Origin of the sequence: Halomonas sp. EF61, from assembly GCF_040147045.1 — a bacterium.
In the GTDB taxonomy this organism is placed as follows: Bacteria; Pseudomonadota; Gammaproteobacteria; order Pseudomonadales; family Halomonadaceae; genus Halomonas; species Halomonas litopenaei.
Window position 1 is genome coordinate 626203 of the sequence record NZ_JAMSHM010000003.1, and the last position, 57671, is coordinate 683873.

A 57671-nucleotide genomic window follows, 5' to 3' on the forward strand; every position below is an offset into this window, starting at 1 on the left:
CGGGCGCTGGCGGTGGATCCGGAATTCATCGTCGCCGACGAGCCGATTTCCGCGCTGGATGTGTCGATCCAGGCCCAGGTGCTGAACCTGTTGATGGAAGCCCAGCGTGAGCACCATCTGACCTACCTGTTCATCACCCACGACCTGGCGGTGGTGGAACACTTTGGTACCCGGGTGGCGGTGATGTACCTGGGTCGGGTCTGCGAGGTAGCCCCCACGGCGACGCTGTTCGCCCGCCCGCGCCACCCCTACACCCAGGCGCTGATGTCGGCGATTCCACGCCTGGAGGACGACCGTCCCCAGCACCTGCGTCTGCAGGGCGAGGTGCCGACCCCGGTGAACCTGCCCTCGGGCTGCGTGTTCCACGGCCGCTGCCCCCACGCCAACGAGCGCTGCCGCCGGGAGATTCCCCGTCTGATCGCCACCGATGAGGGCGGCCAGGTCGCCTGTCATGGCGTCGAGGAAGGTCGTCTGTCTTGACCGTTGCCTTGACTTCCATCGCCTTCACCTGCAACACGCCGACGCCGGGTACGCCCGGCGTCGGGTTATCTGGCACAATCGACGTTTCGCAGGACAGGTGACACTTCCATGGAAATACGTTGGCTGGAAGACTTTCTCGCCTTGGCCCGCACGCGTCATTTTTCCCGTGCCGCCGAAGAACAGAACGTGACTCAGCCCACCTTCTCTCGGCGCATCAAGCTGCTCGAAGAGGAGATGGGCACCACCCTGATCAACCGACAGACCCTGCCGCTGTCGCTGACGCCGGCCGGCGAGGCCTTCCTCGCCATGTGTCACGACGTCACCCGGCGGGTCGACCTGACCCGCCAGCGACTGGCGCAGATGGCCGAGGAACAGGCTGGACAGCTACGCCTGGGGGCACCCCAGAGCCTGCTGGCGCAGTTCCTGCCCCAGTGGCTCAGCGGCTGGCAGTCGCCACCGCCGCTGCAGCCCTACCTGCGTGCCACCGCCTGGCTGGTGGGCGACTATTTCCAGGGACTGGCCTCCGGCGAGATCGATCTTGCCCTGTGCTACTGGCCGACCAGCGGCAATCCGCTGGAGCTGGCCAACGAGGACACCGATTACTGCGTCATCGGCCGCGAGCGCTTTATGCCGGTGTGCCTGCCGGATGCCAGCGGCCAGCCTCGCTTTGCGCTGGAAGGCGGCAAGGGGCGCGCCCTGCCGTTGATCGCCTATCATCCCCGGGGCATGATCGATGCCGCCATCCGCTCCCATCTGGACCGACTCGGCGACGCCCCTACCCTGACGGTGCTTAACGAGAGCGTACAGAGCGGCAATATCCGAGAACTGGTCGCGCTGGGCTATGGCCTGGGCTGGTTGCCCGAGCGCAGCCTGGGCGAGGCCCTGGCCTCCGGCGCGCTGGTGGCGGCAGGACCGCCGCGCTGGACGGTGTCCTTCGATATCCGCCTGTATCGCCACCTCTCGACCCGTCGCGCGGCGGTCGACGCCGCCTGGCAGGAGCTGTGTGCTCACGCCATCGACGCCGAGGCTCAACCATGATGCCCCCGACCACCCAGCGGAGACCTTGCCTTGCCTCAGCCTGACGCCCGTTCAAGCTTGCCCCCTGCCACCTCAGGACTTCGCGCGGATGCAACACCGGGCGGATTTCGTGCCGCCCGCTGGCTGTCCAATCCGCATGTCCAGACCCTGCTGCCGCGGGTGCTTCGCCCCGCCGAGGTGGACTGGCGACAGGAATTTCTCGCGCTGCCCGACGGTGACGAGGTAGAGCTTAGCTGGGTGCTGCCGGAACCCGAGGATCCCCATGCCCCTGTCTTTGTGCTTTTCCACGGCCTAGAGGGGGGAATCACCTCGCCCTACGCCCACGATCTGCTGGCGGCCGCCAGAGACCAGGGCTATCGGGCGTTGCTGATGCACTTCCGAGGCTGCGGCTCTCGCCCCAACCGTCTGCCGCGCGCCTACCACAGCGGCGATACCGGGGACGCCAGGGTGTTGCTGGAGGTACTTGGCGATCGCTATCCCGAGGCAGCCAAGGTCGCCGGTGGCGTGTCGCTGGGGGGCAATATGCTGCTTCGGCTGGTCGCCGAAGAGGACGCGAACTCGTTGGGACTCGACGCCGCGGTGGTGATCAGCGCGCCGCTGGATCTGGCGGCTTGCGCCCAGCGCCTGGGCGAGGGTTTTTCGCGGGTCTACGAACGCCACCTGCTGGCCTCGCTCAAGCGCAAGGTGATACCTCGGCTCGAACGCGGCGAGCTTTCCCTCAAGGTCAGCGTCGAGCAGGTGCGCCGGCTGAAGCGCCTGCGCGACTACGACGACGTCATCACGGCGCCGATGCACGGCTTCCGGGACGCCGATGACTACTATGCCCGTGCCTCCAGCGGCCCGGTGCTCGATCGGGTGGCCGTTCCCACCCTGATGCTGCATGCCCGTGACGATCCTTTCATGCCGGCGGATCTGATCGAGCGCTTTCCGGCTCGCTCGCCGCTGGTGACCCTCGAAGTCGCCGAACGCGGCGGCCATGTCGGATTCATGGAGCCAGGCCCTCGCCGCCCTCGCCCCTGGCTTGGCCGACGGCTGGCGCGCTACCTGCAGGAGCTGTCGCTGGACAAGCAATGACATGGCTCCTGCTCCTGCAAGGGCAGGTCAGATCAAGCAATGTCACGCAACATCACACAAGAGCCCCGGCCATGGCCGGGGCTCTTGTGGTTTAGGCGGTGTGTTGCGTGCTGTGCTACGCGCTTGGTCACTGCAGTTCCGGTGGATCTCCCGGCAGGCTCCAGGTGTAGATCAGGTCCACCGCCTGGGCGGCGCCGGAGACCGCTTCCAGGTAGAGGCTCCGCCACAGCTGGTAGGTCAGGGTCAGCTCGGCGATGGGCGAGAAGATGCCGACGCCGTAGCCCACCTCCAGACGGTCGGTGAGACGGCCGCTGACCACCACCTGACTGCTCTCGCCACTGCCGGAGGTATCCAGCGACAGGTCCTGGATGCCGAAAGCCTCACCCATGGCGCCTACCGCCCCCCCGGTCTTGCCCAGGGTCAGGCCGATCAACGCCGAGGTCAGGGCGCCGCTGGAGTCGCCGCTGTCATCCGGCGCCCGGCCGCGCAGCACGTAGGACAGCGCCCGAGACTCGTCCATCGACGGCTCGGAGAAGATCTCCAGATCGGGCTGGCTGGCGGTACCGGTGACCTTGAGACCGGCGATCACTCCGTCTTCGGTGCTGGCCGGGTTACGGATGGCTTCGAAGTCCAGCGTCGGCAGACTCGGCGGGCCGGCGAAGATCAGCTTGCCCTGGCGAATCTGCAGATCCTGGCCGTAGGCGCGGAAGCGGCCATCGACCAGGCTGACGTCGCCGAACAACTGCAGCGGCCCGTTGTTCTGGCGCACCTCCAGATCCCCTTCCAGCTCGGTCTGCAGACCGTAGGCGCTCAGGCGCATGTCGGGTCCCAGCAGCAGCCGTACGCGGATGTCGATGGCCATGCCCGCCTCGGCCATGGCCTCGGCGGTGGATTCTCCTACCGGGTCTTCCTGGGCCCGCCGTTCGGCCTCCTTGGCCTCCTCGTCCATCTCGCGGGTGATGATGATCTCGTCACCGCTCGGGGTGACCGCGGACGCCGGAACGTCACCGACCTTGAGCCTGGCCCAGGGGATCCGCACTTCGCCACGCACCCGCAGTCGCGAGGGGTTGGCGGTGATGGTCAGGTCCGGGGCCAGCTTCAGCTTGCCGAAGGCCGGCATGGCGGCGAGCAGTGGATCCTGCACCGCGGACAGCGCCATGTTGGCCTCCCAGCTACCGTCAGGCCAGGCGGCATCACCGGTGATATTCAGGCGCCCTTCCTCGGCGTCCACATGGCCGGAAATCCGCGCGCTGTCTCCGGACAGCGCGATATCCAGCCGTCCGTCGGTGACCGCCAGGGGAATATCACCACCGTGGACCCTGAGCCCGGTCAGACTGATGTCGCCACTGAGGTCGGGGGCCTCGCGGCTGCCGGCGATACGGATGGTGCCGCCAAGACTGCCCTCGAGTTCATCGAGGCCGGCCGCCAATGGCTGATACGGTGCCAGGCGCACGTCGGTAATGGTCAGGGTGCCGTCCAGGCCGCCGCGTCCCATGGGATCGTCGATGGCCAGGGCCAGGTCGATATCGCCGCTCTGGGCCAGTGACAGCGCCAGGTCCATGTCGATGCGGGCCTCGCTGGCGTCTGCACTGAGCGACATGCTGGTGGCAGGCACCGACCAAGGCTGGCCATAGGCGTCCTCGCCGGTCACGCTGACCTCGCTGTCGACCTGGACGTCGGCCTGCCAGCGACTGCCGCCGGCCGACCAGCCAGCGACGACACGAGCGCCGGTGTCGCCGTCGATGGCCCAGCCCTGAGGCAAGGCCTCGTTGACCAGGTCCATGGGCAGCTCATTGATCTCGAGAGTCAGCGAGCCGGCGTCCGCCGAGGCGCTCAGCGGCTCGCTGATGCACACGGCGCCGCCCTGGCGACGTGCCAGGCAGAAGGGCTCGGCCTGGACCGACCCCGCGGCCAGGTCGGCCTCGAAGCTCAGCGGATCATCGAGGGCGATATCGCCCTGGGGCAGCGTAACTTCCAGCGGCGACAAGGTGCCCTGATAGCGGTCGCGGGCCTCGTTCATGGCCCCGTCAAGGGCCAGCACCAGACGGTTGAGTGGCCCGTCCTCGCTGCCCTCCACGGTGAGCTCAAGGCGGTGATCCGACAGCCGCCCATCGAGATCCAGGGCGATATCGGAGAATCGCTGACCACCCGCTTCGACCTGTCTTGCTTCAAGACCGATATCGAGCTCGGGGTCGTCGATACCGGCCACACGGCCGGACAGCGAGAGCTCGCCGACACGATTTTCCTCAAACGCTACCCCGCTGCCGTTCAGAGCCAGGTCTAGCTGAGGCGTCTGGAGGCTGCCGCTGGCCGTGATGTCACCGGATAGCTGGCCGGCAAGCCCCGGATACAGGCTCGCCATGTCCGGCAGTGATATCTCGGCGTCGACGTCGAGGTTGGACTCGCTGACCTGGCCGACGGCCTGGATGCGATTGTCGCCCTGGCGGAAATCGAGGCTGTCGATGTCCCACTGCATGTTGCTGTTGCCGGCGAGCTGGGCCTCCAGCGACAGCGGTCGGCCATCGAGGGTACCCTCGATATCCAGCGCCGGCACCTCCACCCGCCAACCCTCATCGGTCTGGGCGAAAGCCACCTGCAGGGTGCCGTCGATATCCCCCGCGAGGCCTTCGACGAAGGGTTCCGGATTAAGGCCCGTGAGGGTCGCTGCCGCCTCCACCGAGACGCCGTCAGACCAGTCGACCCGTCCCTCGGTGCTGAGCGCGCCGGCGCCCTCCGGTGCGACCTCAAGAGGCGCCCAGGCAAACTGTGAAAGATCCCCCTGCCCCTGAAGGGCCAGGGTGGTTGGCGGTACATCCGGTCCCTCGGCGGCCAGGGCCAATTTCAGCGTATAGCCGGTCAGGGACCCCTCGATGGCGAGATCCAGATCGCGGGCGATCCACGGCTCCACCTCGGCCGTGGCAGCGGTGGCATTGCCAGCTTCAGCATTGTCTGGCGCGTTTGTCTCGGCGTCGCTCACCTCGCCAGCCTCTTCGATACCTTCAGGCAGGGGGCTGTCCATGCCAGGCAGCGGCCATTGCAGTCTGGGGCTCTGGAAGGTGGCGCTGAAGGGCAACGTGGGGTCGAGGGCGTCGAGCCGGGCGACCAGGTGGGTGTCCACCGGGCCCGAGGTCTTCAGGTCGATTTCCAGGTCGGCCAGACTGCCGGCTGCACTCAGCTCGACCCGCTCGCCGGACAGCGCCGGGAAGATTTCCGGCAGGTACAGATCGGCGGCAAAATTGAGCTCCAGCGGGTAGTCGCCGCTCAACGTGGCGCGGGCCTGGAGCTCGGCGTCGGCATCGGCGGAGGCCACCGCCAGGGGCTCGATGGTAACGGTCTGGCCGCGGGCATCGAGACTCAGGTCCAGACGCTCGACGTGGTAGTCGAAGGCACCGTCGACGGTGGTGTCCTCGACCACCAGCTCGGGTACTTCAATGGCCAGTGGCAAGGTGACCTCGGGCAGCACCAGACGCTCACGCTCATCCAGCGGGATGTCATCGGCCTTGGCTGCGGCCCCTTCCATCTCGGCGGCGGCCTCGCTCGGCAACGGCGAGCGCACCGCGATGGCGGCGTCGATGGCCTCGGCGCTGACGATGGGCCCTTCATGTTCGGCGTCGCTCAGGGCCAGCATGGCGCCGGGCGTCAACGGCAGGGTCAGATGAAGGCCCGCCAGGCGCGTGGGTCGAACGCTGAGGGTATCGCCCTCGGCCACCGCCGCGGTGGTGAAGCTGTCCCAGGCCAGTCGGGTGCCGTCGGCCAGTTGCACGGCGACGTCCTCGACCGCCAGTTCACGGATCTCGACGGGAAACGGCAGCGCCAGGGGCCCCGGCTCGCCACTGGTCGGTTCGGCTTCGACGGGTGGCTCCTCCGCGGCTTCGCTCTCGCCCAGGCGTACGTCGGTACCCGACACCCTCAGGTAATCAAGACACAGCCGGCCATCAAGAACGCAGTCCTCTGCCCAGGACAGCGACAACGCGTCCACCGACAGCCGCAGGCTGCCCATCTCCATGCGAAAGCCATCCAGCGCAAAGGTGTCGAGCAGCGCGCCTTCGACCGCCTCGTACTCGAGAAAGCCCATGCGCTGGCCCTGATCCAGCGCCATTCGGGTGCCCCAGGGACTCAGCACCAGGCCGCCAATCAGCAGCACCAGGCCAACCAGGGTCAACGGCAGCCAGATCAGCAGACGTGTCAGGGCCCACAGGGCGCGTCCTTTTCTCATTGAAGCCTCGTGTCAGGGGCCAGCGGCATCGGGTTCAAAACTCGGGCCCGATGGCGAAGTGCAGCCGGAAATTGTCGTCTTCGTCATCGAAGGGATGGGCGACATCGAAGCGGATCGGGCCGACCGGAGAAATCCAGCGCACGCCCAGACCCGCGCCCTTGTTCAGGTCGCCAGGCCACCACTCGGAGAAGGCGTCACCGACATCGAAGAAGGCCGCGCCCCACCACTTGCCGGTGATCCGGCGCTGGGCCTCGACGCTGGCGGTAAACTCGTGCTGACCGCCTTCCAGGTCGCCGTTCTCGTCTTCCGGCGACAGCGACTCGTAGCTGTAGCCACGCACGCTGGAGTCACCACCGGTAAAGAAGCGAAGCGAAGGGGGAATCTTCTCGAAATCGTCGGTATTGATCGCGCCGACACCCAGTCGGCCGATAAAGCGGTTGTCATCACCCAGTTTGCGGATCCAGGCGGTATCGCCGGTCATGCGGAAGAACTCGGCGTCAGAGCCCCAGGCGTCGCTGGAGTACTGCAGTTCGAGATTCTGGCGATCGCCCCAGGTGGGAAACTGAGGGTTGCGCGTGCGGGTACGCGACCAGCTTACCCCGGGATACAGCAGCAGCACCTGATCGGACTGCTCCCCCTGAGTAAAGTCCTCGTAGGTGGCGCGCAGATAGACCGTCTGCTCCCAGTCATTCTCGAACACCCAGTGCCGACCAAAATCGACGGTACTCTCGAAGCTTTCGGTGTCCTCGATGTCCTGCTTGCGCAGCCCGTACTGCAGTCGGTAGCTATCGTTGAGCGGATCCTCCAGCGGGATCTTGTAGGTGCCGCTGAACTGCTGATCCGGTGCCGACAGGTATAGCTGATTGGTCCAGCTATGGCCGTAGCGGTTGACCCAGGGCTGCTCCCAGGAGAACTGCAGGCGCGGCCCCACATCGGTGGCGAAGCCGATACCCGCCTCGAACTGGTGACGATCCGCCGGCGTCACGCTGACATCGATCGGCATGGTCGGGAATTCCGGCGGATACAGCCCAAGCGCCACCGCCAGAGCGTCGCGGCTGATCCGCGGCCCCTGGTACGGCGTCGGGATCTCCGCGACGTCCACCGAGTACCACCAGTTGTCGTTCTCGGGCAGCGCCAGGGAGCCCTTCTGGCGTTCCAGGCGAGGGCGTACCGTCAGCGAGCCGAACCATTCGGTCTCGCTCAACTGGTTGTTGAGCTCGGCGACGTCGCTTGCCAGGTAAGGATCGCCGTAGTCGAAGGGCACCAGATTGCGCAGGCGTTCCTCGACGATGTGATGGCCCTTGAAATTGACCCTGCCGAAGCGATAGCGCGGCCCGCTGTCCATGCCCAGGTACAGCCGAGCGCTGTTGGCCCAGGGGCGAATTTCCATGCGCTCATCGGTGAACTGCCAATCGAAGTAGCCTCGCTCCACGGTCAGGCCCTGCAGCCTGCCCTTGAGACTCTCGTAGGGGGCGTGTTTGAGGATGTCGCCTTCCTCTTGCGGATAGGCGTCGATCGCCAACTGAAAGGGGGCGTCATCGCGGGCGTCGCCCTCCAGGGTGAAATCGATCACTTCCAGCTTGACCGGCTCCCCCTTGTCGATGGTGAGGAAGACCTCCTGGGGCTCGTCATCGCGGTCGAAACGCATCTCGATCTGCGGTTCATAGTAGCCGTAGACCCGCATCGCCTCCTGGGTCAGTCGAACCACCTCGTTGCGCAGCCTCTCCACACTATACTGGCTGCCGTCGAGCCCCTGCAGGTAGACCTCGACATTGTTGGCCATATCCCCTTCGATACCGACGATCTCGGCATCCATGCCCAGGGCCGGCACCGACACCGAGACCAGGCAAAGGGCGGCCCCTGATCGACGGACGAACGGACCCAGACCCGAACGAGCGGGAACGCGATTTTCCATAATAGACTGGCTTTCCTGACGTGGGTGCTGGATCAACGCAGCGCCTCCAGTTGGGCGCTGAACGCGAGCTGGGACTGACGCAGTTCGCGAAGATCGGCGCCAAGCGACCGGGCGCTGTCATCCAGCGCATCCAGGCGCTGCTCGAGCCTGGCTTCCATTGCGCGACGTTCCTCCGCACCATCTTGGCGCGATTGGCGCAGGCCTTCAACGTCCTCGTCCAGGGAGGCAAGCCGCTGCTCCAGGGTGTCGAACCGCGGCAACAGCTGTCCCAAGCGAGTATCCAGGCGCGTTACCACCTCATCGACCCTGGTAGTCAGCGACCCCAACCGGCCGGCAAAGGACTCGCGGGCATCATCGAAGCGGTCCATGCGAGCCTCCAGGGCACCTCGGGCATTGTCGCCGGCTCGTTCAACGGCACCCAGCGATGTGCGTGTCGCCGCCAGCGTATCGGCGATGGAGGCGATACGCTCTTCGACATCCTGCAGAGTGTCGGCGTTGTTGCTGTGTTGGTCCAGCGTTGTCTGTGCCTGTTCGGAAACAGTGTTTCTTATATTCTCGGCGGTCGACTCGAGTCGCTGGGCCAGGGCATCGTCCCGCTGTTCGAGTTCGGCCACTCGACGCTGGATGTCCGCCACCAGGTCCCCTTCTCCCTGCTCGGCGTCGAACCGCGCATGAATGTTGGACAACTCCCCTCTCAAGCGGGTCAGCTCACCCTCGAGCCGCTGACGTTCCTGCCAGGCCAGCCAGCCAGCGGTCCCCACTGCACAGATAATCAACAGCACCAGTAGCCATAACGGCCAAAGTCTAGGCGCCGGGGGCCGGCGATAGCGAGCGGCGGATACACTCTCTCCTGGATCGGGTACGATAGCGCCCGGACGGCCGACTTCCGGTGGATGCCCCATGAAACTCTCCTTGCGGTTCAGCGTGTGGCACTGTGGCACCGGATGGCATCGCTGGCTCAGAGCCGATCACGTGCCACGGGCCTTGGCGGCCAGAGTTGGCTGATAGTGTAAGGTTTTTTACCATATTTACGCACGGCAGACGGATAACGCGTTAGCGCTATCCCTATCAACGCCTTGCTGTGGGGCACCTGCCATACCTCGCTTCACCATGACGTTCACGACCCCGGAGTCCCCATGATCCTTGAATTGCCCGCGCTGCCCTTCGATAGCCACCAACTGGAACCCTACCTCTCGAAGGCCTGGGTCGAGGATCGTTATCAGGGGGACCATCAACGTCATCTGACAGCGCTCAATCATTGGGCGAGCGGCTCAGGCACGGCTACGAGGTCCCTCGAAGACGTAATGTCAAAGGCCCAAGGTGAGGTGCTCGAACACGCGGTCGAAGCCTGGAACCTTACCCTGTTCTGGCACTGCCTGTTACCGCGCCCGACAGCACCGGAGGGTCGACTGAACGAGGAACTGACACAGACGTTCGGTTCCTTTACAGGATTGAGAGAGGCGATGCACGGGCGGGTCGAAGACGAACAGGAGCAAGGGAACCGGCGGCCAGGCTGGCTGTGGCTGCTGCACTCCAACCGTGGCATGAGCCTGACGATCAGTGCCCGTGGCCAGCGGCTTGATGCCGCATCGGGCAGGCCGCTGCTGGTCATGGATCTTGGCTGTGGAAAGTCTCCGGTGGAGCAACTCTGGCCGCTGATTCACTGGGACTTTGTCGCCCAGAATCTCGGCGACTGTCATTGACCGATGACACCTCGAGCAGCTCAGTTCGGGCCAGGCCTGGCCTGGCCTGGCCAAGACAGAACAAGACACCAAAGCAAAGAGCGCAGTAAATACTGCGCTCTTTACGGGACAGACCCGGTGCCGGGCCGATGGTTCGGCTGTCAGGCCCTGATCGATATATCAGGTTGACGGATCGGCGCGTCGGCCGATGCCGCGATAGTGAAAGCCCTGGGCGGCGACGTACTGGGGGTCATAGATATTGCGACCATCGAGGATCAGGGCGCCCTCCAGCTGTCGTTTCAGCGCCATCCAGTCAGGATTCCAGTAGGCCTTCCACTCGGTGACCAGCATCAGCGCATCGGCGCCACGGCAGGCGTCGAGTGGGTCGTCCTGATGCAGGCTCAACAGCGGGTGGTCACCGACCACCGCACGTACGGCAGGGAGCGCAGCGGGGTCATGCAATCTGACGTGCACACCCTGGGCCCACAGGGCGCGCAGCAGGGTCAGCACGGGCGCATGATCGATGCGTGCGGTGCCAGGCTTGAAGGCAGCCCCCCAGATGGCCACGGTACGGCCTTCCAGACGCCCCTGATAGTGAGCCCACAGCTTGCGGAACAGCGTCTCCTTCTTGTGCTCGTTGATCTCGAGCACCTGGTCGAGCAACTCGGAGTGGCGGCCGCTGGCCGACTGGACATCCACCAGGCCCACCAGATCGCGACTGAAATTGGGCCCGCCAAAGCCACAGCCAGGGTAAAGATACTCATAGCCGATGCGCTGATCTGCCCCCATGCCCTGACGCACGTACTCCACGTCCACGCCCAGGGTGTCGGCTAGCCCGGCCATCTCGTTCATGTAGCTGATACGGGTCGCCAGCATGCCATTGATGGCCAGCTTGGTCAGCTCCGCGGCACGTCGAGGCATCCGCTTGAACACCTCGTGACGCCGATTGAAGGCACGCATCAATTCGCGCACCTGGCGCTCGGCGTGGTCATCGTCGCAGCCCAGCAGCCAGCTGCGGGCGCGGGTAAAGGTCTCCCAGGCGCGCCCTTCCTCGAGGGTGTCAGGCAGTGCCACCGAGGTCACATTCTGGCCCTCGAGCACAGACTCGAGCCGCTCGGTGTCGCCCACCGGAAAGGTCGCGTTGTTGACGATGATGGCACCGTCAGCAAGGCGCGAGGCGTTCTCCTCCACCAGACGGCTGGCATCGTCGCGCTGGGTCGGTGACAAGGCCAGCCACAGCACGTCGATATCCGGGCCGTCGACCTCGCTGTTCCGCTCCAGGGTCAGGTGCCCGGCCTCCATGGCCTCCGTCAGGCGTTGCAGTACCGAAGGCTCACGGATCAGCCAGTCACTATCCTTGAGCTCGCTCCAGCGGCGATCCAGCGGTTGCCAGCAGACATCATGTCCAACCCAGGAGAGCGCGGCGGCAGCGGTGGCTGCCGAAAGCTCACTTCCATGTATCACGACCTTCATGGCTTCAGTCCTCGGCGGCGTAGCGTTTCAGCAGCTCGGTGAAGCCCTTGCCGTAGCGGGAGTGGCGCCGACCATAGGCCAGGATCGCCTCCAGGTAGCCGAGCTGGTGGCCGCAGTCGTAGGTGGTGCCCTGCATGCGGTAGGCGTCCACCCCTTCGGCGACGCGCAGCTCCTCGATGGCATCGGTCAGCTGGATCTCGTTGCCGGCGCCGGGCGGGGTCTTGGCCAGCAGCGGGAAGATACGACCCGGCAACATGTAGCGTCCGATCACCGACAGGTTGGAGGGCGCTTCCTCGACCTTGGGTTTCTCGACCAGGCCGGAAAGCTCACAGGACTCACCGGGCTCGGGGGACTCGCCCTTGGGTGCGACGATGCCGTACTTGTAGACCAGCTCGCGTGGAACTTCTTCCACCATCAGCTGGGAGCGTCCGGTGCGCTCGAAGGCGTCGATCATGCCGGCAAGGTCATTGCGCTCAAGGCCATCATCGTCGACCAGGACATCGGGCAACAGCACGGCAAAGGGCTCGTCGTCACCGATCACCGGACGGGCGCACAGCACCGCGTGGCCAAGGCCCAGAGGTTCAGGCTGACGTACGCTGATGATGTTGACGTCGGCAGGAACGATGGCACGCAGCTCCTCGAGCAGCTCGGTCTTGCCCTTGGCCTCGAGCCCGGCCTCCAGTTCAAAATGCTTGTCGAAGTGGTTCTCGATGGCGCTCTTGGTGCCGTGGGTCACCAGCACGATGTCACGAATGCCCGCCGCGACGGCCTCCTGCACCACGTACTGGATCACCGGGCGATCGACGATGGTGATCATTTCCTTGGGTATGGCCTTGGACGCCGGCAGACACCGTGTGCCAAAACCTGCGACGGGGAGAACGGCCTTGCGGATCATGAGACTTCCTTCTTCTCGAAATTGGGTTCGGCTGTCGTCCATGGCGATCTGGGCCATGGGACTCGGAACAGGGAATGCGTAGAATAGCGTACCAGACGAACTCGGTCCGCTGACATCGGCGGCATGGAACGCCCTGGAGATACAGATGAGCACATCCGATACCCCTTCCGCCAACGTGGACCACAACGAGATCGACAAGTTCTCCGCGCTGGCCGAACGCTGGTGGGATCCCGAAGGCGAATTCAAACCGCTGCACGCCATCAACCCGCTGAGACTCGATTTCATCGACGCCAGAGTGGGACTGGCCGGGCGCGAAGTGCTGGACGTCGGTTGCGGCGGTGGCATCCTCTCCGAGGCCATGGCACGCCGCGGCGCTCGGGTGACCGGTATTGATCTGGCCGAGGCGTCACTGGCGGTTGCGCGTCAGCACGCCGATGAGCAAGGGGTCGCTCTCGAATATCGCTACATCAGCGTCGAAGACATGGCCGAGGAAGCGCCGGAGCGCTTCGAAGTGGTGACCTGCTTGGAAATGCTCGAGCACGTGCCCGATCCCGAAGCCATCGTGCGCGCCTGCGCTCGCCTGCTCAAGCCCGGCGGACAACTCGCGCTGTCGACCATCAATCGCAACCCCAAGTCCTACGCCCTGGCCATTCTCGGCGCGGAGTACGTGCTCGGCATGGTACCTCGTGGTACCCATGACTACGCCCGTTTCATCCGCCCAGCCGAACTGGCCCGCTGGTGCCGTGACGCTGGACTCGAGATCGAGGAGCAAAGCGGTCTGGTCTACCACCCGATCACTCGTCGCTTCTCTCTGTCTGCCAACGACGTCTCGGTCAACTACCTGATGATCTGTCGCAAGGAGACCGCGTGAACGATTCGCTACCTCACGCCCTGCTGTTCGACCTTGACGGCACCCTGGTGGATACCGCTCCTGACCTGGCCCAGGCCACCAATCGATTGCGCCGGCTGCATGGTCTGGACGAGCTGCCCTACCCTGCCATTCGCGCCCAGGTGTCCAATGGTGGCAGCGCCCTGGTCACCCTGGCGCTGGGGCTCGAAAGCGAGCATCCCGACCACGCTGCGGCGCGTCAGCAGCTGCTCGACCTCTACGCAGAAGCGGTGGCCGAACACAGCCAGGTGTTCCCGCCGCTCGACCGTCTGCTGCTCCACTGGGATGGCCTCGACCGGCCCTGGGGGATCGTCACCAACAAGCCACGTCTGTATGCCGAGCCCCTGGTCGAGGCGCTGGGACTCGCGCCGGGCGTCATGCTCTGCGCGGATGACCTGCCAGTGAAGAAACCTCATCCAGAGCCACTGCTGGAGGCGGCCAGGCGCCTCGACGTAGCGCCCGAGGCGTGCTGGTATCTGGGCGACCACATGCGCGACATGCAGGCGGCAAAAGCCGCGGGCATGCCGGCCATCGCCGTGGGCTATGGCTACATTGCCGAGGAAGAAGATTACCGGGACTGGCCGGCCGACCGCTGGTTCGACACCGCGGAGGCGGTTCTCGAGGCGCTGAAAAGGCACTGAGAGTCTAATGAGAGGACGCTGAGAGGCCATTGAGAGGCCATTGAGAGGCCATTGAGAGGCCATTGAGAGGCCATTGAGAGGCCACTGAGACGCTGCTGGATGCCAGAGGTCGACGAGGCCCTGCACGACGACGCGAGGCGCGACCTGAGCTTCGCTGGCGCTGGGGGCGGGATCGGCAGTTTCGGCGGTGAGACGCAAGGAACGGCGGGCCGATCGGCTCGCCGTTCCTTTTGCAACGCTCGTTGCTCGCTTCGCTTGCCTGTGACGTCAGCTTCTCGGCGGCTGGGCGTCGAAGGCTTCCCCGTTGCGGCCCTTGCTGTCAGGGCCCATCAGCCACAGATAGGTCGGCATGATGTCCTCTGCGGTCCGCAGGCTCATGGGGTCCTCGCCCGGGTAGGCGCTCTTGCGCATGGCGGTGCGGGTCGCCCCGGGGTTGAGGGTGTTGATCCTCAGGGTCCCCAGATGATCGATCTCCTCGGCCAGTACCTGGGCAAAGCCTTCGGTGGCGAACTTGGAGACCGAATAGGCGCCCCAGTAGGCCCGCCCCTTGCGGCCAACGCTCGACGAGGTAAAGATCACCGAGGCGTCGGCAGACTTGGTCAGCAGTGGCAACAGCGCCTGGGTCATCCAGATGGGCCCGTTGATGTTGACCTGCATGACCTGATCCCACAGTTCCGGATTGTACTGCTCGAACGGAGTGATCCGCCCTAGCTGCCCGGCGTTGTGCAGGATACCGTCGAGCCGGCCGAACTCCTTGTCCAGCGCTTCGGCCATATCGTGGTAATCCTTGAGCGTCGCCCCTTCGAAGTTCAACGGAAAGATCGCCGGTTGCGGGCCTCCGGCGGCCTCGATCTCGTCATACACCTTCTCGAGCTTGGCGGTGGTGCGGCCCAGCAGAATCACGGTGGCCCCGCGACGTGCGTATTCGATCGCCGCGGTACGCCCGATGCCGTCTCCGGCACCGGTCACCAGCAGAATGCGATCCTTGAGCAGGTCTTCAGGTGCCTGGTAGTCAATCTTGCACTCGGTCATGGCGCTTCCTTGATCAGGCCCCGGCCTGACGCAAATAGTCATCGGCAAGAGACGCCGCATTGCTGTCAGGATAGTCCTGCTGGACGGATTCCAGAAGTGCGTGGCCGCCTTCGGTATCTCCCTGCCGCGCTTTCAGCAGTCCCAGCTTGTACATGGCATCGGGAACCTTGCTGCTGTCGGGAAAACGGTCCAGTACGGTCTCGAAGGCAACGGCGGCATCGCCAAAGGACGACTGTGCCGAATGCAATTCACCGAGCCAGTAGTAGGCGTTGGCGGTCAGGCTGGAGTCGGGATAACGATCGACGAAGGTATCGAAGTCGCTGATCGCCTGATCGAAGTCTCGCGACTGCACCTTGGAGAACGCCGACTGATAGGCCTCCCTGGCATCATCGCTGGCCTGGCCAGAGGACGATGAGGATGCTCCGCTGCCGCTGCTGTCTGCGGATTCGCTCGGCGGCTCCGTTGCTTCACTCGGGGCGCTTGGCGGCGCTGCCTGGCGTGGCAACTCGGACATGCGCTGATCGAGGTCCATGTACTGCTGGCGACTCTGCTGCTTGAGCTGATCGAGCTGGTAGCGCAGTTCTTCGATCTGCCCGCGCAATTCTCGCAGCTCGCGCTGGTGCTGCTCGACCTGGTTGAACAGTGCGAGATTGCCGCTGGCCTGGGCCTGGGTGGCCGTCTGATCGTAAAAGCTGTTGCCACCGCTGAGGTCTCTGACGACCGGCTGCTGAGCCAGTGCAGGTGACAGGATGGCGGGTACCATGACGGACAACGGGAGCACCAGGGCTCCCGCGCCGCACAGTCCCTTAAGACTGTGTCTCATTGACTTCTCCCACGTCCGACGTCAGTGGCTTTCAGTAAGCAAAGACCACACGGCGGTTCTGTGCAAAGGCATCCTCGTTGCTGCCGCGAGCTGCGGGGCGCTCTTCGCCGTAGCTCACCACTTCCATCTGCGAGGGATTGACGCCCTGCAGGCGCAGGTAGCGCTCGACGGACCCGGCACGACGCTCGCCAAGCGCGAGGTTGTACTCGCGGGTACCGCGCTCGTCGGTGTGGCCCTGCAGCACGACGGAGGCGTTGGGGTTGCTGCTCAGGTACTGGGCGTGGGCGTTGACCACCGATTCGAACTCGGGACGGATGGCGTCGCTGTCGTAGTTGAAGTAGATGGTGCGCACTTCCGGGATGCGGCCGTCGGCCATCTGGCCGGCACCGTCGGTGCCATAGCCGGAGCCGCTGACCTGGCCGCTGCCGGCGGTGCCGGTACCGACGCCGGTGCCACCCATGGTACCGCCGGTACCGGTGCCTGCGGCGCTGCCGTCCTGGGTGCCGCCGGTGCTGGAACAGCCAGCCAGAACGGCCAGGGAAGCGGCGATGGCCAGCGAACGGGCGTAGGGCTTGAGAAACATCGTGTCACTCTCCTTGCGTGATGCATCAAAGTCGATTCATCGGCATATGGCCGTCGAATCAGTTCAGAAACGGGGACCAGGCCGGCTCACGGACATCGCCCTGGGCGGCGGGCAGACGGAACTGCGCACGTCCATCGGCGGTGACCGCTCCCAGCACCCCGGTGCTACCCTGCTGGGTGGCGAAGATTACCATGGTGCCATTGGGCGCGATACTGGGAGATTCGGCCTGCTGGGCATCACTGATTTCCACCAGACGCCCGCTCTCGAGGTCCTGCTTGGCCACCTGATAGCCATTGTTGCCGCGGTGGATCAAGAACAGCGTTTCGCCATCCGGCGACAGGCGACCACGAGCATTGTAGTTGCCGGTGTAGGTCAGACGCTCGGCCTCACCACCGGACACGCTCTGGCGATAGATCTGGGGGCCGCCCGAGCGGTCCGAGGTGAAGATCAGGGAGCGGCCGTCCGGCGCCCAGGCCGGCTCGGTTTCGATGCTCGAGGAGTTGGTGACACGCTGAACGTTGCGCGAGCCGATATCCATCACGTAGATCTCGGGCTGGCCGTCCCGGGACAGCGCCATCGCCAGGCGACGACCATCCGGCGACCAGCTCGGTGCGCTGTTGAGCCCCTCGAAGTCGGTCAGCTTGACGCGCTGACCGGTGGCCAGATTCTGCACGTAGATGGCCGGCCGTTCGGTCTCGAAGGACACATAGGCCAGCTTGCCGCCATCCGGCGACCAGGCCGGTGACATGATCGGTTCATCGGACGTCAGGACCTGCTGGCTGTTGCGCCCATCGGCGTCGGCCACATAGAGCCCGTACTGGGTGTTGTCGCCCACCCCCTGCGAGGTGACATAGGCGATGCGGGTCGAGAAGGCGCCACGAATTCCGGTGATCTCCTCGAAGATCTGGTCACTGATATAGTGCGCCGCGCCGCGCAGATCGGAACTCGATGCCGTGACCGTCTCGCCCAGCAGCCGGGTCTCGCCACTGACGTCGAGAAGCTCGAAGCGCACCTTGACCTGGCCACCCTCCTGACTGGTGCTGCCGACCACCAGGTAGCGCGAGTCGAGACTGCGCCAGTCACCGTAGGTGACCTCTTCGCTGCTCGAGGGCTGGTTGAACATTTCTGAGCGCGGCAACGGTTCGAAGTAGCCGCTGCGCTCCAGGTCATCGGAGACGACCTGGGCGATATCCTCCGGTAGCCCACCCGCCTGGTCGGCGAAGGGCACCACCGCGATCGGTGTGGCCCTTTCGTTGCCGCGGGTGATATCGATGGTCAGATCGGCCTGGGCCGCTGGCCCGGCCAGCCATACCAGCATGCCTGCCACAACAGCAAGCAGACGCTTGGCAAGGCTCGTGTGAGCGACGGTCATGCTGACCCTCCTGGTCCACCAACTCGCATTCAAGGCTCTCATCAGCGAATGTCTCCCGGTGTGAATCGCAGATTGAATTGACGATAGTCGCGTTGCACGCCGCTGGGAAGGTCTCGCAGTTCGGTGAACGGAGCAGCAGACTCCACCGCCTGGATGGCGGAGTTGTCGAAGGCGGCGTTTCCGCTCGAACGTGTGACCGTTGCAGCAAATACTTCACCCGAGGGCCCCAACCTGACCTGTACCTCGGCGGTGGTGCCGTCGCCCACATTGGGCGGGATGACCCAGGCCTGCTCCACCGCTCGTCGTACCAGCTGGATAAAGCCATTGGCGGCCTCGTTCCCCTGCTCGGCGTTGGAGACGGCACTGGAATCACCCTCGATGATCCGCTGAAGCTGCCGCTCGGCCTCTTCTCTGGCCTTCTGTTCGGCGGCCTCACGGGCCTGGCGCTCGGCTTCTTCCTGTGCCTTGCGTTCCGCTTCCTGGCGGGCCTGACGTTCGGCTTCCTCTCTTGCCTTCTGCTCGGCTGCCTCGCGGGCCTGACGTTCGGCCTCTTCCAGTGCCTTGCGCTCGGCTTCCTCTCTTGCCTGCTGCTCGGCTTCCTCTCTTGCTTTCTGCTCGGCTGCCTCGCGGGCCTGACGTTCGGCTTCTTCCTGTGCCTTGCGCTCAGCCTCCTCTCTTGCCTGCTGCTCGGCTGCCTCGCGGGCCTGTCGTTCGGCCTCCTGCTGTCGCGCCGCCTCTTCCTGACGACGTCGCTCGGCTTCGGCCTGGCGCTCTTGCTCGGCCTGTTGGCGAGCGGCTTCACGCTCGGCTTCCTCTTCGGCCTTGCGTTGGGCGGCGGCTTCGGCCTCGGCGGCCCGCCGTTCGGCTTCCGCCTGGGCTTGTTCGGCAGCTTCTTCCCTTGCCTGCTGCTCGGCTTCCTGCTGAGCCTGTTGTTCTGCCGCCTGGCGCTCGGCCTCTTCGGCGGCCTGCTGCTCTGCGGCCTCGCGGGCCTGACGTTCGGCCTCCTCCTGGGCCTGGCGCTCGGCTTCTTCCTGAGCCTGACGTTCGGCCGCGCGGGTGCGTGCCTCGGCCGCCTGCTGGGCCTGATCGGTACGTGTCTCGGTGCTGATCAGGGTAGCCTGCACGATGGCGTTGTTGGGCGCCTCGGGTTCACTGCTCGGCCACTTGATCACACTGATGACCAGGATACCCAGGTGCAGGGCAACGGCCAGCACCGTCGGCAGACCATAGCCAACTTGCCCGGCGGAACGCTTAAGTGTATTTCGCCGCTGTGGTTTCGCCATGAGCGCTCCTAACCGTCCTGGGGCGGGGGTTCGGAGATCAACCCGACGTTGGCGACGCCGGCCACCTGCAGCGTGCTCATCAAGGTCACCACCTGGCCGTAGGAGACGTTGCGATCACCCCGCACCATCACCGGCGTGCCGGGATTGCGCTCGAGCAGAATGACCACCCGGTCACTCAACTCGTCCAGGCTGACCTGGGTCTCGTCGCCACCGAGGCTGATGAAGTACTGCCCTTCCTTGTCCACCGAGACGATGATCGGGTCGGTGTCTTCGGTGTCCTCGATCGGCTCCGAGGTCGCCTGAGGCAGGTCGACCTTGACCCCCTGGGTCAGCATCGGCGCGGTGATCATGAAGATCACCAGCAGCACCAGCATGACGTCGATAAAGGGGACCACATTGATTTCCCCCATGGGCTTGCTGCGCCCACGGCGATTGAAGGGTCCAAGCATGCGGCGTCTCCTTGATCAGGCGGCGCCGGCGTCGGGCCGGCCCTGCAGGTTGCGGTGCAGGATGGAGTGGAACTCCTCGGCAAAGTCTTCGTACTTACCCAGCAGGCGCGACGATTCGGCCGACAGGCGGTTATAGAAGATGACCGCGGGGATCGCTGCAAACAGGCCCATGGCGGTCGCGACAAGCGCCTCCGCGATCCATGGTGCCACCGTGGCCAGGGTCGCCTGCTGGGCCATCGACAGCGACTGGAAGGAGCCCATGATGCCCCAGACGGTGCCGAACAGGCCGATATAGGGGCTGGCCGAGGCCACCGTGGCGAGGAACACCAGGTGCAGGTTCAGGCGCTCTTCTTCACGTGACCAGGCCACCCGCATGCTGCGTTGGACGCCGTCGAGGATCGCCTGGGGGCTTCGGGTCTTCGGCATCAACCGATTGAACTCGCGAAAGCCGGCGCGAAAGATGTGCTCGGCGCCCTGGGTCTCGCCTTCGGCCGGGGCGTCTCGATACAGCTCGTTGAGGTCGACGCCGGACCAGAAGCGGTCCTCGAAGGCGCGATGCGCCTTGCGTGCACGGCGCATCACAAAGCTGCGCTGGAACACCACAATCCAGGAAAGCACGGAACCGATCATCAGCAGCAGCATGACAAATTGCACCACGCCGCTGGCGTTCATGATCAGATGGGGAATAGACATGGAGTCGTTCACGGAAATCCTCGTCTCGGGTCAGTCGTTGGAAGCGTCGAAGGCCTGGTCGTCAGGGGCCATGCCGAAATGGGTCCAGGCCTGGCGCGTCACCACCCGGCCTCGTGCGGTGCGCATCATCAGACCTTGCTGAATCAGGTAGGGTTCGATCACGTCCTCGATGGTGTCGCGCTCCTCGCCGATGGCCGCCGACAGTGAATCCACCCCCACCGGGCCACCGTCGAACTTCTCGAGCATCGCCAGCAGCAGGCGACGGTCCATATGGTCGAGGCCATGGTGGTCAACGTGGAGCATGTTAAGCGCCTGGTCGGCCACCTCGGCGGTGATGCGCCCTGCCGCCTTGACCTCGGCGAAATCGCGAACCCGCCGCAGCAGCCGGTTGGCGATACGTGGCGTGCCACGGGAGCGCCTGGCCACCTCACGGGCGCCGTCCGTGTCGGTGTGTACCTCGAGCAGGCGCGCCGAGCGTGCCACGATCTCGGTCAGCTCGTCGATGGCATAGAACTCGAGGCGCTGCACGATACCGAAACGATCACGCAGCGGTGACGTCAGACGCCCGGCTCGGGTGGTCGCCCCGACCAGGGTAAAGGGGGGCAGGTCGAGCTTGATCGAGCGTGCGGCCGGGCCCTCACCGATGACGATATCCAGCTGGAAGTCTTCCATGGCGGGATAGAGGATCTCTTCCACCACCGGCGAAAGTCGATGGATCTCGTCGATGAACAGGACGTCACCGGCCTTGAGATTGGTAAGCATGGCGGCCAGGTCGCCGGCACGCTCGAGCACCGGCCCGGAGGTCGAGGTCAGGCCCACGCCCATCTCGGTGGCGATGATATTGGCCAGGGTGGTCTTGCCGAGTCCAGGCGGGCCGAATACCAGGGTGTGGTCGAGACTCTCGTCCCGGGCCCGGGCGGCATGGATGAAGATCTCGAGCTGTTCCCTGACCCGGGGCTGGCCGATATAGTCGGCCAGGCGCCTGGGGCGGATGGCGTGGTCCACCCGCCCTTCTCCTTCCTGCGGATCGGCAGCAATCAGTCGGTCGGTATCGATCATGGTCAACCCGCCATGCGGCGCGCCAACGCCGCCTTGATCATGGCTTCGGTGCTGCCCTCATCCTCGAGACCGGACAACATGCGGCTTGCCTCGGTGGGCTTGTAGCCCAGACTGACCAGCGCCGCCTCGGCGTCAGCCAATGCCGTCTTGCCGGATACCGGTGTGGACGGCTGAGCGTTCCCTTCGAGCGGCAGGCTATCGGGATGCTGCCAGTGGGGAAAGCGATCACGCATCTCGATCACCAGACGTTCGGCCGTCTTCTTGCCGACGCCAGGCAGACGTGTCAGCGCCTTGACGTCGTCTTCCATCACGCAGCGGATGAAGGCGTCCTCGTCCATGCCGGAGAGTATCGCCAGGGCCAGCTTGGGGCCGATACCGTTGACCTTGATCAGTGCGCGAAATAGCGCGCGCTCCTGCTCGCGGGCAAAGGCATACAGCAGATGGGCGTCGTCGCGCACGGTCAGATGGGTGTACAGCGACACCCGCTCCCCGGCGCCCGGCAAGGCGACCAGGGTGGTCATGGAGGCTTCCATCTCGTAGCCGACGCCATTGACGTCGACCACCAGCCAGGGTGGTTGGGTTTCGAGCAGTGTGCCCGTGATGCGTCCAATCATGGCGCGAATACTTCCTTGATCTCGGCGGTAAAAGTGATCGCCAGTGTACCTGAGACGGCGGTCACGAATCGCGGGAGCGGCTACCCTGCAAGCGTACCTTGCATCCCACTATACGGTGGCAGCCTGGGCCCCGCCAGCACAAACAAACGCTGTTCGATAATGCTTCCGTCGCCACTTTGCGACAGCCTGAACGTCAGCCGACGCAGCAACAACAACCCGGCGCATCGGCGTAAAAAAACCTAGGCGCTGTCCGAAAAGTCGACGAGCGAAGGTTAGACAAGGCAAAAATCGGTGAGAAAGCGCAGTTTACGGGGTGTAAATGAGCATTTTGATCCGATTTTTAACGCCGTATTACCGAGCGCAGGCACTTTTCAGACAAGCCCTAGGGACGATACTGGCGCCAGGACGTCCCCTTGCCGCCCCCCCTGGAGCCGCTGGGCCGCCCACCGAAGGAGCCCTGGGTGATCAAGCCACGTGACGCGTAGCAGTGCGTCAGGGCGATTCCCAGAGCATCGGCGGCGTCCGCCTGGGGCGTACCGGACAGACCCAGCGTCGCCGTGATCATGTGCTGCACCTGGGTCTTGTCGGCACCACCGCTGCCGGTGACCGCCTGCTTGATCTGGCGCGGCCCATACTCGTGCACATCCAGGCCGTGATTGGCGGCGCAGACGATGGCGGCGCCCCGCGCCTGGCCCAGTTTCAGCGCAGAGTCGGCATTTTTCGACATGAACACCTGCTCGATGGCGAAGGCCACGGGACGGTGGATCCCGATCAACTCGCTGATCCCGGCATAGACCTGCGCCAGGCGCTGGGCCAGTGACTCATCCTTGAGCCTGATGCAGCCACTGGCGATGTAGCGCGGCTGCCGCTCGCTGGCGTCGAGTACCCCGTAGCCGGTGATACGCGAGCCAGGATCGATCCCCAGCACGATCATGCCGGGTTCCCCGGTAGGTCAGCGCTCCAGTTCGGCAAGAATGGCATCATTGAAGTCCGCATTGGTGAAAACATTTTGCACGTCATCGAGGTCTTCGAGGTGATCGATCAGGGCGAGCACACGGCGCGCGAGATCGGCATCCTCGATGGGCGTGGTGGTATCGGCGAAGAGTCCGACGTCGCTGTAGACGGGCTCAAGCTCCGCGGCCAGCAGGGCATCCTTGACGGCACCGAAGCGCTCCGGTGATGTCACCACCTCAAGGCTGCCGTCTTCGTCGGTCAGGATATCCTCGGGCTCTGCCTCCAGGGTGGCCGCCATGGCTGCCTCCTCGGAGGTTCCCGGTGCCAGGGTCAGTCGCCCCTGGTGATGGAACATGAAGGCGACCGATCCGCTGGTGCCCAGGTTGCCGCCATGCTTGGAAAACGCGTGTCGCACATCTGAGACAGTTCGATTGCGGTTGTCGCTCATGCACTGCACCAGGATGGCGACGCCTTCCGGACCATAGCCCTCGTAGGTGATCTCCTCCATGTCATCGCCATCATTCTGCCCTGCCCCGCGATCCACCGCCCGCTGGATCGTGTCCTTGGTCATGTTGTTGGACAGGGCCTTGTCGATGGCGGCCCGCAGACGCGGATTGTCAGCGGGTTCGGGCCCGCCCTGACGAGCGGCCACGCCCAGCTCGCGGATCAGCTTGGAGAATATCTTGCCGCGCTTGGCATCCTGGGCGGCCTTGCGATGCTTGATGTTCGACCACTTGCTATGTCCTGCCATGGTGCATCCCGTTGGTTGCTGGAAGCCGACGCTTCGCACGTCGCCGGGCGATATTGGAAGACAAGGCCCTGAAGGAGCCTGCCAAAAGCACCTGAACCCGGCGCTGGATCAAAGGCGCGCCACATAGCCCGCCACCTGATCACCCGTTGTGCTAGCGTCGGGCGCTTGATTTATCGCGCATTCTACCGCGCGTGCAGCTCACCAGCGAATCCAGCTCAGGAGTGACGAATGAAGGATGTGGCCATCATTGGTGCAGGGCCAGTGGGCCTATGCCTGGCGCGAGCACTGGCCGGTGCCGGCTTGAGTGTGGCACTGATCGATCGAATCGATCGCCCTCGACTGGCCGAACCCAGGCCCGATGGGCGCGAGATCGCCATGACCCAGGCATCCTGCGACCTGCTTGCCGACATTGGTGTGTGGCAGCGGATCCCCCAGCACGAGGTGGCACCGCTGACGCATGCCAAGGTGTTCAACGGACAGTCGTCCTTTGCCATGGACTTCGACTCCGGCAACGATCGACCACTGGGCTTCATGGTGCCGAACCATCTGATACGCCGCGCCGCCTTCGAGGAAGCCGAACGTATGGACGGCATCGACTGGCACTTCTCGGCGCTGGAAAGCATCACCAGCGACCCCGGTGCGGCGCGTCTGGCACTGGAAGACGGTACTCGACTGTCGGCACGTCTGGCGGTGGCCGCGGACAGTCGCTTCTCCGAATCCCGCCGTCAGATGGGCATCGCTGCGCGCATGCGCGATAACGGCCGCAGCATGCTGGTGTGTCGGGTTCGCCACCAACGCGCCCATGACCAGTCTGCCTGGGAGTGGTTCGACCACGGCCAGACCCTGGCGTTGTTGCCATTGCACGAACACCTGTCGTCGGCGGTGGTGACCCTGCCCAGCCAGCAGATGTCGGAGCTTACCGCGCTGCCGCCCGAGGCACTGTCGCAGGCGTTGACCCATCGCTACGGACGCAGGCTCGGCGCCATGACCCTGGAGGGAGAGACCCACGTCTATCCCCTGGTAAGCGCCTACGCAGAGCGCTTCGTGGCCGAACGCTTTGCCCTGGTCGGTGACGCCGCGGTGGGCATGCATCCGGTGACGGCACACGGCTTCAACTTTGGCGCCCAGAGTCAGCACCGCCTGGCCCGCCGGCTGATCCGTGCCCACCAACTCGGACAGGACATCGCCGACCCGCAACTGCTGAAGCGTTACGAGCGCGAGCATCGGCTGGCCACCTGGCCGCTGTATCAAGCCACCCAGGCCATCGTTGGCCTCTACACCGATGACGGAGTGCCGGCACGAATGGTCCGTCACCTGGGGCTGCGCCTGGGTGACCGACTGGCACCGGCGCGTAGAATGATCGGACAGCATCTGACCGAGCCTCATGGTGGCTCACCGCTCACGCCTCTATCGTCTCTATCGCCTCTCACCACCCTTCCGTCGCTGGCCCGTCGCGCGGCGTCTTCCTTGCCGTCACCACTGTCCAGGCTGCTGGGCTGATTTCCCATCAACGAAAAACCCCCGCCGATGGGCGGGGGTTTGTCGGTACAGCACGATAGCCTAGCGTTATTCGCTGGCTTCGGGCTTGGCCTTCTGACGCAGGCGGATACTCAGATCCTTGAGCTGGTCGTTGCTGACCTCGCCAGGGGCGTCGGTCATCAGACAGGCTGCACTCTGGGTCTTGGGGAAGGCGATGACCTCACGGATGGTACGAGCGCCGGTCATCAGCATGACCAGGCGATCGAGACCGAAGGCCAGACCACCGTGGGGCGGCGCACCGTAGTGCAGCGCGTCCAGCAGGAAGCCGAACTTCTCGCGCGCTTCTTCTTCACCGATACCCAGGATCTCGAATACCACGCTCTGCATGGCCTGATCGTGGATACGGATCGAGCCGCCACCCAGCTCCGTCCCGTTGAGCACCATGTCATAGGCACGCGACAGGGCCTCGGCCGGGTTGGCCTTGAGCTCCTCGGGGCTGCACGCTGGCGAGGTGAAGGGGTGATGCAGGGGGCTCAGGCGACCGTTGTCGTCGGCCTCGAACATCGGGAAGTCGACGACCCACAGCGGCGCCCAGGGCTGGGTGTAGAGATCAAGATCCTCACCCAGCTTGACCCGCAGAGCCCCCAGCGCCTCGTTGACGATGCGCGCCTTGTCGGCACCAAAGAAGATGATGTCACCGTCTTCGGCACCCACACGATCCAGCAGGGTCTCGATCACGCCTTCCATGAACTTGACGATCGGCGACTGCAGGCCCTCGATGCCCTTGGCACGCTCGTTGACCTTGATCCAGGCGAGGCCCCGCGCGCCGTAGATACCGACGAACTTGGTGTACTCGTCGATTTCCTTGCGCGACAGCTTGGCGCCACCGCTCACCTTGAGCGCGGCGACACGGCCGTCATCAGCGTTGGCCGGACCGGAGAAGACCTTGAAGTCCACCTCCTTCATCAGGTCATCGACGTCGGTCAGCTCCAGCGGGATGCGCAGGTCCGGCTTGTCGGAGCCGAAACGATGCATCGCCTCATGCCAGGTCATGCGCGGGAACTCGCCCAGATCCACGTCGAGCACGTCCTTGAACAGGCCCTGCACCATGGACTCGGTGATGCGCATGATGTCGGCCTCTTCGACGAAGGAGGCCTCGAGGTCGATCTGGGTAAATTCCGGCTGACGGTCGGCACGCAGGTCCTCGTCACGGAAGCACTTGGCGATCTGGTAGTAGCGATCGAAGCCCGCCACCATCAGCAGCTGCTTGAACAGCTGAGGCGACTGCGGCAGCGCAAAGAAGCTGCCTGCATGGGTCCGGCTCGGCACCAGATAGTCACGTGCACCTTCCGGGGTCGCCCGGGTCAGCACCGGCGTCTCGATGTCGAGGAAGCCCTCGCCCTCGAGGAAGGCCCGCACGCTATGGGAGATGCGAGAGCGCAGACGCAGCTTCTCGATCATCTCCGGGCGACGCAGGTCGATGTAGCGGTGCTTGAGGCGAATTTCCTCACCCACCTTGCCGTGCTCGTCGAGCTGGAACGGCGGCGTGGCGGCGGTGTTGAGCACCTCCACTTCCTTGGCCAGCACCTCGATCAGGCCGGTCGGCATGTTCGGGTTCTGGGTTCCCTCGGGACGCATGCGCACTCGGCCCTGGATGCGCAGCACGTACTCGCTGCGGGCGCGGTCGGCATTGGCGAAGGCCTCGGCGGTATCGGGGTCGACCACGACCTGGGCGATACCGTCACGATCGCGAAGGTCGAGGAAGATCACCCCACCGTGGTCACGGCGGCGGTGTACCCAGCCGCACAGGCTGACCGTCTGGTCCACCAGGGTTTCGTTGAGCTGGCCGCAATAATGGCTGCGCATGTTGGTTCCTGTCATGTTGCGTGAAGGTAAAGGCAATTCGTTGGATCAGGCAGCGGCGCCGTCACCGGAAGCGGAGCCACCACCGGAGGAGGCACCGCCTCCGCCACTGTCACCCGCCAGATTCTTCTTGGTGCCACCGGTCTTGAAGTCGGTCTCGTACCAGCCGCCACCCGCAAGACGGAAGCCAGCCGCCGAGACCAGGCGGTTCAGTTCGGGAGCTTCGCAGGCCGGGCAGTCGGTCAAGGGAGCGGCGCTCATGCGCTGCAGCTTCTCCAGCCGATGGCCACAGGCCTTGCACTGATATTCGTAGATGGGCATGGTTCTAGGTCTCCGTTCGCATTGTTCCTGCGGGGCGGGAAGCCGGCGTCTGATCTGCCTGACACACCCTCGATCACGCCGCTTCCGATCCCGACATGCGATATAGGGCCGGCCAACAGCAATTCCAAGCCCAAATCAAAGGGGCGCATTATAGCGTGCTGAGCACCTCAAGGCCCAGCCCTGTGCACCGATCTTCGCCACCAGACGCACCACACCCACCAAACACAACAGGAGAAGCGATGAAAGCTGTATTACTGGACGCCGACAGCCTGGGTACTGATATCGACCTGGCACCGCTGCGCGAGCAGCTCGAGAGCCTCGAGGTTCACCCCACCAGCACCCCCGCCGAGGCGCGTGAACGGCTGGCTGGCGCCGACGTCGCCATCGTCAACAAGGTGGTGCTGGATGCCGATACGCTGAACGCCCTGCCCTCCTTGCGGCATATCTGCGTACTGGCCACCGGCACCAACAATATCGACATGGAGGTGGCGAAAGAGCGTGGCATCCGCGTCGACAACGTCAACGCCTACGGAACTGCCAGTGTCGCCCAGCATACGCTGATGCTGATCCTCGCTCTGGCCACTCGCCTGCCGCAGTACCAGCGCGACGTGGCCGAAGGCCGTTGGGGAGAGAGCCCGTTCTTCTGCTTGATGGACCACCCGACCCTGCAACTCGAAGGCAAGCATCTGGTGCTGGTGGGACAGGGTGAACTGGGCTCCAAGGTGGCCGCCCTGGCCGAGGCATTCGGCATGCGGGTGAGCTTCAGCGCGCGACCAGGCAACGAGGCCAATGACCGGCGCCCGGCACTGGCCGAGCTGCTGCCCGAGGCCGACGTGGTCAGCCTGCATTGCCCGTTGACCGAACACAGTCGTCATCTGCTCAACGCGGACAACCTCAAGACCATCAAGAAAGGCGCCCTGCTGGTGAACTGCGCCAGGGGTGGAGTGATCGATGAAGAAGCCGCTCTGGCCGCCCTGCGCGAAGGGCAATTGGGAGGCCTTGCCGTCGATGTCCTTCCCGCGGAGCCGCCCCGTGACGGCCACGCCCTGATTGACGCAGTCAACGAGTCGCCGCGCCTGAACCTGCTGGTCACCCCGCACAGCGCCTGGATCACCCCTGAAGCGCGACAGAACATCGTCAAGCTGACCGTCGACAATCTGCGGAACGCTGCGCAAGAGAGCTGACGCCGTCCATGGCGGGCACAGCAGACCGTGCCCGCCTGACACCAGGTCATTCTTGCCACCCTGCCCCTTGCTGCGCTCTCTCCAGGCTTTCGTCACGCTGATACAACGTTATCGTCACGCCGATGCCAAGCTCTCGCCACGCTTAGGCAACGCTATCGCACCCCTGATCGGCATGTTCGGGCGAGTTTAGCGAATGCAAAGCTTCCCAACGGCCTGTCCTCATCGCCTATGATTAACACACCAATGCAATTGGCACGTTCGTGTACTGGTCTAACCAAGATAACGGTATAACATTGGAAACAAGGTAACAGCCTCGTTGTCGATGGCGGTTGCACCCTTGCGTCCGCCCGGCATCACTCCGATACTTCGCGCTGAGCCCACCCCCTCATCGGACACCCCATGCTGTACAACTACGGGTCGATCAATCTCGACCATGTCTATCGCGTTCCCCATCTCGTTCGCCCGGGGGAAACCCTGGCGAGTCATGAGCACCGAGTCGGCCTTGGAGGCAAGGGAGCCAACCAGTCGCTCGCGCTGGCCAAGGCCGGTGGTCAGGTGGCTCACTGGGGTAGCCTGAATGCCCAGGATGGCTGGGCCAGCCAGCAGCTTGCCGATGCCGGGGTCGACGTCAATGGTATTGCCGAGGTGGCCGCCCCCTCCGGCCACGCCATCATCCAGGTCGACGACGGCGCAGAGAACGCCATCCTGCTGTTCCCCGGAGCCAACCACCATCACGCGGCCGACGACCTTTCCAGGCTGATGGAGGGCACTCAGGCCGGCGACTGGCTGCTGCTGCAGAATGAATGCAGCGCCCTGGCCGATGCCATCCGGCTCGGACATGAAAAGGGACTGAACATCGCCTTCAACCCGGCGCCGATGAGCGACGCCGTGCTGGACCTGCCGCTCGACCGGTGCGATCTCCTTTTCGTCAATCGGGGCGAGGCCGCCTGGCTGGCCGGTGTTGCAGAGGATACCGATGCCGACGCCTTGCTCACCGCCCTTTCCGAGCGCCTGCCCAGCACCCAACTGGTGCTGACGCTCGGCGGCGAAGGCGCCTGGCATCAGCACGGCGGACAACGCCAGTTCCAAGCGGCGAGTCGGGTCGAGGCGGTTGACACCACCGCCGCCGGGGACACCTTCATCGGCTACTATCTGGCCGCGATGCAGGAACAAAAGACCGTGGCGGATTGCCTGGCGCTGGCCTCCACCGCCGCCGCCCTCGGCGTTCAGCGGCAGGGCGCGGCCGCCAGCATTCCGACCCGCGACGAGGTCGACACAGCGCTGGCGAGCGGCCAGCATGCCATCCGTTGAGACCTTCAGGCCAATCACAGGAGCTTCCGTGAGCACCCCGATCATCTTCGATACCGACCCGGGCGTCGACGACGCCCAGGCCATCGCCATCGCCCTGCGCCATCCCGACATTGAGCTGCTCGGCATGACCACCACCTTCGGCAACGTCGACATCGAGACGGCGACCCACAATGCCCTGCTGCTCGGCGAGATCGCTGGCCAGCCGGTGCCGGTGGCCCAGGGCTCGGCCTGCCCCATGGTCAAGCCTCGTCATCCGGCACCCAAGCATATCCATGGCGACAACGGCCTGGGCAATATCCCCCTGCCCGAGGTCAAGGGACAGGCCGATGCTCGCAGCGCCGCCCAGTTTATCGTCGACACCGTGCGCCAGCGTCCGGGCGAGGTCACCCTGGTGGCGGTCGGCCCTCTGGGCAACCTTGCCGCAGCGCTGCAGCTGGACCCCGAGATCACCCGCCTGGTCAAGCAGGTGGTCATCATGGGCGGCTCCATTCGCGAAGGCGGCAACGTCACCCCGGTGGCAGAAGCCAACATCTTCAACGATGCCCACGCCGCGCAGCGCGTACTGACCGCCGACTGGCCGCTGACCCTAGTGGGGCTCGACGTGACCCATCGCTGCATCCTGACGCCGGAACACATGGCCCGCATCGAGGCAGGCCAGGGCGAGCTCGGCAAGATTCTGGCCGGCAGCTACGACTTCTATCGCGCCTTCTATCGTGAAGCCCTCGGCATCGACGGCTGCTGCCCCCATGACAGTGTGGCCCTGGCCTGGCTACTGCGCCCGGACCTGTTCGAGACCACCCGCGGCCACCTGGGTGTGGTCACCGAAGGGCCGGCCGAGGGGCAGACCATCCTCGCGCCGGAAGGCAGAGGCTTTATCGCCGACCGCTGGTCGCAGACACCCGTGGTCGACGTCTGCATGAAGGTAGACGGCAAGGCCGTCAGCGACTGGATCGCGGACACCCTGGCCTGAACCGAGCCGGCGACCGCGCTGGACTGAACGACTCAAGCCAGCAAAAAGCCCCGGGCGGGCACGACATTGTCCCTCGACACTGTCCCTCGACATTATCCGTCGTGCCCGCCCGGGGCTCCTTTCCCTCTGAATCTTTCACGTCAAGCAGCCGGGGTCGACGACCCCGGGCACTTTTCGCACAGGCTCTAGCCCGTCGTGAAATCCCTCGGCGGCTTATCCAGCGTTACCTCACGGGTCGTGACCTGGGTCACTTCGGCCTGCTCGGGCCCATATTCAAGCCAGTCGGCGACTCGTTCCACCGCGTCACGAGGTCCACACAGCAATACCTCGACACTGCCGTCCGGCAGATTGCGCGCATACCCTGCAAGTCCTTCGGCCTCGGCTTGCTGCCTGGTGGCAAAGCGATAGCTCACGCCCTGTACTCGCCCTTCCACCAGGGCCTCCAGGCATAGGGTGTCATCGGACATCGTGGCTGCCTCCTGCTGCTCGTCCATTGGTTCCTCTCTGGCGACATCGGCATCGTGAACCGTATCATCGACGTGGACCTCGTCATCTTCGTTGGCCTGACGACTCTCCGCCGTGCCGGCAGTCTCCGTTTCACCTGCCTCCAGCTCCGCCTCGTGCTGACGCTCGCGAGCCTCCTGCTCGAATTCCCGTTCTTCTTCGGCGCTCAACTGGGCACGCACGCTCTGCTGATCGAGCAGTTCCTGCTTGACCAGCACGGCGCTGTTGCGTGGGATGATGGGCTTGTGCCGGGCGAGTAGATGGACCTTGGTAAAGGCAGCACCAAACAGCAGGATCAGCGAGGAGTAGTAGACCCACAGTAGTACCACCACCACCGACCCCGCCGCGCCGTAGGTCGAGGCCGTTGCGTTGTAGGCCAGATACAGCGCGATACCGGTGCGCCCTATCGAGAACAGCAAGGCCGTGACAACCGCACCGACGATGACGTCGCGCCAGCGCAGCACCACATCGGGCAACACCTTGAAGATGGTGGCAAAGAGCGCGGCGATCACGCCGATCGACACCAGCAGCTCCACCCCTCGTGTCAGCAGGCTGACGTAGGGCAGCACATCATCGGCGGCCTTCAGTGCCGCCCTGACGAACACCCCGAGCCCCACCGACACCAGCAGGATGAAGCCGATCGCCAGCACGATCGTCAGTGACAGCATGCGATTCTTGACGAAGATCCACAGACTGTTGCTGCTGGGGCGTGCCGCGACGCCCCAGATGGTGTTCAGGGAGAACTGCATCTGGCCGAACACCGTAGTGGCACCAACCGCCAGCGCGGCAAAACCCAGCAGCGTCGGCAACAGGCCGGACTCCTGGATGCGCGACTGGGCGACGGCATGCTCGATGGCGGTGGCCGCCTCGGGGCCCATGGTGCCCTGCAACTGGGCGAAGATTTGCCCCTGTGCCGCCTCCTCGCCCAGCACCACACCGATCACCGTTACCGCGATGATTACCGTCGGCGCCAGCGAAAACAGGGTATAGAACGCCAGCGAGCCGGCGTAGCTGAAGGCGTTGCGCTCCAGCCACAACGCCACCGAGCGACGCAGCACCCCCCACCAGAAGGCGAAAAACTGAATGATCATGGCGTTCCCTCGTCATTATCGTTGCTCTCAGCATACCTAACACCGACGGTATACGCAGGAACATGCGCCAACGCGACGCCCAGGCGCTGCCAGTTCCTCACGACCGGATCATCGTGACGGGTTTATCAAGCCTCCTTCATCTAGCCTCACTCATCTAGCTCGGGAGCCTCTCTGTTTGCGCCGGTCTGTTTGCGCCTGCCAGTCAGCGCCACCATAATGGCGGCGACGTTTTCCAGGAGCCCTCCATGCCCACCGATCTGGCCACCTCTCCGCCGCAGACCGAGTTCGACTGCCTGGTGTTCATCGGACGCTTTCAGCCCCCGCACCTCGGCCATCTGGCGGTGATTCGGGCGGCCCTCAAGCAGGCCAGACAGGTCATCGTGCTGGTAGGCTCCGCGTGGCAGGCGCGCTCACTGCGAAACCCCTGGCGTTTCGACGAACGCCGCCAGATGCTGCGCAGCGCCTTCGACGAGGACGACAACGCTCGCCTCGAGATCGTGCCGCTGCTGGATGCGCTGTACAACGACGATGTCTGGGTACACGACGTCCAGCGCAAGGTGCGCGATCTAGCCCATCCCGAGAGCGCACGGTTACCACGTATCGGGCTGATCGGCGCCAGCCGCGGTCAGTCGAGCTACTACCTGTCACTGTTCCCACAGTGGGAGTCGGTGAGCGTACCGCTGGTCGAAGCGATCTCTGCCAGCCAGATTCGAGAACGGCTATTTCGCTCCGAGGGGTCGGCGGTGGAGTATCTCTCCACCAACGCAAGCCACGATCTTCCACCGGGCGTGGTGGAGCATATCCGCCGCTTCATGAGCGGCAAGCCCTACCGCCAGCTCGGTGAAGAACAGCAACTGCTCGACCAGTACCGCTCGGCCTGGGCCCAGGCACCCTACCCGCCGATCTTCGTCACCGTCTGTGCAGTCGTGGTGCAGTCGGGCCATGTGCTGCTGGTGCGGCGCACCTCGGCACCCGGCAAGGGACTCTATGCCCTGCCCGGGGGCTTTATCAGCGCCCAGGAACGACTGATGGACGCCTGCCTGCGCGAGCTGCGCGAACGCATTCGGCTGAAGGTGCCGGAGCCGGTGCTCAAGGGATCACTACGCGGTCAACGGCTATTCGACGAGCCGCACCGAAGCTGGCGTGGGCGAACCCTGGCCGAAGCCTTCTACTTTGCCCTGAGACCGGATCAGAACCTGCCGAGGCTGAAACCCGTCAAGGGTGGCGACCATGCGCGCTGGGTACCCCTGGCGGAACTCGAGCCGGAAAGCCTGTTCGAGGATCACTTCTTCATCATCCAGAACTTTCTCGGGCTGCCTGCCGATCGACGCTCCTGAGGCACGCGGCAACATCCAACGGCGGTAACGACATGGCGGACAAGGGAAGCCCCCTGTCCGCCAAGTTTGCTGCCCGTGACGGCCTGGCTAACCGTCAATCGTGCTCGGTCAGCAGCGCCAGCGCCTCAAGCAGATTCGGGTCCAGGTCATTCGTCCGGTCATGGGCCCGACTGAGTTGCTCGCTGAACCCTGGCGCGGCAACAGGGGACGATGGCTCACTTTCACTCACCTCCAGCCGGACCTTGTCCAGGTCCAGCACCAGGCGATAGTGATGCGCTTTCCCTTCACTGCCTCGGCTATCGATATCCAGCGTCACCTTTTCCAGCGCCGCCGGCCGTTCGATCAGCAGCTGACCGATCGAGGGACGCTGGATCCAGTCCGGCAAGGCTCGGCCCCCGGGTAACGACACCTTGATGTCGCGTTGCCCTTCCGGCAGCTTGAGCCACGCCCGCTCGTTCTCGACCAGAGCCTCCAGCGTCGCTCGGCCATCGCTGCTTGCCCACGACGTCGCTCGCACCTCACCGGGGTGAGCCAGCGACCTGGCCTCCTGCAGCATCGAGGAGTTCCAGGCACTGGATTCTCTCGGCTGATCCTTGTTTGCCACCTCCATTTCGGCGTCGGTCAGCGCCGAAATACCGTGTACCGCCGCTCTTACTGCCCCATCGGCAGAAAGATCGGCTAGGCCACCAAGGCCACCGAGTTGATTGACCACCTCATCGACCATGCCATCGGCATGGATGGAAGGCCCGTCACCATCCGACTCGACATCCTGCGACGGGACTTCGGGCGCACGGTCACCGATATAGAAGCTATCGAGGGGCTCCACCGTCACCGAGACGGTCACGTAGGTTACACCTCCCTGCCCGTCCGACACCGCGACGACAAAGCTGTCGCTGCCGGAGAATCCTGCTTGCGGCACATAAACGAAGGATCCATCCGGGTTCAGGGTAAGCTGACCGTGTCCTGGACCGTCATCCAGCGCGAAGGTGAGATCATCCCCGTCACCGTCCGAGGCCACCACCTGGCCGGCGGCCGCTTCTCCGCTGCCGGTGACGATGGGATCGGCACTGGCCACAGGGGCGCCATTGACCGGCTCCACCGAGACGTTGACAACCACGGTGGTGGTGGCACCGCTGGCGTCGGTCACGGTCACGCTGAAGCTGATATCGCCCGTGACGTCGGGATCCGGCACGAAGGTGAAGGTGCCATCCTCGTTGAGGGTGACGGTGCCGCCATCCGGCTGATCATCGAGACTAAAGGTCAGGTCGTCACCATCCACGTCCGTGGCGACGACGCTTCCCTCCACCGGGGTATCCTCGGAGGTGACGATGGGATCAACGCTGGCGACAGGAGCGTCGTTGGCCCCCAGCACGGTGATGGTCAGCGTCGCGGTGGCAACAGTGCCATCGCTGTCGATGACGGAATAGCTGAAGGTCTCGGTCAGCGTCTGCCCAGGCTTGAGCGCGTCCACCACGGGGTTATCGTTGTCCAGCGTGAAGGAATAGCTGCCGTCCGCGTTCAGCACCAGGCTGCCGTAACGGCCCTCCACCGGCTCGCCGACGCCACCCTCGGGCGATGACTGACCTGACTCGACCGCCGTGACCATGCCATCGACGGCAACACCATCGGCACCATAGCGGTCATTGAGAATGACATTACCGGTGCAGTGGCTTCCCGGCTCGGTGCCCTCCTCGACCACCTCTGCGACGTCGTTGTCGGCGACAGGGCCATCATCGACGATGGCGATGGCCAGGGTGCCAATATTGGCCGCGGTCTCGCCTTCCACGTCGGTGACGCCGATGGTGAAACTGTCGTTGACCGCCCCGCCCGAGTGATCGGCCCTCGACGCCAGGATGTAGGTATAGCCCACCTCTCCGGTAGCCGAATCATAGTAGCGCAGCACCAAAGTCCCGTGATCGCCGACTACCTTGATGGGATGGCTGCCGCAGTCCTTGAGCTGATCCAGGCTGATGGTGCTTCCCCCCAGAGTCAGGCTTGACAGACTGTCGGCTGGCCCCAGGCTAAAGGTGCCGCTGTGGCTGAGGCCCGCGCCCTCATGACTGCCCCCAGTCAGCCCGGCCTCATCTACCGAGCCGTCGGTGATAGCGTCGCCTGCCGAATCGCCCCCTCCGGCTTCACCGCCGCCATCCCCCAGCCCACCGACGGTCACCTTGTCGTCCACCGCTGAGACCGAAATGCTCAGGCTCGCGTCGGAGGTCAGGCCCCCATCGTCACTGACGGTATAGGTGACCAGCGGTACCTCGCCGTTGTAGTTCAGCGCCGGCACGAAACGATAGCTGCCGTTGGCGCTGATGGTAAGTTCTCCGACGCCTTCGATGACGGCGGTCTGCCCTGGCTGGAAGGTCCCCTCGAGGCCATCGACACTGAAGCCCACGACACTGAGGTGATCGCCCTCGATATCGCTGTCGTTGGACAGCAGGCCGTCTTCTGCGGTGACCACAAGAGGCGTGTCCTCGGCGATAGTGGCCATATCGTTCTCGCCCGAGGGCGCATCATCGACCGGTGTCACCGAGACATCGACCTCCACCGTGACGGTGGCGCCGGAAGGATCGGTCACGCTGACGGTAAAGCTGGTGTCTCCGTGGAAGTTCTCATCCGGGGTGAAGGTGAAGTTACCGTTCTCGTCCAGGGTGACGGTGCCACCCTCGGGCTGGGCATCCAGTGTGTAGGTGAGGTCGTCACCGTCCACATCGGTGCCGACAATCTTGCCATCGACCGGAGTATCCTCGCGGCCAGTGACCTTCTCCGCAGAAGCCTCCGGAGCGTCGTTGGCGCCACGAATGGTGATCACAAGAGTGGCGGTGGCGAGATCGCCGTCGGCATCGCGGATCTGATAGCTGAACGTATCGGTTTTCGTCTCACCGACCTGGAGCCCGTCCACCTCGCCATTGATGTTGTCCAGCGTATAGGAATAGCTGCCATCGGCGTTGAGGATCAGGCTGCCGTAGTTACCCTCCAGCGGTACCCCGACCTTGCCGTCCACGCCTACGCTGACGACCGCCCCATTGGCCGCCACGCCGTCGGCACCCGGTCGATCATTGGTCCAGACACTGCCGGTGCCGACCGCGCCGTCCTCGATGACAGTGCCGCTATCATCTGTCGCGCCAGGGCTATCATCGATGATATCGATCACCAGGGTCCCGGCATTTGCGCTGACCTCGCCCTCCACGTCGGTGACACTGATCGTGAAGTCGTCGCTGACCGGCCCGTTGGCGTGATCTGCGCTTGAGGTCAGCAGATAGCGGTAGCTGACCGTACCGGTGTTGCGGTCATAGCCATCGATAGTCAAGGTACCGTAGCGGCCTTCGATCACTATCGGCGACGACCCGCTGGCCTCGAGCTCGGCGAGGCTGATGCTGCGACTGCCCAGGGTGAAACTCGCCAGGCTATCGGCCGGACCCAGGGTAAAGCTGCCACTATGGCCAAGGCCGTTACCTTCATCGCTGCCCCCGGCCAGGCCGGCCTCGTTGACGGAGCCATCACTGATGTGGTTGCCGTCGCTGCCATCGTTACCGTCGCCCAGGCCGCCCAGGTTGACCTGGTCGTCCACCGGCGTGACCGTGATGTCCAAGGTGGCGGAGCTGGTCCCACCCTCGCCATCGCTGACGGTGTAGGTAATCGTCGGCACCGGGCCGTGGTAATTGAGGGCCGGTTCGAAACGCCAGGCGCCATCGCCCTCCACCGTCAGCTTGCCGATACCATCGATGGTGACGGTTGAACCGGCATCGGCACTCTCGCTCATGCCTTTGACGCTGAAGTCCACGACCTTCAGGCTGCCGTGATCGCTGTCGATGTCGCTGTCGTTGTCGAGCAGCCCCGGCAAACTGTCGTCGATCGAGGAGTCAATCGGCGTGTCCTCGGGAGTCGTGGCGGTCTCACTGTCCACCACCGGCGCATCATTGTCCGGCGATACCTTGACCGTCACATCGACGACGGTGGTGCCACCGTTGCCATCGGAGACCTCGATCTGGAAGGTGATATCTCCATTGACATTGTCATCGGGGGTAAAGGTGAAGGTTCCATCGTCATTGAGCGTGACCTTGCCGCCGTCGGGCTGCTCGACAAGATCGAAGCTAAGGTCATCCCCATCGACGTCATTGGCCTCGATGGTACCGCTGACCGGAGTATCCTCCTGGGTGCTCAATGCATCGACACTGGCCGTCGGCGCATCGTTGCTCCCCTGGATGGTGATGGTCAGGGTCGCGGTGGACGTGCTGCCGTCGGCGTCGGTGATCTGATAGCTGAAGGTCTCGTTCAGCGACTCTCCCGATTGCAGAACGTCCACCGAAGCGTTGGCGTTGTCCAGGGTATAGGTATAGCTGCCATCGGCGCCCAGGGTCAGACTGCCGTACTTGCCGACAACCTCGCTACCGACACCGTCTGAGCTGACGCTGGAGCCCGGGCCCGTCGACGTCACCGTGACGGCACCATCGGCGCCCTGGCGGTCATTGGTCAACACACTACCGGTGCCGGCATCGCCATCCTCGACGACGCTGGCGGTATCCTTGGCGGCGATGGGAGCATCGTCGAGAATCTCGACCTTGAGATCCTTGGCGTAGCTCTTGGTGTCGTTACCTTGGGTATCGGTCATCGACACCTCGACGTGGTCGAACACCGCGCCCCCGGAGTGATCGGCCTGCTCGGTCAGCACGAAACGAAACGTCACCGTGTTTTCCCGTACGTCGGCGCCATTGCCCTGTGTATAGCCGGTGATCTCGAAATAGCCGTGATCGGTCTCGATGCGTACCGAGGGGTTGTCGGCGGACAACGCCGCCAACTCGCTCGGAGTGAAGCTCGTGCCACCGATGGTCAGGGTTGCGAGCTGCTGCGTCACCCGGTCCACCACCGAGAATGATCCCTCGTAGATCACCTCACCCGCGTCTCCTGGGTCTGTGCCGGTGGCGCCATCCGTGTTGAGTTGAGTTTCGTCTACCTCGCCCCCTTCCGTGCCGACGACCGCCGTCGTGCCGTAGATGCGGATGGTCAGGGTGGCGGTGGCCGTGTCGCCGTCAGGATCGGCCACCGTATAGGTAAAGGTGTCTGCAACGTGTCGTCCAGGATCCAGCCACTTGACCGTGTCCGAGTCGAAATCGGGCACATAGCGGTAGCTGCCGTCGGCGTTCAGGATAAGGGTGCCGTATTCCCCCTGGAGCCCCTGGCCGACGTGGGACGCCGACGGCGCATCCGAGCCGGCGCCTACGCCGCTGATCGTCCCCCCGTCTCCGCCCAGGATATCGGCATCACCATCCATGGCATCGGGATCGTCGCCTGCGTCTCCGGTCAAGACGTTTCCATCGGCGATGCTGCTGGGTTGCCCCGGCTTGTTGATCGCATCGTCGACGTCGCTCTCGGCCTCCGGAGCATCGTCGAGGATGGCGATCGACAGGGTCCCGACATCGGTGGCCACATCACCGTCGACGTCGGTGACGTCGATCGCGAAATCGTCGCTGACCGGACCCTGGCTATGGTCGGCGTGGGTCTTGAGGGTATAGGTGTAGCTGACCTTGCCAGTGACGCGATCGTAGCCGTTGATGATGAGTTCACCATGATCACCCAGGATCTTGATCGGCGTATCTGCGCTCTTGACCAGCTGGGAAAGCGTCAAGGTCGTTCCGCCAAGGCTGATGCTGGAGAGGCTGTCCGCCGGCCCCAGGGTAAAGCTGCCAAGGTGTGAGACACCACTTCCCAGGGTGCCCGATCCCCCTGCCAGGCCAGACTCACTTACCTGCCCATCGTTGACATCGCCACCGTCACTGCCATCACTACCATCCCCCAGGCCACCGACGGTGACCTGGTCATCCACCGCCTCGACGGTGAGCGAGAGCTCTCCCGTCGTCGTCCCGCCGTTGCCATCGCTGACGCTGTAGCTGATCTTTGGCACATCACCGTGGTAGTTCAGTGCTGGCACGAAACGATAGGACCCATCGGCATTCAAGGTGAATTTGCCGACTCCCTCGATGGAGGCCGTCTCGCCCGGCTCGAAGGTTCCCGTTACGCCCTCGATGGTAAAGCCGCTGACGCTGAGACTGTCACCATCCACATCGCTGTCGTTGGCCAGAACCCCATTGTCCTTGTTGACCACCAGGGGGCTGTCTTCACTGGTGCTGTTGGTGTCCGGCGTGGCCACTGGCGTATCGTTTACCGCTTCTACCGAGACGGTGACTTCCACCGTGGTGGTGCCACCGTGGCCATCGTCTACCGTGACGCTGAAGCTGACGTCACCATTGACGTTGGCGTCGGGGGTAAAGGTGAAGGTTCCGTCGTCATTGAGCGTGACCGTTCCCCCGTCCGGCTGGGCCACCAGATCGAAGGACAGCGAATCTCCATCCACGTCACTGGCGGTGATCTTGCCAGAGACCGGCGTGTCCTCAGGCGTGGAGATCGCATCCACGCTGGCCACAGGGGCATCGTTCGCGCCCATGATGGTGATGGTCAGGGTCGCTGTGCTGGTATCACCATCGGCATCGATGATCTGATAGGTGAAGACCTCGGTCAGCTTCGCCCCCACCGCCAGCGAGTTTACCTCGGTGTTGGTGCTATCGAGCTGGTAGAGGTAGTTGCCGTTGGCATCGAGGATCAGGCTACCGTAGGAGCCGTCAACGCTGCTTCCCACACCTCCAGTCGGCGAATCCTTGCCGCTACCGACCGCGTTGACCAAGCCCTTGCTGGGGGCGCCATCGGCTCCTGCCAGGTCATTGCCGATGACCGAGCCGCTGATGTTGCCGCCGTCTTCCACGGCCTGGCCGCTATCGGCCTTGGCCACCGGTGCATCGTCGATGATGGCGATGGCCAGGGTGCCGGCATTGGCGGTGACATCTCCCTCGACGTCGGTCACCCCGATGACGAAGCTGTCGTTGATCGCACCACCACCATGGTTGGCCTTGGCCGTCAGGGTGAAGGTGTAGCTGACGATACCGGTCTTCTGGTCGTAGCCGGTGATGGTCAGCAGACCATGGGTGCTGCTGATCTTGATGGGGGTCGTGGCGCTGGCCTCCAGCTGCGCCCGAGTCATCGTTGTAGTGCCAATGGACAGGCTTGCCAGACTCTCGGCGGGCCCCAGCGTGAAGCTGCCGCTGTGGGATATCCCGCCCCCCGACACGTCCGAGCCGGTTGCCAGCCCCGACTCCTTGACAGAGCCGTCGGTCACGGCGGTGCCGTCACTACCATCGCTACCGTCGCCAAGTCCCCCGAGGCTGACCTCGTCATCCACCGGCTTGACTGTGATAGCCAGCGCACCGCTGGTGATTCCGCCATTACCGTCACTGACGCTATAGGTGATCTTCGGCACACTGCCGTTGTAGTTAGTCGCCGGCACGAAGGTATAGGAACCGTCGACGTTCAGCGTCACACTGCCGACACCCTCGATAGTGGCGGTTTCGCCCGCCTTGAAGCTGTCGGTCATGCCCTCGACGGTGAACCCGCTGACGCTCAGGCTATCGCCTTCCAGGTCAGTATCGTTGGAGAGTACCCCCTTGTCCTTGGCGACCTCGAGCGTCGTGTCTTCGTTGGTCTCGGCCTTGTCATCCACCACCGTCGGGGCGTCATTGACAGGCGTCACCGTGACGCTGACCTCGACGGTGACGGTCCCACCGTTGCCGTCGGAGACGGTTACGCTGAAGGTGATGTCACCATTGACGTTGGCGTCGGGGGTGAAGGTGAAACTGCCATCCTCGCTCAGGGTGACGGTGCCACCTTCCGGCTGGGCGACCAGGTCGAAGGAAAGACTATCGCCATCCACATCCTTGGCCACGACGCTGCCGTCGACCGGGGTGTCTTCCGATGTGGTCAGGTCGTCGACGGTCGCGGTTGGTGCATCGTTGGCTCCCTTGATGGTGATGGTCAGGGTGGCGGTGCTGGTATCACCATCGGCGTCGGTGATCTGATAGGTAAAGGTCTCGGTAAGGGTCTCGCCCTTCTGCAAGGCATTGACCATGGCGTTGGTGTTGTCCAGCGCATAGGAGTAGCTGCCGTCGGCATTGAGCGTCAGGGTACCGAAGCTGCCCGCAAGGCCACTGCCGACGCTTCCCCCGTCGACGGATTCGGCGACGCCGACCTTGGACACCTTGCAGCCATCGGCGCCTTGCCGGTCGTTGCTCAGGACGTTGCCTGTGGAGGCAGCGCCATCCTCGGTCACCGAACCAGTATCGGCGGTAGCCGAGGGCGCGTCGTCGACGATACGGATCGCCAGTGACCCGATACCCTTGGTGGTATCTCCCTCGACATCGGTCACATCGATGGCAAAGCTGTCCTTCGCCGAGCCGCTTGTGTGGTCGGCGGCGGACGTCAGGGTGTAGCGATAACTCACCGTCCCGGTCTTGCGATCATAGCCCTTGATCGTCAGGGTCCCGTGGCTGCCGCTTACCTTGATCGGCGTCGTGGCGCTGGCCTCGAGCTGGGCCAGGGAAATGGAGGTGCCTCCCAGGGTAAGGCTCTCCAGGCTGTCCGCCGGCCCCAGGGTAAAGGTGCCGTCGTGGGTCACTCCGGCGCCGTCGTCATCGACCAGTCCCGATTCCTTGACCTCGCCATCGACGCCGTCCCCGCCATCACCGAGCCCTGCCACCGACAGGCTATCGTCGACCGCATCGACCGTGATGCTCAGGGTGGCGGTGTCGCTGATACGACCGTCGCTGAGCACATAGGTCACCTCGGGCACGCTGCCATGGTAGTTGGAGGCGGGATCGAAGCGGTAGGAGCCATCGGCGTTCAAGGTCAGCTTGCCCACGCCGGAAATGGTGGCGGTTTCCCCCGCCTTGAAGCTGCCCGTCACCCCTTCGATGCTGAAGCCCGATACCGACAAGGCATCGCCGTCGATATCGCTGTCATTGGCCAGAACGCCCTTGTCCTTGCCGACGATCAGCGGCGTATCCTCTGTTGTGCTGGCGCTGTCATCGGCGGCCTCGGGCGCATCATCGACCGGACTGACCTTGACCGTCACCTCCATCTGGGTCTTGCCACCGTGGCCGTCATCGATCGTTACGCTGAAGGTGATATCACCATTGACGTTGGCATCCGGGACGAAGACGAAAGCACCGGTGTCCTTGTCGATGGTGACAGTCCCTCCTTCGGGCTGAGCATCGAGGACAAAGCTCAAGGAGTCACCTTCAGGGTCCTTGCCGACGATGGTGCCCGTCGTCTCGGCGTCTTCCGCGCAGTTGACAGTGATATCCTCCGCTGTCGGTGCGTCGTTGGCCCCCTTGATGGTGATGGTCAGGGTCGCCGTGCTGGTATCGCCGTCGGCGTCGGTGATCTGATAGGTAAAGGTCTCGGTCAGGGTCTCCCCTTTCTGCAGGGCATTGACCGCGGCGTTGCTGTTATCCAGGGTGTAGAGGTACTTGCCACTGGCGTCCATCACCAGGCTTCCGTAGTCGCCGGTAATGCTGCTGTTCACCCCTCCGGCCGGTGCTGCGTCGCCCTTGCCGACCGCGCTGATCGCTCCGCTGTCGGCGGCGCCGTCGGCCCCCAGGGTGTCATTGGTCACGACATTACCCGTCAACGAGCTGCCACCGGCAGCGTCCTCGCTGACGCTGCCCTTATCGGCGCTGGCGGCAGGGACGTCGTCGACTACCAGGATGGCCAGCGTACCGGCGTTGGCAGTGCTGTCTCCGTCGGTGTCCTTGGTACCGATCGTGAAGGAGTCCTTGATCGGCTCGGAGCCGTGGGCGGCTTCCGACGTCAAGGTATAACGGTAGGACACGGTACCGTCGGCGCTATCGAACCCGGTGATCGTCAGCTCACCGTAGCTACCCGTGATGGTGATCGCGGTAGTGCCGCTGGCCTCCAGCTGAGCCCGGGTTATCATCGTGACGCCGATGGTGAGGCTGTCGAGGCTCGAGGCGGGCCCCAGGGTAAAGGTGCCCGTATGGACGCCACCACTGCCACCGGCGGCCGAACCACCGGTCAGGGCCGATTCGTTGACGCTGCCGTCGCTGCCGCCAGTGCCATCCCCAAGCCCGCCAAGCGACACGCTGTCTTCCACCGAGGCTACCGAAAGGGTCAAGGACCCGCTGGAGGTTCCCCCCTTGCCGTCGCTGACGGTGTAGGTGATCTCCGGGACGCTGCCATGGTAGTTGGGCGCCGGAGTAAAGCTGTAGGAGCCATCGGCGTTCAGCGTTAGCGTCCCCTTGCCGGGGATGCTGGCGGTCTCCCCCGCCGCGAAACTGCCAGTGACACCGGCCACGCTGAAACCGGAGACGGCCAGGCTATCCCCATCCACATCACTGTCGTTGGCCAGAAGTCCTTCGCTCTTGTCGACGCTCAGCGTCTGATCTTCCTTGGCACCGCCCTTGTCATTGGTGACCACGGGGGCGTCGTTGACGGCGGTCACGGTGATGCTGAGCGTCGAGCTGGCGTATCCTCCTGAACCCTTGAGGGTGTAGCTGATGATCGGCAGTGCACCGAAAAAGTTCTTCACCAGATCGAACCGGTAGGCGCCGTCCTTCGACAGCGTCAGCTTGCCGATGACATTGCCGTCACTATCCTTGATGGTGTTGGCCTGCCCCAGCACCAAGGCGGTGTCGGCTACGCCGTCACCGTCGGTGTCGATGGCAGCCGAGGCGATTTCGGTGGCCCCCGCCAGGGTATCGTTGGACAACAGCCCATTGTCCTTGGTGACCACCAATGCCACGTCCTCATTGGTCTTCCCGGCGTCTACCGCCGCTGTGGGAGGATCGATACTGTCACGGTAGTCCAGGTCGAAACCGGGGGGCGAGGCGTCGCTGCCGTCGGCAGCGGTATCATCGTCGCTATCGGCCAGAGAAAAATTGCCACCGACAAGGTTCTCATCGTTGGCATCATAGCCATCATTGGCATCCGATCCCTCGAAGATATCCAGCAGACCGTCATGATCGGTGTCGGTAGTATCCGTGACAGATGAGTCGCCATCGTCGCGCTCGGCGATATCCAGCTTGCCGTCGTTGTCCGAGTCACTATCGAGGTAGTCTACGGTGCTGTCGCCATCGGTATCGACCGGCGTCAGCCCCTTGCTGGCCGTAGCGGTGGTATTGCTGGTGTCCTTGTCGTAGGCGTCATCGAGCCCGTCCTTGTCGGCATCGGTGCCCGAGGGCTTTATATAATCCTGGGTCGTCTGCGCCTCGACGTTATCGGTGATACCGTCGTTGTCACTGTCGATATCCTTGTCATCGAAGATGCCATCGCTATCGGTATCCCTTGAAATATATTGAAACGCCACTCGGTCCATGGCGTAATCGCCGTTTCCGCTACCGTTGGGATTGACCATCATCACGATGCCATAGTTGCCGGCCTTGTTCAGCTCAAACACACCGCTAAACGTCTTGAAGCTACCGCTTCCTGGAAGATCGCCGATTGGACCGTACGCCAACGTCTCGACCCTCTTCCCAGCATCAAAATCCCAGATAAATATATTATAATAATCGGTATCGGCTGAATGGGTTTTCGAAAGATCAAAACTATATCGATAGTCACCTTGTGCCAATTTATCGCCAAATTTATAGACAAGTGACTCATTGCCATCACCTGCATTTGCCAGACTATGATTTCCACTGTTTTCGCCGGGACTTATCTCATCGAAAAGCCCGCCCGTAAGAGATGAATTTGCTGAACTATTCACCCAGACAGGCTTTGTCATACTGTTCGTAAAAGGTGGTCGACTTAAATACCACCCGGAGGAATTGCCATTCGTAAACCCGCCACCCCCCACCAAATTTGGTCGACTATAGTCATATTCGTTCTCGTCGAGAATTCCATCATTATCATCATCGATATCGATACTGTTGGCAATTCCATCACCGTCAGGATCGAGGAGAGCACTATCACGATAATCAAAGTCGACCACGCCTGGCACTGCATTCGAGCCATCTGCATCGACATCGTTATCGCTATCCAGGAGGGTAAAGTCCCCGTTCTCGATCAGCTCATCGTTGGGGTCAAAACCGTCGTTGGCATCCGAGCCCTCGAAGATATCCAGCAGACCATCCTGATCGGTATCGGTAGCATCCGTGACAGATGAGGCGCCATCGTCGCGCTCGGCGATATCCACCTTGCCGTCGTTGTCGGAATCACTGTCGAGGACATCTACGGTGCTGTCGCCGTCGGTATCGACCGGCGTCAGACCCTTGCTGGCAGTAGCAGTGGTATCGCTGGTGTTCTTGTCGTAGGCGTCATCGAGCCCATCCTGGTCGGCATCGGTGCCCGAGGGCTTTATATAACCTTGGGTCGTCTGACCCTCGATGTTATCGGTGATACCATCATTGTCACTATCGATATCGAGATGATCGGCGATGCTGTCGTGGTCGCTGTCCCTGGCCACGCCACCGATCCCCACCCTGACACAGCTACCTCCGTTGCCGCCAGTCACTATCTCGGGGTTCATCTGCAAGCTGATGGTCACCTCTCTGACGTCAACAACCCTTATCGACCAGTTTTTACTGTGCAGGTTGCCTTCTGCTCTTGTAGTGAGGGTGATCGAGTTCAGGTAAACGCCTTCGGCGATATTCAAGACATTGTCGGGATCGTGGACCACGATGTAGGCATCTGGGCTCGATATGGTTAACAAATCGTTATTATCGAAAAACTTACCGCCAGAACTCTGCTTGCTATCAATAACAAAGTCCACAACAGTATCGGACGTCAACTTGGTCGATGCCAACTTTTCGCCCGTTCCAGGATAGTTGAAGTCTATCGCCCCCTGGCTTTTTCCATAGCTTATACTTCCGGAAGATGTTTCGGACGTCAACTTTACATCAACTCCATCATAATCAATGGCTGGAATCTTGCCGCTTCCGATATTGGTAGAGTCGAGTTGTACTTGTTTGGAGGTATCCTTACCTTCGGTGACATCGAGAATACCATCATTATCCTTATCGATATCAACAGTATCTACAACACCGTCGCCGTCACGATCCATCACGGCATTTTCCCGATAGTCAAGATCTACGACGAGGGGCTCTGCTCCCGCACCGTCCTTCGGAAGGTCGTTGTCGGAATCCAGCAGTGCAAAGCCCGCATCCGTGATATTTTCGTCGTTGGCGTCGAAACCATCATTGGCATCCGAGCCCTCGAAGATATCCAGCAAGCCATCATGATCGGTATCGGTTGTATCCGTAACGGACGAAGTGCCAGCGTCTCGCTCGGTGATATCCAGCTTGCCGTCGTCGTCGGAGTCCCGGTCGAGGAAGTCTGCCGTACCGTCCCTTTCACTGTTGACGGGCGTCAGGCCCTTGCTGGCACCAGCAGCAGCATTGTCAAGCGCTGCATCGTAGGCGTCATCCAGACCGTCGGTGTCGGCATCGACACCCTTGGGTGCGATGTAGTCAGCGGAGGTCTGCGCTTCCACATTGTCGGTGATACCGTCGTTGTCACTATCGAGATCGAGGGAATCGACAATATCATCATTGTCTGTATCTCCGTAGACGCCCCCAACAAATACACGCATGGTGGCTCCACCATTCGTCTTATTATGAAGATGTGCTGTATTCTCCATATGAAGAGTCATGTTCTTTACACCGACGACCCGTATAGACCACTTCCTATTATATAAATTGTTCGTGGTGTCTTGAAAAAATGTCAGCGGCCCAAGATAGACACCGGAGCTAACATTCAGGTCATTGTTCGGATCATCTACAATGATCATTGCACCAGGGCAGTCGATGGTCATCAGGTCGTTGGATTCCAGCCACAAACCCCCACCCTCAAGCTTCGTCTTGAGCACGAAGTCAACATATGTATCTGAGCTAAAGGAAATCGAATTGGAGCCCGCAGTATTCGACGGATAGTGAAAGGTGAATTCACCCTTATTATCACCTGCGGTAAACTTCCCGTCGGTGCTCGACTCAAGTTTTACCGCAGTACCGTTATAGTCGATATCGGGAAACTTTCCCGTCGTGCCGATGTTGCCGGGATTGAAACCGATCAACTTTGAATTATCATATCCATCGCTGGCATCGGTGATGCCATCATTGTCGTCATCGATATCAACGTGATTCATGACGCCATCGCCATCGGTGTCGAGGCGAGCACTATCACGAAAATCCAGGTCGGAGATCCCCGCCACCGCGCCCGCGCCATCGGCGCTGAGATCGTCGTCGCTATCCGCGAGGCTGAAGTTACCACCAGCGACCAGTTCGTCATTGGCGTCGAACCCGTCGTCCTTGTCGCTACCCTCGAAGATGTCCAGCAGACCGTCGCCGTCGGTATCGCTCTTGTCGCTGATTCGAGAAGGCGCGCTATCGCCACGTTCAGCGATGTCGTGAATCCCATCCTCATCGCTGTCGACATCCAGGATGTCGGCTGTGCCATCCTGGTCGGTATCCACAGCAGACAAGCCGCCGCTGGCCGCTACAGAATCATCCGCGCTGTCCTTGTCGTATGCGTCGTTCAGGCCGTCACCATCGGCGTCGCTACCGCCAGGCGCAATATAATCGCCGGTGGACTGGGCCTCGACGTTGTCGGTGATTCCGTCATTGTCGCTGTCCAGATCCAGCTGGTCGATGACCCCGTCTCCATCGCTGTCACGCGCCCCACCAACACCAATGCGCAGGGCGCCTCCCAGGATTTCACCATCTGCTGAGGCCGGAGTCTTCATGCCGACGCTGACCTGCTGGGCGTTGACCACACGAATCGACCAGGCCTGGTCGTAGGCATCATCTGGGCTGTGCTTGACCGAAAAGGTGATACTGTCCGAGTAGGCCCCGGCAGCGATCTCGAGCTCCCCATTGGGATCGTCGACGATAATGACGGCTCCGGGGCTTGAGATGGTGATCTTGTCTGGAAAGTCGAGCCAATGTCCTTCGCTCCCCTGCTTCGAGGTAACGACAAAGTCAACGGGAGCATCGGCCGTGAGACTCACTGACGCCTCTCCGTCGTCGTCACAGGTGAAATCGATCTCACCGCTGTCGTCGATGGCACTGATACTGCCGGTGTGGCTGACATCAAAGGACACGGTCGTGCCGTTGAGCTGAAGATCGGTGGCCTTGTCGCTACCGATGGTACTGGTGTCCAGCGCGGTACTGTCGTCTGCTTCACGTTCGTTGGTGTCGATCACTCCGTCGTTGTCGTCATCGATGTCATCGCTATCGGCGACACCGTCACCGTCGCTGTCCTTGCCGGCGTCTCGACCCGCTGCTTGCTCCGAGGCCACCGCGGAGAGCGCCTGGGTCAGGGCATCGCTGGATTCTGCGCCCTTTTCAGATGCCGCAGCGCCATCGCTTCCCGCCGAGGCTGCCTGGTCGGCGTGATGATCCACCGCCTTCACCGTGGCCACGCCTGCGGCGTCCAGAAGTACACGGGATTCGAGCTCACGAAACAGCAGGTCGTCCTTGGACATTGTCTTCTCCTTACCTTGGATTCAGTTCTCGCGAGCGCACCGGTGCGCCCAGGGCATTGTCTTTCGAAATCAGGCGCTCCACTCGCGCACCAGTACCTGTGCGATGCGTCGTGCCGCCTGAACCGCCAGGCTGACAGGCTCACCCTTCAATCGAATCTCTCCACGAATCTCGGTCAGCGGGGCAACCGCCGGCTGCCTTGTCAGGGCGGTCACCTCGAAGACCGCCTGCTCCGGGATGGCTCTGCCCTCGTCCAGCCTGGACGCCACCGGGCCGCCATACACCGACGCCAACAGGCCTTCGTCCAGATAAGACGACGCAGCCGAGGCCATGCTGGAGAGCTTCATGTCGATGGGCTTCAGGCGACGCTGATCGTCAACGAACTCGCAGATATCACCGGGCTCTACCAGGCGCAGATCGTCGCTATCCAGATAGCCTCTGGCCTCGAGCGAGGAGGCTGACGCCACCAATGCCAGTTGGGTGTCGACGTCGACCCAACGCCCCGGATGCAGAGGACGCGCCATCTCGACCACGACACCATCGATGGCCGCAACCACCTCCAGTTGCCGCTGAGTACGCTCCAGGCCCGACAGTCGCTCACGCTCCATTTCCTGCTCGCTGGCAAGCACCAGGCTCTGGGACAGGTCTTCGCTGTCGGCACTGCGGCGATCGAGCCGCCGCCCCACCAGGGCGAGGCGCTCTTGTGTGGTCCGCTGCATCTGTTCGAGCTCCGGTGCCACCAGCGTCATCAGCACCTGGCCCCGCTGCACGACCTCACCGACCTCGACCAGAACGCGATTCACCCTGGCCGGCCTGGGCGAGTAGGACGGCGCCTGTCGGGAGGCGCCAAGCACTGCGGGAATACGCACTTCATGGGGTAATGGCAGCGCAAGAAACCCGGCCAGAAGTGTCATCACCAGCGTGGTGCCCAGTGCGCGCAAGCCGGCATCGCGTCTTCGCGTCCACCACACCTTGAGTTCGCGCAGGATCGGCAGGGCGATGAACCAGGCCACCTCCACGGAAAACAACAGGACCCCGAGGACCTTGAAGAAGAGGTGGTAGACCACCAGGGCGATACCCAGAAAAAGAAAGAAGCGATAGATCCATACGGCGAAGGCATAGACGATCAACAGCCGGCGTCGAGCCACCGGCAAGGACTCCGGCACAGCGTCGCCAAATCCGAAAAGCGACTCCCTCAACCACCAGCGCCCCATGGCAAAGGCTCGCTCCTGCAGGTTGGCCACCCCGATCAGATCACTGAACAGGTAGTAGCCGTCGAATCGCATCAGCGGGTTCAGGTTCACCGCCAGACTCATTACCCAGCCGGTGGTGGCCAAGGCGAAGGCCACGAAGCGCAGTGCACCGTCGGGCAAGAACACCCATGCCAGGGTGGCGTAGACTGCGATGATCAGCTCCACCGCCACCCCGGCCAGGTCGATCAGCACACGCTTGCGGCGGGAGGAAAGACGCCAGGCATCGGTAGTGTCGGTAAACAGCACCGGCATCATCACGATCAAGGCCACCCCCATGCTGCCGACTCGAGCCCCCTGTCGCGTGGCGCAGAAACCGTGTCCCAGTTCATGCAGGGTCTTTACCAGTGCAAGGCTTCCGCCAAAGGCTACCGCACCGGCAACACTGAACATGTCCGGCAGGGTGGTAAGAAAGCTCTCCCACTGGCGAGAGACCAGATACCCGCCGCCGATCGCCATCAGCAGCGTCACCAGCCAGAAGGTACGTGTGAAGAAGATCCCGACCCAGGGTAGGCAGCGCTGAAGCGCCGGTGCCGGATGCACCAACGGAATCCTCACGAACAGATAGTGATGCAGCAGCCAGCTCCACCAGCTCGGTCGGCGTGCGCAGCGTAGACGCCATGCCTTCTGGTAGCTGTGGTCTGGCCGGCATATCAGCAAGTCATGCTGATCCAGAAATACGATCAATCGCTCGACGTCCTGAAGGCTGACATCATCGATTCCCTCGATCCGGAGCCGTGCCAGGAGCGCCTCCCGGGTCCCCTCCCCCCAGTGGTTCAGCACCACCACCACCCGGTGTTCCACCTCGAAGAACCGATTGGCCAGGGGGTCATGAATCTTCCAGCGACGAGCCCCTTCGCCTTCCGCACCACCCGCTATCAGCTCCAGGTCCTGGCGCAGAGGAGGCAGGGGCGTCGCCACAATGATGTCTTCGGCCGTGCTGGTACCGTGGTCCATGATTCACATTCCTGTGAGCTGACGAACAGCAACAAGGGGACGACGGAACAGGTAGTAGAACAGCGTTACCGGGGTGCCCTGGATCCTGGCTGTCCCCCTGAGCCCCATTCGCGGGACCCAGCCCTCTCGCGTCTGCGGCTTGGCCAGTACCTCGAACCTGGCCACCCCGCTGGCATCCGGCTCGGCCTTGTAAGACGCCCGTTCAAGGGATGCATCCAGGGGGTCCAGCGGCGCCGCATCCAGAAAGACACTCACCTTGGCTCCGGCAACCAGATTGACCGCATCGGGCGCGGCGACTTCCAACCTGAAGGCGATCGACGTCGCATCGGCCACTTGCATCAAGGCCTCACCTACCTTGACCGGCCGACCGACCCAATCCTGTGGATCACTGTAGAGGGCAACCCCGGGACGTTCGGCCCGGATCACCGCTTCCCCCAGCCGCTGCCGTGCATAATCACGTTCGGCCTCCGCCAGTCGCAGCTCGCTCTGGGCGGTGGCCAGTTCACGCTTGGCCTCTGCCCGGGAGATCGCCGCCTGCTGAAGCCGCAAGGCCCGAGAACGCGCGACCTGGACCTTGCGTTCGGCAACTTCGAAGTCGTTCCTCAAGCCAAGATCCACCAGTTGCACCAGCGGATCCCCGCGGGACACCCGCGCGCCCGGTGTCACCAGGATCTTCTCGACGACGCCTGCCAGAGGCGCAGCCACCACGAAGGGCGCCTCTGGCACCACTTCTGCTGGCGCAAGCACCGACAATGGCACCCTGACCAAGGCCAGTGCTGCGACCAGGCCGACCCCCACAACGGCGGCCAACCAGGGGCCTCTGCGTCTCCACGCATGCAGGCTGCGCCTGCTCCCGAGCAACGCGCAGACACCGTGGCCATAGGCGTCGGCCAGACGCCGCGCCAATGTCAGATGCGCCTCCTCCCAGGGTGAACGGCGCACCAGCAGCCAGCCGGCTCCGACGCAGCGCCTGCCCTGGGTCAAGGGTACCCAAAGCCCGTGCCCCATCATGGGCGATGCACCATCACGCCCCTGCTCGGCCAGGATATCCAGGCAGCGAGGCTCGCTCTCCGACGCTGCCCCAAGCCGGCGAACCAGGCGCTCGTAGTCACGTACCAGAGCGCTATCCCGGGCTGGTCGGCTGACGCCTCCCACCGCCTGTACTCGCCAGCGCCTCGTTGCGCAGCGGCTCAGCACCAGAGACTGATCAGCATCCAGCAGGCCATGCCCTTCGTTGGCCAGATGACACCACAACTGATCGAGACTGCCGCACTCGCGCAACTCGCCTTCGATGCGCAGTAGCCGCATTGCCCCGGCCTGCGCCCCGACTCCGGCGGCGTCTTGCCTGGCGTCACCCGCCGCAGACAGACTTCCCCCGATGCGCGCCACCTCGGGCGCAGCGGGACCACGGCTTGGTGCGACAGTCATGCCGAGGTCCTCGCCCGACAGACGCCCGAACCCGATGTCGTCGGGTGATTGTCATCGGCATGCCAGCGCGCAAGGCCACTCATGCCCGGCAGCACCCGCGTTGGAACATCCGTGACCCGACTGATGACCTTTACCGTCTGGCTGACAGGGTCCACCGCTGCCGAGACTCTCGACACCTCGGCCGTCAGGTGATCACCGGTCTCATCCACGACAAAGGTAAAATCGCTGCCTGGAGCCAGCCAGGCCAGCCAGCAGGAAGGCACCACCATCTGCAACTGCAGGGCCCCATCGCTGACGATGTGGATCAAGGGTGCGTTGGCTTGAGGCGTTTCGTTGGCCCTTACCAGCGGCTCCACCACGCGTCCGGCGAAGGGCGCCTTCAGTTCGCAGCCACGCTGCTGTTCGTGAATGGATTCAACACTGGCGCGCAGCTCGCGGACCTTGTAGGTGGCGATATCCACGTCGGCCCGCCCGGTCGCCCCCATCTCCAGCAGTTCACGCTGAACGGCGGCGTTGCGAGACTCCGCTGCCACCTGCGCCTGGGCGGCATGCAGGTCCGCCTCCAGCCTGGCGCAGTCGAATCTCACCAGCACCTCGTCCCGGTCAAAGTGACTACCTTCCAGGTAGGGCACCTCGATGACAGGAGCCGAGATCCAGCTGGAAAGCACCGCCTGCTTTTCCGCTTCGAGAATGCCGCGGACTTCCTCGCCTCCCGCCTGGACGTCACCACCGACCATCGCCAGAGCCAGCAGCAACAGGCGAAGCCCCCTGTCGAGTCTCAACGGGAGAGGCCTCGGCGAAGCTGGACGGCTCGAGCGCGTGTTCATGAGCGCCCCACCCGCTCCAGGGCCAAGGCATCGCCTCGACTGGCCCACAACCGACGAAGGTCGGCGGACAGCTCGGCAACACTTTCGTCACTGCTCATGCCGGCGTCCACCGCGTCTATGCCGGTGGCGGTATAGACATTGGCATAGGCACCCTGAAGGTCGGACAGCGCCTGATCCATACGGACCTCGGCCAGCAGCGTATTCATCTGTTCACGGATCAATGTCTGTTCGCTGACATGCTGTGCCTGATACCCCGCTGATACCTGATCCTCGATCGCCCGCTGTACTTCGAGGAAGCGGCGCGCGGTATCAAGCTCTCCACGGCGTAGCTGGTAACGGGCACGCGTCACCGACACCTGGGTGGCCACCGCCATGGTCAACGCAAGGCCGCGTGCATCCAGCAATTCGCTCTGGGCTTCGATACGCTCCTGACGGGCCGGCAGACTGAACACCTTGAGCAGATTCCAGCTGGCGTGGGCGCCCCAGGTCACCCAGTCGCTGTTGTACAGAAAGTCGTCATCACTGTAGTTGGCGCCGGCAAACAGCTTGAGACTTGGCAGTGTCTCGAGAATCGCGGCGGTGCCCTCACGCTGGTTGTTGCGTAGCTGATAGGCCACCTCGCGCAGCTCGGGCCGGTTCATTACCGCCAGCTTCAACATCGCATCGTAGGAAAGGTCTATCCCGGCCCAGGCCAGGTCACGGGATGGCAATACCAGCTCGTAATGCTGCTCCGGCGGCAGGTTCATCAACGCCGCAAGCTGCTGCTTGGCCACCTTCAATTCTCGCGTCAGGGACTCAAGGTCGCGCCGAATCGTCAGCAACTCCCGTTCATAGCTCAACGCCGGCAATGGTGCCGTCAATTGACTACGCTGCTGTCTATGCGCATGCTCCAGCGCCCGCTCGGTACTAGCCTCCAGTGAGCGAGTCTTGGTCAGCAGTCTTTCGGCACTGACGGCACGCCAGTAAGCGGCGCGAACATCCTCGATGATCCTCTGGATCACCTTGCGCTTGCTTTCTTCCGCCAGCATCACACTGTCGGCACGCTGCTGAGCCCTGACGTAGGAAAGGCCAAAGTCGAGCACGTCCCAGCTCATGGTCAAATCGGTTGCCAACTGGTTGCGTTCGCTCGATGACGATGGTTCCAGCGAGGTCTCTCCGGTCAACAGCGACTTGCTTCGACTTCCCGGTTCATTGGAACGACCATTGTAATTGAGGTTGCCAACCACCTTCGGCAGCATGTCATAGTGGGCAAGGTCGAGCTCCTTGACCCTCAGGGCCTGTTCCATCACCTCGACGCGGTAGTCAAGGTTGTACTTGATAGCCCGTGCCATGGCGGAATAGAGATCGATGGGCGCAACAACCGGTTCCTGATCCGACGTCACCTGAGCAAGTAGTTGATCCGCCCTGAGCTGGCGAGCCTCGGGCGATATAGGCTGCGGTGATACGGCGCAGCCTGCCAACATCATGACCGCGGCCATCCCCAGAAATGCTGCTCCTTTCCTGACAGGCTGTGATGACAACTTCCTGCTCTGGATCTGCGATCTTCTGTCGATCATCCTTGTAGCCCTCAAACCGTATTGTGACGTTGAGTTGCGATATTCCATCGTCGATGGCTGCCCTTCATCCGTTAAAACCTTCGTCCCTTTGTGCTCCGAAGCTCTGGCCAGACAAACTCGGCTCCGCACACTTTCGTAAAGGTTTGTTGTCGCTGTGTAAGCAACTATGTTCTTTGATGCTCAGGGCAGTCAATCGGACACGCACCAAATCCTTCAGGCAGCCATTGCTTTCACTGACGCAGATCAAGCACAGCAAATATGGTGCAACAGCATCACTGAAGCGGTGATTTTCTATCCTCGAGATATGGAGTGCCTTGACACCAAATAACGGTAAATAATGAGCGCATTTACGTGTCGTACAACTGGCATCACAAGCCCTTCAATCCAGGACATGACCAAGTTAAAGACGTAGATAACCTACTGTAACGACGCACAACTAAGGCAAGAGCGCAGGCGGTTTTTCCGAAACACAACTGCCGACGACAAGACGTTGGAATGCCGAGAAATGGGCTCGTGAGGATAGATGGCACGAGGGTAAGGGAATAAGGGAGCTAGGGAATAAGCGAGCTAGGCATTAGGGAGCAAGAGGATTAGGAAGCAAGGCGCTCAGGCGTGATTGTTTGCTGAGGGGACGCACAAGGTGTCAAGGACCACAGCATGGACCGCCAGCCCCGCGTTCGGCGCGCATGTCGATACGCAACAAGAAGGTGAGGTGCGGTCGTCAACAGCGACACAACGCCAGGCTAGCCCTGACCAGACCAGACCAGACCAGGCAGCGCTATCGGTAGTTGATGCTCAACAGGCGCTTGTCGGCAGCAAGGTTTCATCAAGCAACGGCCATCAGGCCTCGAGGAAGTCTCGCGGCAGTTTCATCATCTGGCGCCACAGTTTTTCGACACCGGGCTTACTGAATGACACCAGGAGTAGTGAACAGCGATGCAGTGCGTGGCCGACAGAAACACACCTACATCAAGCCTCGAGGAAGTCTCGCGGCAGCTTCATCATCTGGCGCCACAGTGTTTCGACGCTGGGCTTACTGAATGACACCAGGAGTAGTGAACAGCGATGCAGTGCGTGGCCGACAGTGGTTAGCAATCTCACCGACATCAAGCCTCGAGGAAGTCTCGTGGCAGCTTCATCATCTGGCGCCACAGTTTTTCGACACCGGGCTTATGCACCAGTGAACAGCGATACAGGCGGATCTCCAGGGGGACGTCCCATTGCTCGCCACCGGCACGCACCACCGCCCCGCTCTTCAGCTCCTGTCTGAGGCAGAAATCGGGTATCCAGGCCATGCCCACGCCCTGCATGACCATGGCCTTGAGCCCCTCGGCCATGGCGGTCTCGTAGACGGTACGCAAGCGCATGCGCAACGGGTCATTCTTCAACAGCATGCGCACGCTACGCCCGAGAAAGGCACCCTGGGTGTAGGCCAGGTACGGCAGGGAGTCGTCACCGTCCAGAGGGAAGCGCGGCGCCCCCTGCTCATCCGGCAGGCTCACCGGTATCATCTTGACCCGCCCGATGGAAAAGGACGGAAAGACTTCCCCGTCAAGCTGCATGCTGGCGTAGGGGTCGTAGTAGGCCAGCATCAGGTCGCAGTTGCCTTCGCGCAGCACATGGATGGCCTCCCCCACGTTCATCGCCACCAGCCGCGTCGGCAACTCCCCGAGCCCCTTCTGCAGCCGCGAGATCCATTGAGGGAAGAAGCTTAGCGCCAGCGAATGGGCCGCCACCACGTCCAGCGCCTCGTTGGCCATGGCCAGGCCGCGCAGATGGCCGAGGGACTCGTTGAGCTGCTCGACGATATTGCGGGCGGTCACCAGAAACAGCTGCCCCTGAGGGGTCAGGTCGATGGGCGTGGTCGAGCGATCCACCAGGGTGACGCCCACCGCCTGTTCGAGTGAGCGAATACGACGACTGAAGGCCGGCTGGGTGACGTGGCGCTGGCGTGCGGAGGCCGAGAAGCTGCGGGTGTTGGACAGCGCAACGAAGTCCTCGAGCCATTTCGTTTCTAGATTCACCAGCACTCCTTGTCAAGACACCAACCACACGGGACGCCATCGCCGGGAACGCGACCGAAGGGGCCACATGCGACCGCCCGATAAAACGGCTAAATGTACCGGAAAGCGCCCACCTTCCCAAGGGAATACTGACGCTTTATTGCTCCGCCAAGCTGCGTGCCACTGTGCCGGACATTGACCAGCCTCCAGCAGAGCCTTGTTCTTTTTGCCTCGGGGGATGGCAAGGCAGCGGCGGCGCCTGCACAGGCTACTGCACAGGCGCCAGCAGGTAGGCGGCCCGGGACACCAGCTTGCGCCACAGCGGACGCGAGCGCAGCTCGTCGAGGCTGACCT

The 57671-nt window shown here is 63.1% G+C and carries 37 protein-coding genes and 1 pseudogene (2 of these 38 only partly in view); 11 read left to right on the forward strand and 27 right to left on the reverse strand.

Features of this window, described 5'->3' with window-relative positions; all coding sequences use genetic code 11:
* The 3 genes from NFI08_RS17680 to NFI08_RS17690 all read left to right on the forward strand — a co-directional run.
* Window positions 1–480: the end of an ABC transporter ATP-binding protein gene (locus tag NFI08_RS17680; RefSeq protein WP_349591296.1), read on the forward strand. The gene continues 549 nt to the left of window position 1, outside the view; the window shows 480 of its 1029 coding nt (coding positions 550–1029); its start codon lies off the left edge, out of view; it ends in the stop codon at window positions 478–480.
* 108 nt (window positions 481–588) lie between these two features.
* A complete protein-coding gene (locus NFI08_RS17685; RefSeq protein WP_349591090.1) occupies window positions 589–1518 on the forward strand; it encodes a LysR family transcriptional regulator in 930 nt (309 codons plus the stop codon).
* A 30-nt stretch (window positions 1519–1548) separates the two neighbouring features.
* Entirely contained in the window at window positions 1549–2592 is a 1044-nt protein-coding gene (locus NFI08_RS17690) for a hydrolase (RefSeq protein WP_349591093.1), read from the forward strand.
* A gap of 127 nt (window positions 2593–2719) precedes the next feature.
* On the opposite strand, the gene tamB is transcribed toward NFI08_RS17690, so the two are convergent.
* Genes tamB through NFI08_RS17705 form a run of 3 tightly spaced genes read right to left on the reverse strand, consistent with a single transcriptional unit; the run spans window position 2720 to window position 9625 of the window.
* Window positions 2720–6808 carry an autotransporter assembly complex protein TamB gene (tamB, locus tag NFI08_RS17695; protein ID WP_349591096.1) on the reverse strand — a complete coding sequence of 1363 codons (4089 nt, stop codon included), beginning with the start codon at window positions 6806–6808 and terminating at the stop codon, window positions 2720–2722.
* 34 nt (window positions 6809–6842) lie between these two features.
* The gene (gene tamA, locus NFI08_RS17700) at window positions 6843–8723 is read right to left on the reverse strand and encodes an autotransporter assembly complex protein TamA (protein WP_286985107.1); all 1881 of its coding nucleotides are present in this window, start codon (window positions 8721–8723) and stop codon (window positions 6843–6845) included.
* Between the two features lie 32 nt (window positions 8724–8755).
* Window positions 8756–9625, reverse strand: a complete 870-nt coding sequence (locus tag NFI08_RS17705) for a hypothetical protein (protein ID WP_162816376.1) — start codon at window positions 9623–9625, stop codon at window positions 8756–8758.
* A 234-nt stretch (window positions 9626–9859) separates the two neighbouring features.
* On the opposite strand from NFI08_RS17705, the gene NFI08_RS17710 reads away from it, so the two are divergent.
* Window positions 9860–10426 carry a Fe-Mn family superoxide dismutase gene (locus NFI08_RS17710; RefSeq protein ID WP_108447932.1) on the forward strand — a complete coding sequence of 189 codons (567 nt, stop codon included), beginning with the start codon at window positions 9860–9862 and terminating at the stop codon, window positions 10424–10426.
* A gap of 159 nt (window positions 10427–10585) precedes the next feature.
* On the opposite strand, the gene NFI08_RS17715 is transcribed toward NFI08_RS17710, so the two are convergent.
* Together NFI08_RS17715 and galU are read right to left on the reverse strand one after the other, a co-directional pair.
* Window positions 10586–11878, reverse strand: a complete 1293-nt coding sequence (locus NFI08_RS17715) for a nucleotide sugar dehydrogenase (protein WP_108447931.1) — start codon at window positions 11876–11878, stop codon at window positions 10586–10588.
* Window positions 11879–11882: 4 nt separating this feature from the next.
* Complete coding sequence (gene galU / locus NFI08_RS17720) at window positions 11883–12773, reverse strand: UTP--glucose-1-phosphate uridylyltransferase GalU (RefSeq protein ID WP_045992053.1); 891 nt, start codon at window positions 12771–12773, stop codon at window positions 11883–11885.
* A gap of 145 nt (window positions 12774–12918) precedes the next feature.
* Between galU and ubiG the strand changes: the two genes are divergently transcribed.
* Window positions 12919–13644 carry a bifunctional 2-polyprenyl-6-hydroxyphenol methylase/3-demethylubiquinol 3-O-methyltransferase UbiG gene (gene ubiG, locus NFI08_RS17725; RefSeq protein ID WP_108447930.1) on the forward strand — a complete coding sequence of 242 codons (726 nt, stop codon included), beginning with the start codon at window positions 12919–12921 and terminating at the stop codon, window positions 13642–13644.
* A complete protein-coding gene (locus tag NFI08_RS17730; protein ID WP_108447929.1) occupies window positions 13641–14303 on the forward strand; it encodes an HAD family hydrolase in 663 nt (220 codons plus the stop codon). Before ubiG ends, NFI08_RS17730 begins: the two co-directional genes overlap by 4 nt.
* Before the next feature lie 267 nt (window positions 14304–14570).
* Here NFI08_RS17730 and NFI08_RS17735 read toward each other — a convergent pair whose 3' ends face one another.
* From NFI08_RS17735 to NFI08_RS17785, 11 genes are all read right to left on the reverse strand, one after another.
* Window positions 14571–15335: a YciK family oxidoreductase gene (locus NFI08_RS17735; protein WP_108447928.1), complete on the reverse strand. Its 765-nt coding sequence runs from the start codon at window positions 15333–15335 to the stop codon at window positions 14571–14573.
* A gap of 13 nt (window positions 15336–15348) precedes the next feature.
* Entirely contained in the window at window positions 15349–16158 is an 810-nt protein-coding gene (gene ybgF, locus NFI08_RS17740; protein ID WP_108133606.1) for a tol-pal system protein YbgF, read from the reverse strand.
* Window positions 16159–16189: 31 nt separating this feature from the next.
* A complete protein-coding gene (gene pal / locus NFI08_RS17745; protein ID WP_045992086.1) occupies window positions 16190–16741 on the reverse strand; it encodes a peptidoglycan-associated lipoprotein Pal in 552 nt (183 codons plus the stop codon).
* Between the two features lie 58 nt (window positions 16742–16799).
* Entirely contained in the window at window positions 16800–18059 is a 1260-nt protein-coding gene (gene tolB, locus NFI08_RS17750) for a Tol-Pal system beta propeller repeat protein TolB (protein WP_240184157.1), read from the reverse strand.
* A 95-nt stretch (window positions 18060–18154) separates the two neighbouring features.
* Complete coding sequence (gene tolA, locus NFI08_RS17755; protein ID WP_349591106.1) at window positions 18155–19396, reverse strand: cell envelope integrity protein TolA; 1242 nt, start codon at window positions 19394–19396, stop codon at window positions 18155–18157.
* Between the two features lie 8 nt (window positions 19397–19404).
* A complete protein-coding gene (tolR, locus tag NFI08_RS17760) occupies window positions 19405–19845 on the reverse strand; it encodes a protein TolR (protein ID WP_108133603.1) in 441 nt (146 codons plus the stop codon).
* 15 nt (window positions 19846–19860) lie between these two features.
* On the reverse strand, window positions 19861–20538 hold the full coding sequence (tolQ, locus tag NFI08_RS17765; protein WP_181248684.1) for a protein TolQ: 678 nt from the start codon (window positions 20536–20538) through the stop codon (window positions 19861–19863).
* A 30-nt stretch (window positions 20539–20568) separates the two neighbouring features.
* Window positions 20569–21597, reverse strand: coding sequence for a Holliday junction branch migration DNA helicase RuvB (gene ruvB / locus NFI08_RS17770; RefSeq protein ID WP_045992045.1), 1029 nt, complete (start codon window positions 21595–21597; stop codon window positions 20569–20571).
* A gap of 2 nt (window positions 21598–21599) precedes the next feature.
* Window positions 21600–22211, reverse strand: a complete 612-nt coding sequence (gene ruvA, locus NFI08_RS17775; RefSeq protein ID WP_045992044.1) for a Holliday junction branch migration protein RuvA — start codon at window positions 22209–22211, stop codon at window positions 21600–21602.
* 382 nt (window positions 22212–22593) lie between these two features.
* Complete coding sequence (gene ruvC / locus NFI08_RS17780) at window positions 22594–23145, reverse strand: crossover junction endodeoxyribonuclease RuvC (RefSeq protein WP_349591112.1); 552 nt, start codon at window positions 23143–23145, stop codon at window positions 22594–22596.
* Between the two features lie 18 nt (window positions 23146–23163).
* A complete protein-coding gene (locus tag NFI08_RS17785) occupies window positions 23164–23916 on the reverse strand; it encodes a YebC/PmpR family DNA-binding transcriptional regulator (RefSeq protein ID WP_108133600.1) in 753 nt (250 codons plus the stop codon).
* 228 nt (window positions 23917–24144) lie between these two features.
* On the opposite strand from NFI08_RS17785, the gene ubiM reads away from it, so the two are divergent.
* Window positions 24145–25416 carry a 5-demethoxyubiquinol-8 5-hydroxylase UbiM gene (gene ubiM / locus NFI08_RS17790; protein WP_349591116.1) on the forward strand — a complete coding sequence of 424 codons (1272 nt, stop codon included), beginning with the start codon at window positions 24145–24147 and terminating at the stop codon, window positions 25414–25416.
* Between the two features lie 66 nt (window positions 25417–25482).
* Here ubiM and aspS read toward each other — a convergent pair whose 3' ends face one another.
* Window positions 25483–27261, reverse strand: coding sequence for an aspartate--tRNA ligase (gene aspS, locus NFI08_RS17795; protein WP_108133598.1), 1779 nt, complete (start codon window positions 27259–27261; stop codon window positions 25483–25485).
* Window positions 27262–27306: 45 nt separating this feature from the next.
* Complete coding sequence (locus NFI08_RS17800; RefSeq protein ID WP_045994967.1) at window positions 27307–27579, reverse strand: FmdB family zinc ribbon protein; 273 nt, start codon at window positions 27577–27579, stop codon at window positions 27307–27309.
* Between the two features lie 239 nt (window positions 27580–27818).
* Between NFI08_RS17800 and NFI08_RS17805 the strand changes: the two genes are divergently transcribed.
* The 3 genes from NFI08_RS17805 to NFI08_RS17815 all read left to right on the forward strand — a co-directional run bounded on the left by NFI08_RS17805 (window position 27819) and on the right by NFI08_RS17815 (window position 31044).
* On the forward strand, window positions 27819–28763 hold the full coding sequence (locus NFI08_RS17805; protein ID WP_108133597.1) for a D-2-hydroxyacid dehydrogenase: 945 nt from the start codon (window positions 27819–27821) through the stop codon (window positions 28761–28763).
* Window positions 28764–29162: 399 nt separating this feature from the next.
* On the forward strand, window positions 29163–30074 hold the full coding sequence (locus NFI08_RS17810) for a ribokinase (RefSeq protein ID WP_108447922.1): 912 nt from the start codon (window positions 29163–29165) through the stop codon (window positions 30072–30074).
* Window positions 30075–30102: 28 nt separating this feature from the next.
* A complete protein-coding gene (locus tag NFI08_RS17815; RefSeq protein WP_108447921.1) occupies window positions 30103–31044 on the forward strand; it encodes a nucleoside hydrolase in 942 nt (313 codons plus the stop codon).
* A gap of 185 nt (window positions 31045–31229) precedes the next feature.
* Here the strand turns inward: NFI08_RS17815 and yccX are convergent, their stop codons facing one another.
* Both yccX and NFI08_RS17825 read right to left on the reverse strand, forming a co-directional pair.
* The gene (gene yccX / locus NFI08_RS17820) at window positions 31230–31538 is read right to left on the reverse strand and encodes an acylphosphatase (RefSeq protein ID WP_308812451.1); all 309 of its coding nucleotides are present in this window, start codon (window positions 31536–31538) and stop codon (window positions 31230–31232) included.
* A 204-nt stretch (window positions 31539–31742) separates the two neighbouring features.
* Window positions 31743–32639, reverse strand: a pseudogene (locus NFI08_RS17825) (YihY/virulence factor BrkB family protein); the annotation flags it as partial.
* A 245-nt stretch (window positions 32640–32884) separates the two neighbouring features.
* Between NFI08_RS17825 and NFI08_RS17830 the strand changes: the two are divergent.
* Window positions 32885–33976, forward strand: coding sequence for a bifunctional nicotinamide-nucleotide adenylyltransferase/Nudix hydroxylase (locus tag NFI08_RS17830; RefSeq protein WP_045994963.1), 1092 nt, complete (start codon window positions 32885–32887; stop codon window positions 33974–33976).
* Window positions 33977–34070: 94 nt separating this feature from the next.
* On the opposite strand, the gene NFI08_RS17835 is transcribed toward NFI08_RS17830, so the two are convergent.
* From NFI08_RS17835 to cls, 7 genes are all read right to left on the reverse strand, one after another.
* The gene (locus NFI08_RS17835; protein WP_349591123.1) at window positions 34071–49298 is read right to left on the reverse strand and encodes a cadherin-like domain-containing protein; all 15228 of its coding nucleotides are present in this window, start codon (window positions 49296–49298) and stop codon (window positions 34071–34073) included.
* Window positions 49299–49367: 69 nt separating this feature from the next.
* On the reverse strand, window positions 49368–51503 hold the full coding sequence (locus NFI08_RS17840) for a site-2 protease family protein (protein WP_349591126.1): 2136 nt from the start codon (window positions 51501–51503) through the stop codon (window positions 49368–49370).
* A 3-nt stretch (window positions 51504–51506) separates the two neighbouring features.
* A complete protein-coding gene (locus NFI08_RS17845; RefSeq protein WP_349591129.1) occupies window positions 51507–52931 on the reverse strand; it encodes an efflux RND transporter periplasmic adaptor subunit in 1425 nt (474 codons plus the stop codon).
* Window positions 52928–53758 carry an efflux RND transporter periplasmic adaptor subunit gene (locus NFI08_RS17850; protein ID WP_349591132.1) on the reverse strand — a complete coding sequence of 277 codons (831 nt, stop codon included), beginning with the start codon at window positions 53756–53758 and terminating at the stop codon, window positions 52928–52930. Before NFI08_RS17850 ends, NFI08_RS17845 begins: the two co-directional genes overlap by 4 nt.
* A complete protein-coding gene (locus NFI08_RS17855) occupies window positions 53755–55089 on the reverse strand; it encodes a TolC family protein (protein WP_205254614.1) in 1335 nt (444 codons plus the stop codon). Before NFI08_RS17855 ends, NFI08_RS17850 begins: the two co-directional genes overlap by 4 nt.
* A 1331-nt stretch (window positions 55090–56420) precedes the next feature.
* Complete coding sequence (locus NFI08_RS17860; RefSeq protein ID WP_108133590.1) at window positions 56421–57338, reverse strand: LysR substrate-binding domain-containing protein; 918 nt, start codon at window positions 57336–57338, stop codon at window positions 56421–56423.
* Window positions 57339–57585: 247 nt separating this feature from the next.
* Window positions 57586–57671: the 3' end of a cardiolipin synthase gene (gene cls, locus NFI08_RS17865; protein ID WP_349591135.1), read on the reverse strand. 1348 nt of this gene lie beyond the right edge of the window; only the last 86 of its 1434 coding nucleotides appear in the window; its start codon lies off the right edge, out of view; its stop codon occupies window positions 57586–57588.

What these genes read in the sequence shown, in the direction of transcription:
- tolR (WP_108133603.1), bottom strand. Translation starts at nt 19,845, where the DNA reads ATGCTTGGACCCTTCAATCGCCGTGGGCGCAGCAAGCCCATGGGGGAA.
- pal (WP_045992086.1), bottom strand. Translation starts at nt 16,741, where the DNA reads ATGTTTCTCAAGCCCTACGCCCGTTCGCTGGCCATCGCCGCTTCCCTG.
- tolQ (WP_181248684.1), bottom strand. Translation starts at nt 20,538, where the DNA reads ATGTCTATTCCCCATCTGATCATGAACGCCAGCGGCGTGGTGCAATTT.
- ruvA (WP_045992044.1), bottom strand. Translation starts at nt 22,211, where the DNA reads ATGATTGGACGCATCACGGGCACACTGCTCGAAACCCAACCACCCTGG.
- NFI08_RS17715 (WP_108447931.1), bottom strand. Translation starts at nt 11,878, where the DNA reads ATGAAGGTCGTGATACATGGAAGTGAGCTTTCGGCAGCCACCGCTGCC.
- NFI08_RS17810 (WP_108447922.1), top strand. Translation starts at nt 29,163, where the DNA reads ATGCTGTACAACTACGGGTCGATCAATCTCGACCATGTCTATCGCGTT.
- ubiG (WP_108447930.1), top strand. Translation starts at nt 12,919, where the DNA reads ATGAGCACATCCGATACCCCTTCCGCCAACGTGGACCACAACGAGATC.
- NFI08_RS17805 (WP_108133597.1), top strand. Translation starts at nt 27,819, where the DNA reads ATGAAAGCTGTATTACTGGACGCCGACAGCCTGGGTACTGATATCGAC.
- aspS (WP_108133598.1), bottom strand. Translation starts at nt 27,261, where the DNA reads ATGCGCAGCCATTATTGCGGCCAGCTCAACGAAACCCTGGTGGACCAG.
- ubiM (WP_349591116.1), top strand. Translation starts at nt 24,145, where the DNA reads ATGAAGGATGTGGCCATCATTGGTGCAGGGCCAGTGGGCCTATGCCTG.
- ruvB (WP_045992045.1), bottom strand. Translation starts at nt 21,597, where the DNA reads ATGATCGATACCGACCGACTGATTGCTGCCGATCCGCAGGAAGGAGAA.
- NFI08_RS17855 (WP_205254614.1), bottom strand. Translation starts at nt 55,089, where the DNA reads ATGGCACGGGCTATCAAGTACAACCTTGACTACCGCGTCGAGGTGATG.
- NFI08_RS17845 (WP_349591129.1), bottom strand. Translation starts at nt 52,931, where the DNA reads ATGACTGTCGCACCAAGCCGTGGTCCCGCTGCGCCCGAGGTGGCGCGC.
- NFI08_RS17830 (WP_045994963.1), top strand. Translation starts at nt 32,885, where the DNA reads ATGCCCACCGATCTGGCCACCTCTCCGCCGCAGACCGAGTTCGACTGC.
- tolB (WP_240184157.1), bottom strand. Translation starts at nt 18,059, where the DNA reads ATGCTGGTATGGCTGGCCGGGCCAGCGGCCCAGGCCGATCTGACCATC.
- NFI08_RS17850 (WP_349591132.1), bottom strand. Translation starts at nt 53,758, where the DNA reads ATGAACACGCGCTCGAGCCGTCCAGCTTCGCCGAGGCCTCTCCCGTTG.
- galU (WP_045992053.1), bottom strand. Translation starts at nt 12,773, where the DNA reads ATGATCCGCAAGGCCGTTCTCCCCGTCGCAGGTTTTGGCACACGGTGT.
- tolA (WP_349591106.1), bottom strand. Translation starts at nt 19,396, where the DNA reads ATGGCGAAACCACAGCGGCGAAATACACTTAAGCGTTCCGCCGGGCAA.
- NFI08_RS17735 (WP_108447928.1), bottom strand. Translation starts at nt 15,335, where the DNA reads ATGACCGAGTGCAAGATTGACTACCAGGCACCTGAAGACCTGCTCAAG.
- NFI08_RS17840 (WP_349591126.1), bottom strand. Translation starts at nt 51,503, where the DNA reads ATGGACCACGGTACCAGCACGGCCGAAGACATCATTGTGGCGACGCCC.
- tamB (WP_349591096.1), bottom strand. Translation starts at nt 6,808, where the DNA reads ATGAGAAAAGGACGCGCCCTGTGGGCCCTGACACGTCTGCTGATCTGG.
- NFI08_RS17685 (WP_349591090.1), top strand. Translation starts at nt 589, where the DNA reads ATGGAAATACGTTGGCTGGAAGACTTTCTCGCCTTGGCCCGCACGCGT.
- ybgF (WP_108133606.1), bottom strand. Translation starts at nt 16,158, where the DNA reads ATGAGACACAGTCTTAAGGGACTGTGCGGCGCGGGAGCCCTGGTGCTC.
- yccX (WP_308812451.1), bottom strand. Translation starts at nt 31,538, where the DNA reads ATGGACGAGCAGCAGGAGGCAGCCACGATGTCCGATGACACCCTATGC.
- ruvC (WP_349591112.1), bottom strand. Translation starts at nt 23,145, where the DNA reads ATGATCGTGCTGGGGATCGATCCTGGCTCGCGTATCACCGGCTACGGG.
- NFI08_RS17835 (WP_349591123.1), bottom strand. Translation starts at nt 49,298, where the DNA reads ATGTCCAAGGACGACCTGCTGTTTCGTGAGCTCGAATCCCGTGTACTT.
- NFI08_RS17800 (WP_045994967.1), bottom strand. Translation starts at nt 27,579, where the DNA reads ATGCCCATCTACGAATATCAGTGCAAGGCCTGTGGCCATCGGCTGGAG.
- NFI08_RS17710 (WP_108447932.1), top strand. Translation starts at nt 9,860, where the DNA reads ATGATCCTTGAATTGCCCGCGCTGCCCTTCGATAGCCACCAACTGGAA.
- NFI08_RS17705 (WP_162816376.1), bottom strand. Translation starts at nt 9,625, where the DNA reads ATGGGGCATCCACCGGAAGTCGGCCGTCCGGGCGCTATCGTACCCGAT.
- tamA (WP_286985107.1), bottom strand. Translation starts at nt 8,723, where the DNA reads ATGGAAAATCGCGTTCCCGCTCGTTCGGGTCTGGGTCCGTTCGTCCGT.
- NFI08_RS17785 (WP_108133600.1), bottom strand. Translation starts at nt 23,916, where the DNA reads ATGGCAGGACATAGCAAGTGGTCGAACATCAAGCATCGCAAGGCCGCC.